Source organism: Sporosarcina sp. Y1009, from assembly GCF_057669865.1.
On sequence record NZ_JBYHFO010000020.1, the window covers coordinates 1 to 54,887 of the forward strand.

Below are 54,887 nucleotides of genomic sequence, written 5' to 3' on the forward strand. Positions count from 1 at the left end.
CTGCTTAGAAAAATAGTGTCCAATTTTAAGGGTCCAGTGCAAAGTGAACGAGGAGGCTCACCGACCGCCCGCAGGAAAGCGTCCGCCCGGAACGCAAATCAACGGTATTGAATACGACCACCTGAAAAAGTGAATTCTCTATGTTAACAATTTTGCTTGCACTAACAAGTGATTTCCTTGCACTTCGAAGGGTTTTCCTTGCACTTGAACGGGGTTTGCTTGCACATATGAGTGACTTGCTTGCACTTAAATGATTTTGCTTGCAAGTCGGGACCTTTTACCTGTATAAAAAAAGCACCCACCCACTACATAAATCAACGCATGAAAAAACCGATTACCTGAACAATGACTCGTTCAGGTAATCGGTTAAGATTTTATGATTATCGCGCCAACTTAGCAAACACAGTATGGAACGCATCAACCGTCTTCGCAATATGTTCCTCAGTATGGGCAGTGGAAATGAACATGCCTTCAAACTGAGATGGTGGAAGGAAAATGCCTTCTTCCGCCATGAGACGATAATAATCTGCGAACAATTCTAGATCTGATGTTTTTGCTTTATCATAATTAGTGACCTTTTCATTCGTGAAGAAGAAACCAATCATTGATCCTGCACGGTTTACTGTGTGCGGGATATTGTATTTTTCGGCCGCCGCGCGGAACCCAGCTTCGAGTTGGTCACCGAGTTGCATGAAATGGTCATAAGATGCTGGTGTTAACTTTTTCAGTGTTTCAATACCCGCTGTCATTGCAAGTGGATTACCGGATAATGTACCAGCCTGATAAACAGTACCTGCTGGTGCGATATTTTCCATAATCTCTCTTGATGCACCGTAAGCGCCTACTGGAAGTCCACCGCCGATTACTTTTCCAAGACAAGTAATATCTGGTTGAACACCAAAATGACCTTGTGCACAGTTATAGCCAACACGGAAACCTGTCATCACTTCATCAAAAATTAACAGTGTACCGTTTTCAGTTGTTAATTCGCGGAGACCTTCTAAGAAACCTGGTTCTGGTGGGACGACGCCCATATTTCCAGCGACAGGCTCAACGATAATAGCCGCGAGATCGTCACCGTGTTCTTTCATCGCAACTTTTATGCTATCTAAATCATTGTACGGAACCGTAATCGTGTTTTTAGCCACTGACTCCGGAACACCTGGGCTATCCGGTAGACCGAGTGTAGCGACACCAGAACCCGCTTTAATGAGCAATGAATCGCCGTGACCGTGGTAGCATCCTTCAAATTTCAAAATTAGATTACGACCCGTAACACCGCGTGCTAAACGAAGTGCACTCATCGTCGCTTCTGTTCCCGAAGACACCATACGTACCATGTCAATCGATGGTACACGGTCGATTACGAGATTTGCGAGTTCATTTTCAGCTAAAGTAGGTGCACCGAAACTTGAACCTGTTTCTGCAACGCTTTTAATCGCTTCAACAACATCCGGGTCTGAGTGACCTAAAATAAGCGGTCCCCAAGAAAGTACGTAATCAATGTATTCATTGCCATCAATGTCTGTAATCATTGCACCTTTACCACTTTGCATGAAAATCGGATCCATATTCACTGATTTAAATGCGCGGACTGGTGAGTTAACCCCGCCTGGCATTAGGTCTACTGCTTTTTCAAACGCTTGTTTCGAGTTCGTATAATTTTTCTCCAATTATTTCCCCTCCAACCATCTGGCTGCATCTTTTGCATGGTACGTCATAATGATATCTGCACCCGCACGTTTCATACTCAATAATGTCTCTAGGACAACCGCTTTTTCATCAATCCAACCGTTTTGGGCAGCTGCTTTGATCATCGCATATTCCCCGCTCACATTGTAAGCAACGACCGGTAATGTAGTATTGTTTCTTACTTCACGCATGACGTCTAAATAAGACAGTGCTGGTTTAACGATTAAGAAGTCTGCTCCTTCAGCGACATCCGATTCAGCTTCACGAATCGCTTCCAAACGATTTGCAGGGTCCATTTGGTATGTTTTGCGATCTCCTTCTTGTGGTGTTGAATGAGCTGCTTCACGGAATGGACCGTAGTAAGCCGATGCATATTTAACTGCATACGACATAATTGGCGTATTCACAAAGCCTGCTTCGTCGAGTCCACGGCGAATGGCTGCGACAAATCCGTCCATCATATTCGAAGGTGCAATAATGTCTGCCCCTGCTGCTGCTTGGCTAACTGCTGTTTTTGTTAATAACTCAAGTGATGGATCATTCAATACATAGCCGTCTTTCAGCACACCACAATGTCCGTGATCTGTATATTGGCAAAGACATGTGTCTGCAATGACGACGAGTTCAGGGTGGCGCTCTTTCACAAAACGCGTAGCTTGTTGAACGATTCCTTCATCCGCATAAGCCTGAGATCCGACCGCGTCTTTCACATTCGGAACACCGAATAACATAATCGATGGAATGCCTAGTGAAACTACTTCATCCACTTCCACAGCTAAATGATCCAATGATAATTGGAATACGCCCGGCATGGATGCGACTTCGTTTTTAATATCGTTTCCTTCAACGACAAAAATTGGGTAGATGAAATCCTCTTTTTGCAAGACGGTCTCTCTGACCATCGAGCGAAGTGCCCCAGAATTTCGTAAACGTCTATTTCGACGGAAATTTAAGTTATCCATTTGTAACATCCTTTCGGCTCGCTAATTTTTCCACGAGGTCCTTTAATGTATAAGTATCCGGTCGAACATGAACCGGTGCACCCAATTCTTTCAGTGCTTTTTCTGTGACATGTCCAATTGCGCCAATCGTATAGCCCTGCCATCCGACTTGAGGTGCGACTTCTTCCGCGAAAACTGTCACGGCTGATGGACTCGCAAATAAGACTGAACCTGCTTCGCCACGTTGTAATAGATCCACAAGTGCTGACGCATTTTCAGTTGCTTTTTCGGTTTGATAAATCGTCCATTCATCCACCTCAAATGGTAGCTCTTCACTAATTGTCGGTCCTGCGATTGAGCCGCGTAAAAATAATAATCGACGCAAATCGTTCTCAATCGGATTAAATTCTTTCACAAAGACATCCGCACTAAAGACAGTCGGGATAAACTTCACGACAAATCCTATTTTTTCAAGTGCTTCAGCTGTTCGCGAGCCAATTGCAGCGATATTTGATGGGATTAAGTCGACTGATACATCGTGCCGCTTCAACTTTGCGCCAAATGCATCGACAGCACTTTGGCTTGTAAAAATCAGCCAGTCGTATGTGGGTGTTGCCTCTAAGCGTAGTTTATCAGTCGGCCCTACAATTTCCGAGATTTGAATAAGCGGAAGAGAAACAGGTTCTCCTCCGTAATTTTGCACAACTTCAAATACATCTTCTGATTTCGGGGTACCTGTAAAAACAACTTTTTCCCCTTTTAGAGGTTCACTGTCCTTCATCCATCTCAGCCATCACTTTCTCAATCACTTCACCAGCACCTTCAGCCCGTAAAGTTCTCGCAACGATTTTACCAGCTTCAACTGGATCTGCGTCTACAATTGAGTGTTTAAAGACTTGTGTTGCGTCAGGTGATGCGATATATCCTGTGAAATGGATATTCGTCCCATCATATTGAGCAAAACCTGCGATTGGAACTTGGCAAGATCCATTCATTTCTGATAAGAATGTACGTTCAGCTTCTATTTCTTTCCATGTTTTATCATCCGAAATCTTTTCTAGTTCCGCTAATAATTCAGCGTCCTCCGAACGACATTCTATCGCGAGCGCTCCCTGGCCAACAGCCGGAATGCAATCCTCAACAGACATGTATTCAGTCACAACATCATCATCCCAGCCAACACGTTTCATACCTGCAGCAGCAAGTAAAATTGCATCATATTCGCCGTCACGTAATTTTTTCATACGAGTTTCGATATTGCCACGAATCCATTTAATGTCTAAGTCCGGACGTAGTAATAATAATTGTGAACTTCTACGTAAGCTTGAAGTTCCAACAACTGCACCAATTGGTAAATCCATAAATTTCACATGACCATTGGCGATGAATGCATCTCTCGGGTCAACTCGAGCTGGAATACACCCAATGACTAGTTCAGCTGGCAGTTCAGCTGGCATATCTTTCAAGCTATGTACTGCAAAATCGATTTCTTTATTGATCAAGGCTTGTTGTATTTCTTTAACAAATAGCCCTTTTCCGCCAACTTTAGATAACATGACATCAAGAATTTGGTCACCTTTTGTGACGATTTCTTTAATTTCAAACTCGAACGGAGCTCCAGCTTCTTTCATTTGTTCGATAAACCATTTGGTTTGTGTCATAGCCAAATTACTTCTTCTAGAACCTACGATGATTTTTCTCATTCAATTCAAACCTTTCATGAGGGTTTATTATACCCAAAAGTGAAATCCAGATAAGGTACTGCCTAAAAAGAAATTGATGATGACAAAAAGGAATGCAAAGATATTTGCCCACGCACTGTTGTTCCCTCTCAGCCTTCCCGTTTGCATAGCTAATAAAACGAGGATATACAATAGCAGTATTAAAAACGAATTAATAATTTTAAAGTCGAAAAATGACCATTCGCTAAGGACTACAAATGCCCATTGCACTCCTAATATTAAGCTGATCATCAGTAACGGAATCCCAATAATGACGCCAACTTTCATACCCGTTGCTGTTTGTTGAAGGGAAGGCAGGCGAACAAATTGTTTCGACCACTTCCGTTTTTTTAATATCTTATATAATAATAAATATAAAACCGCGTAAACAAATGATATTGCAAATGCCACATAAGACAATATCGCAAACGAAATATGAATTAATAATAGTTCGGATATTAATGCATCCCCTACTGGTGATTGGTTAATCTGTAAAGGTGCAAATGTATGGATCGTCATAAAAATAAAGCCGATCACATTCAGGAAGAATACCATATAGCTCGGTTTAGAAATTAGATGCAAGACGAGAGAAACCGTGATTAATAGCCATCCGTAAAAGTAAATTCCTTCGTATAATGATAGAATCGGAAATCGTTTTGTTTCCACAATATAAAGGACTAATGAGGTCGTTTGTATGACATAAACGACGATTAAGAGCCAAAAAGCAATCCGATGTGCAATTTTATCTTTCTTTAAATAATCGATAAAGTAAAAGACAAGACTGAACGCATACAAGATGACCATCCACTCATGCAGCCTTGTCATCATGAACTCAGCCATTACGCCTCAGCCCTTCCAATATAAAGTCCATTTTTAAACGATAAAAAAGGCGTTTCCCCATATACAGTGTATCATTTGTATTGTGGAAAAGCCCTTTTGCACCTCATTAAAATGACAAATCAGGTTTCGAGGAATGATTATATGTCGACCGGGTCGAGAGTCGTTCTTGTGCGAGTCGTGACAATTCCTCTTTTTCCTTTTCAACTTCTTCATCTATCCCAAAGATTTGTTGGAATAACGCAATCTTCTCGGCTGAATTCGGATCCATAGCCATTTCTTTCACTTGCAATATCGGCTCTTTTAAGAGTTGATTGATAATCGATTTTGTATGTTTGCTGAGTACTTTTTTCTCCCGTTCAGTTAAGTCCGGAATTTTATTCAACATACTTTCCATCGTTGTGCCTTGAATGTTCAGTGCTTTTTCACGAAGTGCAGTGATAACTGGAACAACGCCAAGTGTCGCAAGCCATTCATTAAACTCAACGATTTGTCCTTCAATCAATAAGCCAATTTTTTCCGCAGCTTTTTCACGCTCCGCAAGATTTGCATCTACAATTCCTTGTAAATCATCTATATCATAAAGGAAAACGTTTGGAAGTTCACCAATTCTCGGGTCTAAATCTCTAGGTACAGCGATATCGATTAAGAATAGTGGATTGCCACGGCGCATGCGCTCAACATTTTTCATCAAATCATAATCAATCACATATTCCGTCGCAGCTGTTGAACTGATAAGAACATCAGCCTCTAATAATGAACATTGTAATTCTGCCATCGGTTTTGCCTCACCACCGAATCTTCCTGCCATTTCTTCAGCAGTAGACAGTGTACGATTAATAACGGTTAGTTTTTCTGCCCCGCTACCTTGTAAATTTTGAAGGGCAAGTTCACCCATTTCACCAGCACCTAGAATCGCAATATGCTTGTGATTTAATGAACCGAAGATTTGTTTTCCAAGTTCGACCGCTGCATAAGAAATTGAAACGGCGTTTGCACCGATATCTGTTTCTGAATGCGCTCGTTTTGAAAATGTCACGGCTTGTTTAAAAAGTTCATTAAAAACAGTGCCTGTTGTTCCAATCGACTGCGCTTGGAGAAAACTGTCACGGACTTGTCCCAAAATTTGCGTTTCACCGAGTACCATTGAATCCATTCCAGAAGACACTTTCAATAAGTGCTCAATCGCTTGATCATTTTCATTAATCACGAGGTGTGCTTCAAATGATTCGATGGGTACATCAAACCAATCCGCTAAAAAGCGTTTGACATAATATCTTCCTGTATGCAGTTGATCCACCACTGCATAGACTTCAGTTCTGTTACAAGTTGAGATGATTGTATTTTCTAATATGCTTTTTTGCTGTTGTAACGTTTGCATGGCTTCAGCCAATTCCGTTTCAACAAAGGCCAATTTTTCTCTTATTTCGACAGGTGCTGTTCGATGGTTAACACCTACTACAATTGTATGCACTGTGGTGCTCACCCCTTTCACGTTCTAATTCACTTTTTCTATTATATCATATTACTGTTCAAATATATTTTCTATTTGTGTACAACATATGACTGTCAGCGGTTTGTACCCTATAATAAGAATTATTCTAATCTAATAATAGCAATTTTAAGTAGCGATGACAAAGGATGTGCATTTTTTGTCGAAACGATTACTCAAAAAGGGAGTATCTCAAAAACGCCTAGTTTTAAATTTTTGCTTGCACTGACCTTTGGTTTGCTTGCACTCAACCTCGTTTTCCTTGCACTTAGTCGATGTTTGCTTGCACTCAAATCATTTTGCTTGTAACTCATGACCTTTGACTCATCTGAAACACCGCGTTTCGGCCGTGCATCTTGTCATAATTGAAGTTTCACCATTAAACCACGGACCGTGTCCGACACTGTCTAAAATCTTTCTACTAAAATGCAAAACTCGATTGACAAATACTATCAATCGAGTCGAGACCTACATTCTTTTTTTAATTTCTGCCCAAGCTTCGTCCATACCCATTCCTTTTTCTGATGAAAAAACGATGATAGGATCTTCAGGCCGCATATTGAGTTCTTTACGGATAATTTTCTTATGTTTGTCAAATTTACCTTTTGGAATTTTATCGGCTTTCGTTGCGATCACAATTGCCGGCAGTTCAAATTCAACTAAAAAATCGTACATGATTTTGTCATCCTTTGATGGTGGATGGCGTAAATCGACAATCTGAATAACTGCCTTTAGTAGGTCGCGTTCCGTTAAATATTGATCGATCATTTTTCCCCATGATTCACGAGAAGTTTTCGAAACTTGCGCATAACCATATCCTGGTACATCCACAAAAAATAATTGTTCTTCAATTTTATAGAAGTTTAAGGTTTGTGTTTTCCCTGGTTTTGATGACGTACGTGCAAGGCTTTTTCGGCCAATCATTTTATTGATAAATGAAGATTTACCTACATTTGAACGACCTGCGAGTGCGAATTCAGGATAGCCTTCCGTTGGGTATTGTTCCGGTCTGACTGCACTCATGATCATTTCTACTTGATTTACTTTCATTCGGCTGACGCCTCCAATGCAATTTTAAGCACTTCTTCAACGTCACTAACGAATAAAAACGATAATTCCGCGCGAACACTATCAGGAACATCTTCAACATCCCGTTCATTATCACGTGGTAATATAATCGTCGTCAATCCAGCACGATGCGCACTTAATGTTTTTTCTTTTACGCCGCCGATTGGAAGTACTCGACCGCGCAGTGTAACCTCGCCCGTCATGCCCACTTCTCTGCGAATTTTGCGTTTGGTCAAAGCCGATACTAAAGCTGTGACAATTGTAATTCCCGCTGATGGACCTTCTTTTGGAACTGCCCCCTCTGGAACATGGATATGAATATCACATGTTTCGTGAAATAAAGGATCTATGCCAAACTCCTCTGTTTTCGAACGGACGAAAGATAAAGCGGTTTGTGCAGACTCCTTCATGACATCGCCCAATTTACCCGTTAAAATCAGTTTCCCTTTACCGGGTGACAATGACACTTCAATTTGCAAGGTGTCGCCACCTACTTGTGTATAAGCTAATCCAGTTGCAACACCAATTTGATTTTCGGACTCTGCAAGTCCGTATCTGAATTTCTTTTTACCAAGAATGTCTTCGAGGGTTTTTGCGGTAATAATAACCCGTTTCTTTTCATTCGTGACAATTTGTTTTGCTGCTCTTCTACAAATCGCAGCAATTTGACGCTCTAAACTACGAACGCCAGCTTCTCTTGTGTAGTAACGAATGATATTTAAAATGGCTTCATCATTGATCCTTAGTTGAGACCCTGTTAACCCATGCTCTTTCATCTGTTTTGGGATTAAATGATTTTTTGCAATTGAACTTTTTTCAATTTCTGTATACCCTGCGATGGAGATAATTTCCATACGATCGCGAAGTGGTCCAGGAATTGAACTTAAATCATTCGCTGTTGCGATGAATAAAACATCTGATAAATTATAAGGTTCTTCAATATAGTGATCGCTAAATGTCGCATTTTGTTCAGGATCGAGCACTTCAAGCATCGCTGAAGATGGGTCTCCCCTAAAGTCATTTGACATTTTATCGATTTCATCTAGTAAAAACACCGGGTTTATTTTTCCAGCTTTTTTCATCCCTTGAATGATTCGCCCAGGCATAGCACCAACATAAGTACGTCTATGGCCTCGTATTTCTGATTCATCACGAATACCACCTAGAGAAATTCGAACAAATTTCCGCTCAAGTGATTCAGCAATTGAACGAGCAAGTGAAGTTTTACCGACCCCTGGTGGTCCTTCTAAACATAGAATCGGCCCACGCAATGAGTTCGTTAGTTGACGAACTGCCAAAAACTCAAGAATTCGCTCTTTTACTAATTCAAGACCTTCATGATCCCGATTTAAAATCTCTTCGGAACGATTGATGTCAAGTTGATCTTTTGTTGCATCAGACCAAGGTAAATTAACAAGCCACTCAATATAATTTCTAATTACGCCGCTTTCTGCAGATGCCGCTGGAACTTTTTCGTATCGTTCCAATTCACGTTCTGCAGTTTCTTTAACACCCGAAGGCATATTCGCTTTGTCAATCCGTTCTTGAAGCTCAGCAACTTCCAATCCTTTTCCGTCTTTGTCGCCAAGTTCGGTTTGAATTGCTTTCATCTGTTCACGCAAATAAAATTCTTTTTGCGTTCTTTCCATTGCTTCTTTCACGCGTGCATTAATCTTATTTTCTAATTCGAGAACTTCTTGCTCGTTATGTAATTGACCAATCAGCCATTCATAGCGTTTCTTAACATCGATTAACTCCAAAAGTTCTTGTTTCGCCTCGATTTTTAAAGGTAAATGGGACGAAATTGTATCTGCAAGACGCCCGGGTTCGGAAATCTTAGCTACAGATTCATACGTTTCTTTTTTGATTTTTCTGGAAATCTTTGAATATTTCTCAAAATAAGACAGAAGAGTTCTCATTAACGCTTCCATTTCTACGTCATTGTCGAATTTATCAGGAATACTCGTTATACTCGCGACAGAAAACTCTTCTTTTTCTTCATACTTTGTCCATTCCGCACGGTCAATGCCTTCTATTAAGACACGATACGTTCCATTCGGCAATTCAGTCATCGACTTTATATAGGCGAGTGTTCCGACATCATAAAAATCTTCTGGTGTCGGGTTTTCAATCGCTTCTTCTTTTTGTGTCGCAAGAAAAATCATACTATCTTTTTTTATGGAATGATTAATTGCAGCAATGGAACGATCTCTACCAACATCAATATGTAAAACCATTGTTGGGTAGACGAGCACACCGCGAAGTGGTAGTAATGGAATTTCACTATTCCTTGTTATTGTTTTCACGTCCATGGCACCTCCATTATCTAGTTAGATGGAAAAAAGCTGACCCCGAAAAGCGCAAGTGTACATACGCATTTGGTGCCAGCTTCAACCGTTTTGCTTTACGCTGAGGTTTTTCCATTCAATAATACAAATTCAGAACCATCATCTCTTAATAAGATTGGGTTGCCTTCTCCGATTACTGAATCGCGCGTAATGATACATTCAGTTACTTCTTCGAGAGATGGTAGTTCGTACATTACATCAAGCATAATGTTTTCAATGATCGAGCGTAATCCACGGGCACCCGTTTTTCGCTCAATCGCAGCTTTTGCAATTTCAAGCAATGCTTCTTCTTCAAAACGAAGCACTACATCATCAAGTTCAAGCATTTTTTGGTACTGCTTAACAATCGCGTTTTTCGGAACTGTTAATATTTGATACAACGTCTCTTCATCTAACGGTTCCAAACTTGCAAGAACTGGTAATCGTCCGATGAATTCAGGAATAAGCCCGAAGTTTTGTAGATCTTCTGGAATTAGTTTAGATAAAACTGATTCTTCTTCATCCACAGTATTTGGATCCGATCCAAAACCAATTAGTTTTTGACCCATTCTACGTTTGATGATTTCATTAATCCCATCGAATGCGCCTCCTACAATAAAGAGGATATTCGTTGTATCGATTGGTATAAATTCTTGATGAGGATGCTTACGTCCGCCTTGTGGTGGAACGCTTGCTACTGTCCCTTCAAGAATCTTAAGGAGCGCTTGTTGCACACCTTCACCTGAAACATCACGTGTAATCGAAGCATTTTCAGATTTACGAGCTACTTTGTCGATTTCATCGATGTAAATAATACCGCGTTCTGCTTTTTCAACATCATAATCAGCTGCTTGGATAAGTTTTAATAAGATATTTTCAACATCTTCACCGACATATCCTGCTTCTGTAAGTGACGTTGCGTCTGCAATTGCGAATGGAACATCTAATATACGTGCAAGTGTTTGTGCAAGTAATGTTTTACCGCTACCAGTTGGTCCGATTAGAACGATGTTGGATTTTGCTAACTCTACATCATCAACTTTACTGCCAGAATTTACGCGCTTATAGTGATTATAGACAGCAACAGAAAGTGATTTCTTAGCTCTATCCTGTCCAATTAAGTACTCATCAAGAATGCTTTGTATATCTCTTGGTTTCGGAACATCTTTCAGCTCAAAGCCTTCTTCTAAGCCAACTTCCTCTTCCACGATTTCAGCACAAAGTTCAACACATTCATCGCAAATATAAACCCCTTGACCAGCAACAAGTTTACGTACTTGCTCCTGTGACTTTCCACAAAACGAACAGTTTAAGTTATCTTTTTCATCATTAAATTTGAACATCATGCTCACCCCTATTCAAGTGACAATATTACAAGACTCTAGACGTATTATCAACTAATTAGTATTCATAAAACCATTATATCGAAAAATATTCTCACTATGTAAAACAAGGTACGATATACCGTACCTTGTCCTTATTGCTAATTATTATTCAGTAATCTTTGCATTTTCAACAAGCAGTTCAACTGTTTTATTGAAACGAAGGTCGTTTTCTAAAACTTGTGTACCACCAAGTGCTGTTTTAATCTGTTCAACGTCCATACCGAATTGCTCAGTCATTTTTGCAAGTTCTGCATTGATGTCTTCTTCTTCTACTTTAACTTCTTCAACTTTACCAATTTCCTCAAGAACTAATGAAACACGAACACGATTTTGTGCATCGTCAGTCATTTGTGCGCGAAGTGCTTCTTCATCTTGTCCAGAGAACTGGAAGTATAGTTCAAGGTTCATGCCTTGTTGTTCTAGACGTTGACCGAACTCTTCCATCATGCGCTCAACTTCTGAGTTGATCATCGCTTCTGGAATATCGATTTCTGCATTACGAGCTGCAGCTTCGACTAGATCATCACGAAGTGCTGTTTCAGAAGCACTTAGTTTTTCTGTTGTCGTTTTTTCTTTTAGTTTTTCACGAAGCTCGTCAAGTGTTTCAACCTCTTCATCAATTTCTTTTGCAAGTTCGTCGTTAAGTTCAGGAATTTCTTTCCCTTTAATCTCATGTACTTTCACTTCGAATACAGCTGGTTTACCTGCAAGTTCTGCTGCGTGGTATTCTTCAGGGAATGTCACTTCGATTTCTTTTTCTTCGCCGACTTTCATGCCAACCATTTTCTCTTCAAATCCTGGGATGAATGAACCAGATCCGATTTCAAGTTCAAATCCTTCTGATTCTCCGCCTTCAAATGGTTCTCCGTCAGAGAATCCTTTGAAGTCTAGTGTTACAGTATCGCCAGTTTCAACTTCGCCGTCTTCTTTAACTACGAGTTCTGCATAAGCTGTTTGGCTGTCTTTTAATTGTTGTTCGATATCTTCATCAGTTACCGTTGTATCTAGACGTGTAACTTCAAGGCCTTTGTATTCGCCAAGTTTCACTTCAGGTTTAACTGTTACAACTGCTTTAAAAATAAGTGATTTACCTTTTTCCAATTGCTCGATATCAATTTCCGGACGATCTACAGGATCGATTCCTGCTTCGTCAATTGCTGAACTGTATGCTTCAGGTAAGATGAAATCGAGTGCTTCGTTATAAAGTGACTCAACCCCGTACATTTTTTCAAACATTTGACGTGGCATTTTACCTTTACGGAAACCTGGTGCGTTTACATCTTTAACAACTTTTTTAAATGCTTTATCAAGACCTTCTTTTACCTTTTCAGCAGGCACCTCTACTGTAAGTGTACCTTTGTTTCCTTCTTCTTTTTCCCATTGAACTGTCATATTAAAAAACCTCCGAATCTTATTGGTGAATCTATTTTTGCATGTATATACTTTTTAACAACTCTTTCAGTATAGCATAAAGCCTTCATCTTTCAACAATTTTACTATTTACTCAAAGTTAGATTCTTCATCAATTCGTTTGATGAAAGAATGAAGCATAGTGTTCGGCAATTCTTCCCCCGTAAATAAGCATTCTATGTATTGTACATAAGCATTCGCCACTTCTTCTTCAGTATACGCTCCCCACGTAAAAGGAAACGCTGTAATAGAAAACTTTTCGATTAAGTTTTTGGCCATCTCAAACCGTGAAGGATCTTGAAGGTATCTATCTTCTATCTCTGATAAAACTTTTGTCGTGAAAGGATCTTGACCTGGTAAAGTCATTTGTTCTGGAATGATGACTTGTTCTTCACCAAACTTTTGAATCGTGACTTCTTTTGAATAACCCGATTGTTGAAGTAATGTTAATCCGAATGTAACAATAAGCGGCGATAAATTTACACTTTCAACAATATCTTCTAGCACAGGAATCATTCCTCGAAGATCTGTACCTTCTAATGAAGCAAGTGTATGTTGTTGTGTGTAAATATCCATTTTCAAAAAATCTTCGAATGTAAATAAGGATTCTATGTGGTTGGATTCCTCTACTGGATATCTATTGGAAAGCCTACTATTCAATTCTCGTAGGTAATTAAATTTCGTTAAAAGTTCATTTGGAATGATGCCTTCCTCTAATAAAGTATCAATCGTCATTTCAACTTCTTCATATTCTTGTAGTTGGATACTAATGGTTAGATATAACTCCATTGCATCGATATAACTTGTTGGACCACTATGTAGAAGTCTTGCGGCGATTTCTTTCGCACGCGCAAATTCTTTTATTTCGTATAATGCTATTGCGTAAGGCCCTAAGAATTCAGGATAGTCCGGTTCATATAAGATGGCTTGGTCAAATGCTTCAGCCGCTTTTTCAAACTGTTTGTTTTTTACGTATTCGATTCCACTGGATACCAACCTTTCAAAAGTTCCTGGGAATACGATGATATTTTCTTTTTTACGCAACCGACCGTATTTCTTATGCATCGTCATCACTCACCTCCAATACTTCAATTATAATACATTTTGACGACTAAGGAAATCTGCTATTTACAACATTTCATCTTCCCTATAGACGATTTTTTTAAACCAATTACGCAATCGTAAAACTCAATGCACGTATAAGCACTGGTAGTTTAATTAGTGTTTAGTATAGCCACAAGCGTAGGCATTATCAACAGTCGAGGTGTATTTGTTGTTAAAAATATGTAAATATTGTTACTTTATCTAGTTTCGGGGTGAAAAGATGTTATAGTAATGCCATTCATAACATTGTTTCAGTTAAAGGAGTTAGCGATGACAAAAAATAATCGTTTCAAAACACTGTGGGAATTGTTTTTAATATCAACACGTCTCGGGTTAACCTCTTTTGGTGGCCCTACTGCTCATTTAGGCTATTTTCACGCAGAATATATCCGTAGAAGAAAATGGATGGATGAAAAAACTTATGCTGATTTGGTTGCATTGGCACAGTTTTTACCTGGCCCTGCAAGTAGCCAAGTTGGAATCGGGATAGGTGTTATGCGGGCCGGGGTCGTTGGTGGACTTGTTTCTTTTATCGGGTTTACATTTCCTTCTGTCCTCGCCCTCATTCTTTTTGCTAGTTTATTAACCAACTATAATATCGGCGATGCTGGTTGGATTCACGGCCTTAAGATCGTTGCAGTTGCTGTCGTCGCACATGCCATTTTGGGAATGGCTAAAAATCTAACGCCTGATCTTAAGCGTAAAGCAATTGCCTTACTTGCACTGATAGGAACACTGGTCGCTCAATCAGCAATTACACAAGTCGGTGTTATTTTAGTCGCTGCTGTTATCGGGTTTCTTCTATATAATAACCAGCCAATTGCATTGGACAAGACAAAATCGAATTTCCCGATTTCTAAAAAAATCTCTGCATTCTGTTTTGCATTGTTTTTTGGCCTACTTTTTCTTTTACCATTCGTTAGAGAGTTAACAGGATCTTATTGGATTGCAATGTTTGATAGTTTTTATCGTTCTGGTTCGCTTGTTTTTGGTGGCGGACATGTTGTTTTACCATTATTGGAGCAGGAATTTGTACCAACGGGTTGGATAACGGAAGAAGCGTTTTTAGCTGGATACGGGGCCACTCAGGCCGTTCCAGGTCCGTTGTTTACATTTGCAGCGTATTTAGGAACAGTTATGAACGGATGGGTTGGCGGTTTAGTCGCAACAATTGCTATTTTCTTACCCGCTCTTCTTTTAATGATTGGCGCTTTACCTTTTTGGGACCAGTTAAGAAGTAACCCTAAAATCAAAGGTGCGATAATGGGAGTAAACGCAGCTGTTATCGGAATCTTGATTTCCGCTTTATATCATCCGATTTGGACGAGTTCAATTTTATCGCCAATGGATTTTGCATTGGCAGCTATTCTGTTCAGTATGCTTTCTTATTGGAAGCTTCCCCCGTGGATCATTGTAGTTACAGGTGCAATTGGTGGGTTATTAATTTCTTTTCTATAAAATAACGGTCTCATAAAATTCAGGCGAATATCTTCTTTCGCCTGTTTTTTTGATTCAATTTATCGTGTCTTCATAAGCAATTACGAAAAACCTTCAGTGGTCGACCATTCACAGTAATAAAGTCCTTCCGGGTTATCATGACCCAATTGTTCCAATTCAGATAGAAGCCATTGTTTCGACTTTCCAATTGCTTCGAGCATATCTTTTTTTGTCTGCCCTTCATCAACGAGTAGATAAGTCGGCTCTTCTTCTTCAATATCAAGATTAAGATCTTGAACTTTAACCGATTTATATTTTGCAAATTGATTGACTGTCATATCTCCTCCTGGTTCGATATATATATCCCTCACTTCTTTTAAAGAAAAAATCCCTTCCTTACGAAGCATCGATCTAAGTTGTTCCATTTCTAATTGATTTTTATCGATTAATTTTTTATTGAGTTTTCCATTTGCAATGATTCTATCTGGTTCACCTTGTAGAATTTTGCGCATTCGATTTGATTTTTGTGCTAACTTTTCAATGATATAAATGACAATCGCCCAGACGGTAACAGCAAATAGCAACATAAAGATAGATACTTTTTCATCATATATACTTTCTTCTAGTATTCCGCCAAAAACCAAAAGGTAAATAATATCAAACGGCGTCATTTCAGAAAGTTGTTTTTTACCTAATAGCCTAACCACCGTCATAAGTGCGATAAACCCAATGACAAGCTTTGAACCGATTAATAGGTAATCCAATATAATCACCTCAATTTGATGTTCTTACTGTATATCCTTTAAAGTTCACCATGAAACTGATTATAACTTTATAGGTTTTGGTTTATTTTTTAAAATTCGGGTAGTTGTAGAGTATGAACAATAATTAGGAGGAGATATTGTGGATATAAAACAAGCTAAGTTTATAAAAATAGGTGCGGCTGCAGTTTTGTCGATTGGACTACTCTCTGCATGCAGTGATGACAGCGATGATGGCGACAATGACGATATCATCATAGACGATCCAATTCAGAAAGATGTTGATCCAGAGAGCGACACCGATTTAGATATGGACGATGATGATAGCGATGAAGACTAATAGTAAAGGGCAATAGCATGTTAGCTATTGCCCTTTACTATTGTATAATTTCAATTTCGATAGATTCAATGTATGGCAGTGCGTCTAAATCATTATAAAACTGAAAGATTGGTTTTTCTGAAATAGTTGATAATCTTAAATCCATTACATGCTTTATGAGATGATCTTGATCAACAATTTGTTTGATTTTTAAATGTTCCACAATCATGCTGTTCTTTTCTAAATAAACTAAGACATCAGGTATACTCTTTTTGTCAGTCAGGATTAGAATACACGGAACTTCTTTTGAGCGGAGTCGCTTTGGACCATACTTCCCAAGAATTGGCGATAGTACTTCCACAACAAACATTACGCATACAACAGCGAATGCCGCTTCAATATAAAAACCTGCGCCTACCGCAATACCAATACTTGCCGCTCCCCAAATCATAGCCGCAGTTGTTAAACCGGTTATCGTATCATTGCCTTTTCTTAAAATCGCACCTGCCCCGAGAAAACCAATTCCGCTGACAACTTGTGCTGCGAGACGAAGTGGATCCATCGTTACATTAATATCATCACGTGCTGGTACTAAATATGCAGATTCTATAGAAACAATGGTTAAAAGACAACTAAATGTGGCGATGACTGCGCTAGTTTTCAGTCCTATTGGTTTCTTTTTAATTTCTCTTTCAACACCAATGATTAAACTCAAAAGCAACGCCAAGGAAATTTTTATTAATACATCGGGATAAAGCCCAACATCCGCAATCCAATCCAATATAATCCCCACTTTCATTTCCCTGATACCCTACTATTACCGTTATTAGATGATTTGTAACTTATTTTATGAATTAATGCAGAAATTAATTTAGACAAAGTTTTTTAATTCATATTGTAAGCCGGTAAAAGTCCTTTTTTATAAAGGTAAGCTACGATATTTAAGGGGATTGCAGAAATTTTCTTTGGAAAAAGACGTTTACGATAAAGCCCATAATATGCTTTTTTAAGGTCATGCCATTGCCTGCAGTTTTTCTTTTGTCGAAAACGTGCCACATCAATGATTTTGATCTCACCACTTGAAGTGATAATTAGGTTACGTAAATGAATATCTGAAGGATTTAGCCCCTTAGATCGAGCCAATGAAAGTGCATAATCAATTTCTTGAATATGAGCTACTGTAATGCGCTTTCTACGTGCAATACATTCGAAAAGTGTATGCCCTTTAATATAGTCCATGACAATATAGTTCAATCCAGCATCATGAATCGAAGGGTAGGAAGAGATGTTTTGAAGTATTTGATATATTTCCCCCTCTTCCTTCGCGATGTAGGTAAATTCAGGAAAATATACTTTCATCGCTTTATTTGATGATTTTATTCTAAAAACAAAGGCACTTCTGCCCGTCCCGATATGTTCTAAAGAATTATCATAGCTTATTAGACGATTTCTCTTATTAATGACGACTGTCTTTGCTAGTGCTTGATAGGTAGTCAAGGTTTGTCCTCCAATATATTATATGAAATAAAAAAAGACGTGATAACCAATAATTGGCCATTAACGTCTCGAAAATACAAAAAGACCTCACCAAATAATCGGTAAGGTCTCGCAAACAACTAAAGTTGCCAACAAAGCCGAGGGTTCAACCCCTGTGTTGACGACTTTGCTGTACTGCTACTCCCCTTAAAGGAAGTAAAAAGTTATTTAATTTGTAAGGCTTAGTATAAGCGCTGACTGTTTCGGAGTCAATGATTTTACTGTCAATAGCCGGAGTCTTCCGATGTCAAGTTGTCAATCATTTTATAATCATATTTTTGTAATGGTTTTTCGGCCGGACCTTCAATCACTTCTCCTTCAAATGAGAATCTCGAGCCATGACATGGGCAATCCCAAGTTCGGTCCCCATTATTCCACTCAACTTCACAGCCGATATGCGTACAAGTTGTATGGACAATATGAAGTTTACCGGCATCATCTTTGTAGGCACCTTTTCTGTGCCCGTCCAGCGTAATAACGGCACCTTCACCATTCTCTAAATCTTCGGGTGTTGTTTTTGGTGAATCTAGCTTCCCTTTTATCAACTGTCCGACAACATTGGCGTTCTCAACCAAGAAGTTTTTCAAACTCGGATGTGCATAGAACCGTGAAGGTGAATATAACTTTTGAAAATTATTCTCCTTGCCTAAAATCATATCCCGGAACAACAGTGCAGCCGCAGTTCCATTTGACATACCCCATTTTCGAAACCCTGTCGCAATCAAGATATTCGGTTGTCCAGATGTTAGTTCACCGATATATGGCAGTTTGTCCAGTGTCACTAAATCCTGAGCTGACCATCGGTAGACAATTTCTTTCAGACCGAAGACTTCCTCGCCAAAAGTCTCCAATGCCTCGTAATGTTCCATTGTCTCGATTCCTTGCCCGGTCTTGTGACTTTCACCAACAATAAGCACGATTTCTTCCCCGTCAACACTTACTGAACGAAGTGAACGTGTTGGCTCATCAGCACTGATATAGATTCCGCCGGGGAATTTCTTGTTCGCTTTAACAGCAAGCGCATAAGAACGATCCGCATACATTCTTGTCGAATAGAGACCTAGTCCTTCATAGAACGGAAAATGGGAACATGCCAAGACATGATTAGCTGTAATTTTTGGCGCTAATTCTCCGCGAGTCAGCACAACAGGTTGTTCACCAGTTTCAATATTCACTGCTGTTGTGTTCTCAAAAATAAGCCCGCCTTTTTCCGTGAATAATTGAATCAAGTGAACTAAGTATTTAGTTGGGTGAAACTGCGCTTGATTTTTCATCACAAGCACTTTTTTTATGTCTATATCGAAAGGAATACTATCAACTAATCCACCATCAATTCCAATCTTTTCGTAGGCTTCAGCTTCTTTTTCAACTTTCTTAGCATATTTCTCCGAAGTGGCGTATATGTACGCGTCCTGTGTGCTAAATTCACAATCAATTTTATGTTCGTTCACAGTTTTTTCGATAAAATTAAGCGCTTCAATATTCGCTTCATAATACAAACGCGCGTTGCTTCTACCAATATTGCGAATGAATTCATCGTAAATTAAATCATGTTGAGCAGTGATTTTGGCTGTCGTATGACCTGTTGTCCCGTTCATCACTTTTCCTGCCTCAATGACAGCGACCTTCAATCCTTCGTTGACCAATAAATAAGCAGACGTTATACCTGTAATTCCCGCCCCTACAATCACGACATCAACTTGTAGATCATCCTCTAAGCTTGGATACTCTGGAAACTCAATACCCGTCCTCCAATAGGACTCCGGATGCTCTGGTAATTTACCAATGTTTTGGGTCATTATATATCCTCCATTTCGATAATTGGATAATTGAAGGATTCCCATACAACATCTGGTCTAAACAATCGATACAAACCAAGTCTGGGAAAATAAAAAAACGACACCCTGATAAGCATTTACTCTCGCTTATCAAGTGCCGTTTTATGATTAATAGAGACAATAGTCAATTCTTTAGATTTTATAGATTGCGTGATGATTTAATAAAGAATGACATAATCAGACCAATGACTGCAAGTATCAATCCGAAAATAAATGCAGTTTGAACGCCTGCAGTTAAAGATTCACTCACTGCCGATAAACTAGTTGGATCTGTTACTTTATTTAAATAACTCGTTTGTGCAGCTGACATAATTGTAATGGCAACGGCTGTACCGATTGCACCTGATACTTGTTGTAATGTGTTCATCAAAGCTGTTCCATCTGGATATAGGTCTCTCGGAAGTTGGTTCAGTCCATTTGTTTGAGCTGGCATCATCACCAACGAAACACCTATAAAAAGAAGTGAATGCAAGAAGACGATCATGAATATGGATGTTGTTGTCGTTACGTTCGACAAGCTCCACAGCATAATGACCATTATAATAAATCCAGGTGTAACGAGTCCCCTTGGTCCGTATTTATCAAAAAGTCGACCTGTTATTGGAGACATAATGCCATTTATGATACCCCCTGGTAAAAGGACAAGTCCCGCTATAACCGGAGCTAACCCCATGCCCGTCTGCAAGTATAAAGGTAAGAGAATCATGGTAGACAAAATGACCATGAAAGTAACAAAGACGCTCAAGAGCCCCAAAGTAAACATCGGATATTTAAACGCACGGAGATCAAGCATTGGCGTCTTCATTGTAAGTTGTCTTATGGAGAAGACAATAAGCGCTATAAGACCAATTACAATGGTTGCTACAACGATGGTACTTCCCCAGCCTTCTTCTCCAGCGGCACTAAAACCATAAACAATGCCACCAAAACCAATACTCGATAAAATAATCGACAGAATATCGATTTTAGGTTTAGTAAGCGTAGAAACATTTTGCATATAAATAATACCAGCGAGTAGTGCAAGCGCAAGAAACGGTAGCGTGACCCAGAAAATCCAATTCCAACTTAAATTTTCAATGATTATACCTGAAAGGGCTGGCCCAATAGCTGGTGCAACCATCATCACCAACCCCATTAGGCCCATAATCGTTCCTCTTTTATGGATTGGATAAATCAGCAAAATCGTATTAAACATAAGCGGTATCAGTAAGCCCGTCCCAATCGCTTGAATTACACGCCCTACAATCAAGACATCGAAAATTGGCGCTGATCCTGCAACAATCGTTCCAATAATAGAAAATATGAGTGAAGCAATAAACAATTGTCGTGTACTAAACCATTGAATTAAAAGAGCAGAAATAGGAATTAATATCGCTAAGGTCAATAGAAAACCTGTAGTTAGCCATTGAACGGTGGAATGGGGTACATCGAATTCCTTCACTAAACCACCGAGTGCCATGTTTAAAGCTGTTTCACTAAATAACCCAATAAACCCTGCAATTAAAAAAGACAGCAAAATGGGGGTCGACTTGATAACTTGACTTTTTTCTGTTGTTGACATAAATAATTCCTCCAATTAAAAACTAAATCAATCTTGTTTTATTCTTTGCTGTTTCTCAACATCGACTGTTTGGTAATTACCCCATTCGAGATTGTGACTTGTATTCTGTCTGTACAAGCATAGAAATATCTTCAAAAGATAATAGCTCATTTAATATATTAACCTATTTACTATACAGAAATACAATACATTTTAATACTATAATGCCTTGTAAATAAACGAATCTATTAGAGAACCGAATCTCCCACTTATAGAACAACATGCGTCCTATTTTATAGTGCATTTCACCCATGATTTCAACTTGAATAATTAGTCGAAAAACCATAAAGATTTCCACTTTTCTTTCTACCGTTACATAGTAGAGACGTTTTTTCACTAAAATCAGAATCCAGTAGACTACCATGACTTTTCGCTTATATCAGACTATTTCATCAAAACCCCTTGACTCTTTCTAGAAATATAGATAGTATCTAATCTAACGTTTGATCGCTAATATCTAGGTATTCGATCGACATTCAAAACTAAATAGTATCGCTGCTTATCAAGAGAGGTGGAGGGACTGACCCTTTGAAACCTCAGCAACCAGCAAATCTTTTATTGTATGGTGCTAAGTTCAGTAGAATACATTCGTATTCTTCAGATGAGACGGCTGAAATTACAGTTAACTTTTAATTTTGTATTTCACCCTCTACTCATCATGAGTAGAGGGTTTTTATTTTTTCAAGGAAGGATGGTTGGAACAAATATGCTGTGTTGTGTATAGGAGGTGTTTTTTATGATTATTGATGTTCATTTGCCTGATTTATCATTCGTCAGGGAAATCGAAAAAACTTTCTACATTAACCGTGGTGTTTACAATACGATCGACGCATGGTTTTACGAGAATGGATTCAAGGATGTTTTAGACAGAAGAGTACATATTTTGAAGTTTTTGCACTACATAACAGCAAATGTAGAAGAACACTTGACAAAGCAACGCTTCCCAGAAGGATTAACGAATACGTTGGAAAGTTATGTGAACCTGCAAGAAGTAGTTGTTTAGTGTTAACGCAACAAAAAATTAGGAGGAACTTACAATGACAAAAAAAAGAATTTTATTAAACGCATTTGATATGAACTGCCCTAGTAACCAATCTCCCGGACTTTGGTCCCATCCTGACAATGAAGCACATCGCTACACGGACATTAATTATTGGATCGAGTTTGCACAGTTATTAGAAGAAGCGCAGTTTGACTCTGTCTTTTTAGCAGATGTACTCGGTCCGTATGATGTCTATGAAGGAAAAAGAGACGCGGGTCTTAGGCAAGCGGTGCAATCCCCTATCAATGATCCGATGCTCATTGTTCCGGCAATGGCAGCAGTTACTAAAAATTTGTCATTTGGCATTACCGCGTCTGTCACGCATGAGCATCCTTATACATTTTCACGTCGCATGTCGACATTAGATCATTTAACAAAAGGCCGTGTTGGCTGGAATGTTGTAACGTCTTATTTGAAAAGTGCAGCAATAAACATTGGAATGACCGAACAAATTGCACATGATGAACGCTATTCAATTGCAGAAGAATATTTAGACGTTTGTTATAAATTATGGGAACAAAGCTGGGAAGAAGATGCCGTTGTTCGTGACATAGAAAGAAAAATGTATGTTGACCCAGAAAAAGTTCACGACATTCAACATAAGGGTAAGTACTTCACCGTTCCTGGCGCTCACTTATGCGAACCTTCTCCACAACGAACGCCGGTCATTTTTCAAGCTGGTTTATCACCAAAAGGAAGTGCATTTGCGGCAGAACACGCAGAAGGGGTCTATGTCTCCATGCCTACAACTGATATCGCGCGTAAGTTTGTCGATAAAATACGCGGTCAGGCGGAGCAGTTTGGTAGAAAAGGCGAAGATATCAAAGTGTATAGCCTCTTCACTCCGATTGTCGGGCGAACGCAAGAAGAAGCAGAAGCAAAATATGAAGATTACAAAAAACATATTAGCCTTGAAGGTGCGATGAGCTTGTTCAGTGGCTGGACGGGAATCGACTTATCTGAATACGATTTAGATGAAGATCTACAGTTTGTTGAAAACGATTCAATGCGTTCACGCGTTGACATTTTCACAAAAGTGGATCCGGACAAAAAATGGACCATTCGAGAAATTGCTGAATTTGTGGGAATCGGCGGTATCGGTCCAGTTGTTGTCGGCACACCTGAAAAAATTGCAGATGAAATGGAAAGATGGGTTAAAGATGCGGATGTCGACGGATTTAATATAACGTACGCAATTAAACCAGGATCCTTTAAAGATTTTGCAGAATTGGTCACACCCGTTCTACAAGCGCGCGGATTAATTCGCCAAAAGGATGATGTGCAAAGTACGACAATGCGTGGAAATTTATTTGGAACCGATCGATTGCCTGAAAATCATCCTGGAAAAACATTTTCACTCGTCAATGTCTAAATCATTAACTATAAAGGTGGTCATTAAAATGAAAAAAGTCATAATTCCTTTTCTAGCATTGTTTACGCTACTTCTCCTGTCTGCATGCAGTTCTGGAGAAGCAAGTGGAGACAAAAAAGAGTTGAAAATCGGGGCGACGTCAGGGCCTTATGCAGATCAACTGAAAGAAAGCATCATTCCATTACTGGAAAAAGACGGTTACAAAGTAAAACTGGTTGAATTCAATGATTACATCCAACCAAACCGTGCATTACAAGAAGGCAGTATTGACGCAAATGTATTTCAAACATCCGTCTATTTAGAGGCTTTTAATAAAGATCATAAGGCAGATCTAGCAGTCGGTCATGCGGTACCCACCGCACCAATTGGACTGTATTCAGAAAAGCATACAGATGTTTCTGACGTAAAAGAAGGAATGAGGTTAACATTGTCTAACGACCCAGTTAGCACGGCGAGAGCCCTTCAAATGCTGGAACGTTTGGGATGGATTACACTTACAGGTGAAATTGATCAATCTAGAGCTTCTGAAAAAGACATCGTTGAAAACAAATACAATTTAGAAATTAAAGCAATTGACGGTGCACAACTTCCAAGATCGTTAGGCGATACCGATTTTGCATTCATTAACGGTAATTTTGCAATTTCCTCGGGCTTAAACTTGCAGGATGCCGTTCTTATAGAGGATACGCCGCCTGAATTTATGAATAACGTTGCCTATCACAAGGACAATTTAGACGAACCGTTCGCAGCGGCAATTAAAAAAGCCTATCATTCTGAAGCGTTTTTACAATATACGAACGAAAATAATGCGGAATTTACAAAACCCGATTATCAGAAAGAATAGGAGATAACCCCATGATTGAACTTGTGAATGTTACGAAAACGTATAAAAACGTCACGGCCGTTGATAATGTCAGTCTTACCATTCCGAAAGGTGAAATTTTCGGCATTATCGGTTATAGCGGCGCGGGAAAAAGTACATTACTTAGATGTCTAAATTTACTTGAAAAACCGACAAAGGGAAAAGTCCTCGTTAATAAAAAAGATTTGATGGCTTTGTCCAAAAAAGAAGTGCGAAAAGAACGATTGAAAATCGGCATGATTTTTCAACATTTTCATTTAATTAGCTCTGCGAAAGTATATGAAAACATTGCCTTTTCAATGTTGGCGGCCGGGAAAACGAAAGAAGAAATTCAGCAACGTGTTCCAGAGTTACTCGAAATGGTTGGGCTTGCCGATCGTGCCGATTATTATCCGGCTCAACTATCGGGAGGTCAAAAACAACGCGTAGGGATTGCACGTGCACTTGCGAACGACCCAACCGTCCTACTTTGCGATGAAGCTACGTCTGCACTAGATCCTAATACGACGGCGTCTATTCTGAAGTTGTTGAAAGAAATAAACGAAAGATTAGGGATTACCATCGTCCTCATTACACATGAAATGGCAGTTGTTCAAGAAATTTGCCACCGCGTTGCAGTGATGGAGAATGGTAAAGTTATTGAGGTGAATGAAGCGTATGAATTGTTTGCTGATCCACAAACTCCATTGGCAAAGCAATTTGTTCAAACCGTTCATTCCTTAACATTGCCAGAACGTTTACTAGAAGCAAGAACCGGATCCATTGCTCAAATCACCTTCCGCGGTGACTCTGCAGAAGACAGTATCATTTCAGAGACAATCAATCGTTTCAAAGTCATCGTAAATATACTGCATGGTCAGATCAGCTATATCCAAGATCGTCCGCTAGGTATTCTCATCGTTGAAATTAAAGGCGAACAATATGAAATTGAACGCGCAATCGAGTATATTACAAATCGAACGAACCGTCTGGAGGTGCTGGCTCATGTCTCCTAGCTTACTAAATGAATTCGGCGTCGCCTTTTTGGAAACTGCATGGATGTTAACAATATCCGTCACGCTTTCAGTATTAATCGGGGTCCCACTTGGAATTGGACTGTTTACGACGAGCGAAGGAATGTTTTGGCAAAATAAAATCCTACAAAATATATCCGGTACAATTATTAATATTATTCGTTCCATCCCATTTGTCATCTTACTCGTCGTATTACTTCCTTTAACGACATTCATTCTTGGGGATTCAATGGGACCTACCGCAGCAAGCTTTTCGCTAACGGTAGCGGGCATTCCATTTTATGCACGATTAGTGGAAAACTCTTTACGCGAAATTGACAAAGGCGTCATTGAAGCAGCTGAATCAGTCGGCGCTTCCCCGTGGCTAATTATTCGAAAAGTGTTATTGCCAGAATCTAAATCAGGACTCATCTCGGGTTTAACAGTCACAATCATTAGTTTGTTAAGCTATTCCGCAATGGCAGGAATGATCGGCGGAGGCGGTATCGGGGACTTCGCTATCCGTTTTGGCTATTACCGTTATCAAAACGAAGTCATGGTCATCACTGTCGTTTCCTTAATCTTCCTTGTTCAGTTCATTCAATTTATTGGCGATCGGGCTGCACATGTGGCTGATAAAAGGTAATTCAAATTCATAAATCCTTACATACGCTGTCCATGCAGCTTATGTAAGGATTTTTATTTTTTAAAACTTCCTAAGAAAAAGGTTCTTGTTGAAGCAGGATAAATTAAAAATAATGACATATCCTAAACATTAATCTAAATGTATGGAGGTTATAATTTGAATAAAGGCATAGATAAATTATTAAGTATTTTGCTCCTTTGCATTTTCCTTGTCGCTTGTCAGAATACTCATCAGACGGATAGGAACTCACTTCTCCCCTCCTCCGAACAAGAAAACAAACAGATGCGTGATGGATACTTAGATGATCAACCTCAATTTGAAGGTGGTTCAGAAAGAGACGTTCGTGAACCCCGTCCTGTTTCAAACGATATATTGCAAAAGAAATATCCTAATATCGTCTATCTACGTGGGGATCCAACGATTAATCAAGTAGCGCTGACATTTGATGACGGACCTGATATCCGGTTTACGCCTCAAGTGCTTGACGTTTTAGCTAAACATGATGTGAAAGCAACTTTTTTTCTATTTGGCGCGAGAGCAGAAGCAAATAGAGAGTTAACGAAACGGATTCATGATGAGGGGCATGCGATTGGAAACCATACATATTGGCACCCCAATTTACCGAAAGAGAGTTTAGAAAGGTTACGATGGGAATTGACAGAAACGGAACAGGTGATCGAGGAGATAATTGGTTTTAAACCACGTCTCTTCCGCTCCCCATATGGCGCTTTAAATGATGAGATTGTACAAGTATTGGCTCAAAATGATAATACGGTAATCGGTTGGGATGTGGATTCTCTTGACTGGAAACAACTTAGCGCTGACATTATTTCAGACAATATACTCAGTAATGTTGGTTTCGGATCCATTATATTAATGCATGATGGCACCGATTGGACAGCAGATTTATCTGGAACAGTTCAGGCTTTAGATACAGTCATACTAAAACTGAAGGAAGACGGAACGAAGTTTGTCACGGTTCCAGAATTAATTGGAATACCCGTGGCAAAATGAAAAAAGCATTGGGATCACGGAACAACCAGTCATCTCGAACCAAACCTTTTTAACAAAGTGATTTCGGAATTCACAGTCAACCTCCTTCATATGTTTATTGTACATATGAAGGAGGCGCTAATTTGATCCAATTTAATAAAAATCTTTCTAAAACCATCAAGCAGCAATCAGAAAATATATCCCCCACCAATATAGAAATTAAAAACAACTTCGATAGTATTATGAGATTTTCAATAGCTGTCTTGGATGAATCAAGGAAATTCAACAATAGTTACGACGGTTTAAACGAAGAGACTGAACATCCCTTAATTGATGAAGGCAACTTCAATCTCATTATTTAGCTAATCTTTTATATCAAAGAGATGAATCACCCTTACCTAAATTGTTTCCCGAAGGAGTACTTATTCATCCACTAGCCTTGATTACTAAGGCGGGTAGTAATTTTCAAGATGTTATGAGAAAGCTAAAAACTAGAAAAGTAATCTCATTAAATCGGGATTTAGTATTGCCTTGGCCTTGCAAAAAATCGAGATTAATTAAGAGTATAGTACTGATTGGGCAAGGTAGAAGATGGGGGCAGTGGTGTCAAGACGACACGAATCACCATGTAGAATTATGGTTACCAATTGGGATCGCGTGGGTCTATGGAGGAAATCACTCTATAACAGCTGGGATAATTCAAGGCAAAGGGGAAATTATTCCTAGGTATGTTTATGACATTAGTGATGTGTATGATTATGTGTATTGTGTTGGTGTTAATTATTATCGTAAAGAAGATGGCAGTATTATCTCACCCGTCCTTAATGCTGAGTTTGCGGCTATATTTGAAATAGGTCGTATAATGGCTGAGAATTCAATAAGTTATTAGATGCGAGACCAAGAACACTTAAACAGATCTTAATAGGAATAACAACAAAATTTGTTACCGAAAGTTTTCCTCATCTAATGAGCATTGAACAAAAGTGTCCAGTATAAAAAGTCGCCGCCTCTTCAGCTTGTGTATCAAAAAGCAACTTCGACAGTAAATCCTCCAGGTGCCTCTATATCGAAGATATCTTCTAATCTATTAAAATATACTTTCAATTTCGTAATGAATCATATCTCCTGACTTTCTTTTTTCGCCACAACTTCCAAAAGATTGTGCAAATAGGCAATACCTTTTACTTGCTCCACTAATACATTATCAATGTATTGAAGTGACTTAAAAGCCATTTCCTTAGCCTGCGTTACGTTGTTCTTATCAAAACCAGTCAATACCTCACGAACAATATCTAACGAGTAAACCACCCTTTGAACAGTTCGGATGATAAGCACCTTTCTAATATCAGATGGGCTAAATATACGGAATCCACTCTCTTTGTTACGTTCGGGCTTTATCAACCCTTCCTTTTCCCAATGTCGAATCGCAGAAGCAGACACATTCGCTTCTTTAGCTACCTCTCCAATCGTAAACCAATTTTTATGTTGGTAATCTGGAAAGGCAGTTAACTCGTTTAAATCAAGTATATCCACTGTTTTTTGTATGGTTTCCTTTTCAGTATGAAGATCAACCTGTGCCTTGTTAATTTGCCATAAGGCATCAAGTTCTTTCTCATTTATGATGAGTGGCATAACCTTTCGGACCAAATCCATCCCGAAGCCAGCATTCAATGCACGTATACACCGAAAATATGCCTCGTGCTCCTTTGTATAGATGCGGTATCCATTTGTCTCTCGCTCAACTTTAGGAATAAGTCCCCAAGATTCATAATGCCTTAATGCACTCGTACTAATATTCAACTTTCTTGCAATGTCAATGCCTTTCATCACTAATCTCCTTCTATAACCCTACAAAAGCTAATTAAAGTAAATGACGGGTTTTCTTATAATAATCCTTTAATACGAGTATATACAATAACACAACCTTATCATTTGCACTAATCTTGTATGATTAATGTGTAAGGTGAATTTTTAAAGTTCCCTAACTAAATTTAATAATGAGGAGAGAGATTAATGAATAATCCAGAAGTTAACCAAACTATCGTACCTTATTTCATGGTGCTAAATGCACCACATTTTATTGAATTTACTGAGAAAGTTTTTAATTCTGAGGTATTAACCATCGATAAGTTCGAGGGTACGGAAGGTGTAGTTCATGCGGAAATGAAAATAGGAGGAAGCATTATTTATTTTGCTGATACCTCCCATGATGGAAGCTGGAGTCCAGGAGTCTGTGGTGATTTACAGAATGACGGCTTAGTACCAATACAAATGTTTATTTACGTTGAGAATATTACTGAAACATATGAAACAGCCTTGAGTACAGGAGCCACCTCCATCATGGAAGTTATGGGTGATGAAAACAGTGGGTACATGGCAGGTTTTGTAGATCCATTTGGCAATTTATGGTGGCTTAAATCTAAAAAATAAAATCGGTATATTCATTTGGTATGGAACTGACTTAGTCAGTTCCATTTTTATTTGGCGACCGCGTTAGCTTAAGTTCTACATTGAAATAGCCTGTGTTTTGCCTCCAGGAGCGGTTACTATTATCTTATAAATTTTAGGCACGTAAGAAACTGTATGCAAGGTGCCAAAAAAATTCTCGTGATCCGTGTAAAAAACAGGAGATGTTGGAGTACTAAACCATTCATGAACCTCACTTACTGGCTTTATGGTCTGAGATAAATGTGCTAATGCTTCAACCCTGTCTAAAGAAGAGTCAAAATTTGTTTGATTGTAAGTTTAAAGATAGTCGGTGATTTATTTTATATCAGTTATTAGACAAATAATCTTCTAATTGAATGAAGGTGCCAGAGAATCCTTTTTGAATCAAAGCCTGTGATTCTACAAAGGTATTAAGCTCCTCTTTGGTTGCTGATACAGGAGTTTGAATCATTGTAAGGGTTGTTTTACCATCGTGTTCTAGGAACGTAAATGTATTCTGTACTTTCAGTGGCCAGGTAGTATTAAAAGGTGCGCGGGCGACATTGCCTTCATCATCCGAAAAGAATTGAGTATACACAATCTTTTCCGGAATGCTAATTTCATCGTAAATGAATTTGACCCACATGATATCGCCGCAGGGGATTTCTGACTATAGTGGAAGATACCACCTTGGCTGAACTCGAGCGTAGAAATATTAAATTCCCATCCTTTTGGTCCCCACCAACTTTGCAAATGTTCAGCTTGAGTAAATGCCTTAATAACGTTCTCCCGGGCAATATTAAAAGTGTGAATGATTTCGATTTTTGATGACATAATTTCCCCTCCAATAATTTGATATTCACCACCACGCGAATATACCGTGCTGTTCATTTTATAATAACCTAAGGAACTCTTTTTACACATAGTTATTTCCGTGAAGCCGGCATTTTACAATTAATGCAAATTAAAAAGATGACTTCGTAATAATACCGAAGTCACCTAATCACTCGAAATCACTCTGTAATAATCACTTCATCTGATAAAGGGACCATATTTCCTTCTATTTTCTTACCTTCCCATGCCGTTACTTTTAATTTATATCCTGTTATTTTTGAAGGTAGCTTAAGTTTTGTTGACATTTTCTTTGTTTTATTTTTCGGTATTGTTCTAGATGCATACTTAACATCTACTACTTCATTTTTTTCATTCAAGAGTTCCATCATTACGATAATATCTTGATTATTGTTTTTCGTATTTGTTACTTCAATTTCAGCCGTTATCATGTCATTTGGTGTTAGCTGGTTAATAACTTGACCTTTTTTATTTGTGAATATTGTCTTTACGTCCATTGCATACGCTGATTTTTCCCAATCTATTTTGTATTCCAATTCAGATATCCCGTCAGTAGCCGTAACTTTGATGAACGTACTATTTTCACTAGTAACAATTTCAACTTGAGCTCCTGGCTCATTAGCTTCGGCTTCTATAGTCAACTTATGCGCCGAGGTTATTGTATAATTCGTCCGGCCAGGTGAAAAATCTGACAATGGCTCACCATCTACCGTGACTGTTTTTAATGTTGCGTCGGTTTCAGGAACCGCAATTTGATATAAATTACTGCCTAGTGCATAGTAAATACTACCATCCACTCCCACTGACATATTGTTCATAAAATCTTCAACGAGCACTTTATATGCTAATGTTTCTGGCTCGATGGCAATTAACTTCCGCGATAATGTCGTATATAACATACCATCTGGTGCCCATTGCAAGCGATATGGGAACCATTTACTACTATTGTATAAGCTTGGTCGGATTACTTTACTTTTCACAATTTCTTTCGTAGCTGGATCCATTGCGAAAATGGTTCCATCCACTGCACCCCATAAATTTCCATCAGGACCAAATGAAAGTCCACCAATCATTCTTGGTGTTTCATCGATTCCGGGTATATCTGGCGTAAATTCTTCTATTTTCTCTCCCGTTTCAACATCCCACACGAATATTTTTGCTTCTGTCGCTTTCGGGTCTACGCCTAAGCCGCCCCATACAGATGTACCACCATAGATTTTTCCATCTTTATAGGCCAAAGCAATAATACTTTGATCTTGTACGACATTTCGATGTTGCGACCACTCATCTGTTTTTTCATCATAGATTGCTAAAGCGCCGCCTAGGATACCGTAATCTGGAATCGTTCCAACGAATAACTTATCATCCCCTGATGTAATGGCAAATGGACGGTCTTGCTGATCTGTAATATCATACTCAAACTTTGGATTACTATTTAAATCTACATCTGCTAGTGGATCATAGCTGTACATCATAGCCCCCACATAAGTTCCGTAGTACACTTTGTCATTTAGAAATCCGATTCCCTCTGGTTGTGCAAACGATGGGATATTTACTTCCAATTCATTTTCAAAAGGATTATAAATACTCATCCCACGCTGATAACCGCCCATATATAACTTTCCATCATGACCTGTTTCAAGTGCTTGGATGGCCACTGCTTGTGAAGAGATATCTAGCTCAATAAATTTCACGCTATTGCTAGTTGGATTGTATAGCATGAACTCCCCATATTGCGTCACCATAGCCAAAACGGTTTCTCCACTAGTTAACGTGAGCCACTCCATATCCTTCACACGGACAGTATCCGGAAGCAGTGGAATGCCTTCAATTAAACTAGATTGATTGACGCTAAAATCATATTGATACAATCGGTTTTGAAATTTATAGTAGATAAGATTCGCATTATGTGGTGACGGTTCAGAAATCATATTGCTATATTGGAATGTATGAACAACTTCGTTCGTTTCCGGGTCAATCACAAGCATTGTTATCGTACCGACAGAAACAAGAAGCATATCATTCACTATAAACATGTTTTCAATCGTTCCACTTTGTCCAGAATGCCCTTCAATGATGATTTCTTCTTTCTCACCTGTCACTCTATCTACTTTAAATAGATGCTTAGTCGTTCCGATGCCCACATAAATGTGCTCATCTGTGACAGCTATCCCCCTAGCGTATTGCTGCCCTTCTTTTACAGTTCCGTAATCTCTGAACTCTCCAGTCGCAATATCATACTCAAAGACACTTGCATGGGGATATGTCGATCCATAAATCTTTCCATCTTCTGTAGCCTCTAAATCCCATACCCAATCATCTGAAGGATTTACACCTAATTCTTCGATCTTTTCTAGTTCAGGTACATACCGATACAGTTTCCCATCACCAGTGCCCGCAAAATAAACATTCTTATCAGGTCCAACTGTCATTGCCCATAATGCTTCTGTATCGTTTACAACTTCTGAAAACTTAAGTTCCCCTGTTTCTGCATCCAGCACCGAGAACGTTCCTGGAAGACCATTCGAATGATAATACACTTCATTTTCTCCAAATTGATTCTCTTGAATGACAGATGCTTGTCCCAATTGTACTTGTACCATTTCTCCAAGATTTGTAGGATTGTTGTATTCTCGTTCTAAAGGTTTGTCCACCTCGGCTAATTCGAAAGTTACATCATCGAAATATGCCTCGGTTAAACTAATCCCACCTGAGTAAAAAGCGATTCTTGCGGTGACAGCATTGCTCGGAACATCCGTGAAAACTTTTAACTCTGTCCACTGATTTTTGGGCAAGTTTCCAAACAGTTCCTGTTTTATTTTGTCGGATATCAATCGATCATTCTGGTCATAATAGCGCACTTCAGAAACGATATTATGCGTTTGATTCACGACATTTGTCATGACTTTCGACAAATATACTTTCCCCGCAACAACCGGAAATTTATCACTTAAGACACGCAGCCCAGATTTGTCCGATGTATCATTAAAATGTAAGCTTTGACTTCCATTATTAAAAGTCGAGGTACTAATAGATATCCCTGATGCGCCACTTTCTGGCGTCCATCCTGGGATTGAACCATCTTCATTTAAAGCTATTTCAAAACCAGCGTTTACGACATTTCCTTGAACCTCAATTTCTTCCGCATAAAATGAAGCAGGTTGAGCGGGTAATAAACTGATGAGTAAGACCATGCAAAAAATGATGAGTCCTACTTTTTTAGTCGAATTCTTTTTCATACTACACCCCTATTCTTATTTTTTTAACCTTGACATCCCAAATGTCCGAAATGACTAAATTATGTGTCGACTTGTTCTCAAAATTACATTATTTTTCAACAAGAGACAAGTCTTTATAATGACTTTAAATTTCAATATTCATTTTAAATATCATTTATCACCACTTCCTAAGTTTTAATAAAAAAACCGACCACTCCTAATTAGGAATAATCGGCGTTCATATCGAACATGTTAAATGTAAAAAAGTGTTTTATCGTTATATGGCATTTCTTAGTACGACCTTATGTTATTCTTTCATCCTCCAAATTTCTCCATAAGTGATGGGCTTCTCTGGCTATATGCTCTAACAAATCCGGAGGTGATGTTGTGGCGATTGCACATTTTTTGATTAGCCATGGCAACATGGAGGCGGTTATCACCAAACAAATATGCATTATTGTATGCGCTGCACGGCTGGATATCAGTATTACCAGTGATTTCTTAATATAGCAAACATTAAATTCTAAATGAGCTTTGCTTTCTTTCCGATTCGGTAACTATTTACCGTGAAAAGGATGATTACAGTGGAGGTAATTTTAATCAAGGTAGCCTGATTATAAGATGAAGATTGGAAAAGACGACTTAAAATCCACATTTCCGAATTTTAAAGTCGTCTTTTTTGGTATAGCTATCAAGATTCTTTAATAACCGAACGCATTTCTGTGCCTTCTGTAATTAGCTGAGTTACTTTGGGACGTTTTCCTTCTTGCAGATCGTTAATGGTTAAACCAAAATCCATCTGAAGATGAGGATAATCTGTAAAGCCGCGCCAGTCTCCGCCCCATTGAAAGCCCAACTTCTTTGCAATTTCTGCAACCTCAAACCAATCTGATTGACCATTTCCGTTCCCATCATATTCAATATCCCAAATCACATGACCATTCTCAAGCTGAAGAGCAAAATCGACTGCAAGGCCAAAGTTGTGATAGGATTCGCCTCCCTCTGCATGAGTAACTACTTTTCCGGGAGTTCTTCTGCCCTTATCATAAAGCTTGTCTTGCTCCTCATAAGAACGGTAATCATCTGTGATCAGGATTTTAATCTTTTTTTCTGCTGTTTTTTCTATTAAAATCTCTACTTTCTCAGCTACAATGGGATGCAGTTCAGTTGGTAAAGTCTCTACATTTACTTCGTATTCAACCCGTTTCGTTGATCCAGGATTTCCCTTCATGAATAAGAAAGATTGATAGGCGACAAATGCACAGAGGAATAACAGCAATATTTTTAGTAGCTTCTTCACAAGTTGTTATCCACTCTTTCTCAATGATTTTCGACAAAATATACGTTTAATTTAACATGAATAGGACGAAAACTGTACGAATTTAGTTTCAATGTTAGTATAGATTACTTATGTTAACTTTAACCAAATAAAAAAACCGCCTTTATCTGCAGCGGCTCACTAAATTAAAAATGCTTTAGATTATTCGTTATCCATATTTGGATTTCTTTCACGAAGCATCCAGTAATGTTGAACAGGTTGTTTCTCATAATTAAAGTGTAATTCGTAGAAATACATATGCCATCTTGGATTTATATGTCCATAGTATTTCGCTAATGTACCGTACAAACTCGTCTACTGAAGAAGTTCTGGTAAACGGGGATCCATTTATTCTCTCCTTTTTCTTTTCAACTATATCACATGTATTCAACGTCATGATTCTGTATGGGCGCAATAACAAAGGCGCGTTTTACCGATTGAATTTCATTCCTCATAACCAATTATTTGAAAAACCGCATATAGACGATATCATCCAATGCGGTTTGTTCATTCATACCTCCTTTTCAATCAATGGAATAAAGAAATCGTAACATTCCAGGAAAAAACTGTTACTCCGAAAGAAGGAGATGTATTTCCAGTGATTGATATTGAGGAATTGAGGATAGCACCTGTTGAAGAAGAATTTCCACCTACTATGTCAGAATATGCTGTTCAAGATGCGATTCATGGAATGTCTCATCAAAAAGTTCACGCAGATGACAAATGGGATTTCTTGCCTATGACTCAAGAGCGAATAGAACGTTTGATTGAAGTAGTTGAAGGAAACCAAAGCAGCTACAACGATTTGAAATTGTATTTAGAAATTCTTAATCGCTGGGCAGACAATGATTTCTCAAGAGCAGATAAAGACCACAATGCCGTTTGGTCTCTTCAAGGAGGTAATGTTGGACGAGCAAAAGGTATAATGTCTTTTGAAGAAGAAAAATATTTTATAAAAAAGCATTTTAAGATTGAAGTAATTGATGTAACGTCAGATTGAAACTGGCGTTACTTTTTGTATTGTCTATCAATTAATCAATTGAATTACAAAAAAGTGTTGATAATAATGGCGAAACGGTTTACCTTATTCAGATTTCTGTTGAAACAATTTCGCTTACAACCACATGCCTTCCATAGAAATAACTGGGGAATTTATTCAGACTTAGGATAAGAACTTGGTACGGCTATATCGTATCAATGTCAAAATCAATTTTGGTGCGTGTAAGTCGACTATGTTTTAGTATAAACATTGCAAACTTTTCGGATACCGACCCTATCACAATATAAAAATGAGATAGATTGCTCTACCTCTCTGACTAAAATAATGATTTAACTTTGATCCTCTTTAAATATTCAAATTATATATATTAAATACTTAAACAAATGTTATACCATCACTAATTCTAAAATAGCCTTTTACCATTGGTCTATTTTTGATAATTTTGAAGATCTATCTTCCTATTATTTTTCTGTTTGTTTTTGCTTCTTTTTCAAATACTCCGCACGTATTTTTTCAAGTTGCTGCTTTTTATCAAATTTGGCAGGCTTGTTTTTTTCATGATACTTTGTCACAGCTGCCTTACCTTTGTTATCCAATTGATATTTCCCCACTTTGTTCACCTACTTTTCTTGTCTTAAAGAGAATCTATTCAACAAATATAATATACCTCATTTTACTGAAGTAAACCTTATTTGTGTACCGCTAACCTTGCATATATCAGTAAAACAATAAAAACTTTGTAATATAATTCATCGCCAAGGTTCACAACAGAACGATTCAGTTGAACCTGGAAGTGTCGAGTGCCCGCAGCAGAAAGGGTTGATGCAATTGCAAGTTTTCATAGTGGCAATAGAGGTATAGCTATGAAGAAAAGCAACTGGGAGCGACTATTAACACTTACATCATGCCGCCCATCACTCAACGCATTAAATAGGAAGATATATATGCAAAGTTTACTTTAGATATAAGGATTCTGCGTTTATACTAACTCCAGTTCGTATGTTTACATGGAACAAAAAATTAAAGTGGTCATAAAGTTATCCTACAACTACTAATGATGATGAATTGACTCTAAATAAGTCTTTTATTGATTAGAGTATTTATTTACTGATATCATTTTTGCAACGTTCTTTTATACTTTTTGCCTGAAATGGGTTTAGCGTTGTAAATCCTCATTTTCCTGACGGTACCCTTTCAATCATTTATCCATGTTTAACATACATTCACAAAATCTATCTTTTTTACAAGACCCTTTAGCCAATGAATGATTTTTTATTTCTTTTATGAATCGATATAGCCAATAGAATCATCGCGATGAGCGCAATCACACCAAATGTTGTCGCCCCTAAGAACGCACTGTTAATCCCATGTAGTAATCCATCCGTCGAAATCCCACTCAACTGCTTCGGCGTCATACTTCCTTTAGCTGTTTTCTCCACGAATAAATTCGTTTGTGTCGTCATAATAGTGATCATGACAGCCGTTCCAATTGCCCCCGCAATGGCCTGAATTGTGTTTTGCATGGCCGTACCATCCCCGTATAGATCACTCTTTAATGAATTTAAGCCCGCTGTCGTAAGCGGCATCAGTAAGAAAGTTACCCCAATCGACCGAACCACGTAAATAAATGCGAGGAATACAATTCCAGATGTAAAATTCAAGTTGGTGTAGACTGCGGTCGTTCCAACAAGTACGACTGTTCCAAATATGCCTATCCATTTGATTCCATATCGATCATACATTCTTCCCGCGATAGGTGACATAATCGCCATGGCAATACTGCCTGGTAAAAGGAATAAACCCGATTCTAATGCGGTCATTCCACGATTATTTTGCAAGTAAATGGGGATTAAAATCATTGTTGCATACGTAACGCCATTTACAAAGAAAGTAATCACAACAGAAAATGTAAATTCGATTGATTTAAATATTTTCAAATCAATAAGCGGTTCTTCTGTATTCAGTTGTCTCACAACAAATAAGAATAGGGAGATGACGCCAATCGCTAGAGAAATCATAACAGTCATACTTCCCCAACCCGCTTTTCCCGCAATACCAAACCCGTATAAAATACCGCCGAAGCCGAATGTTGACGTAATAACGCCTATAATATCGAGTTTAGCAGGTGTCGGCTCTGAAACATTTTTCAGCACAAAGAAAGATCCGATTAAGGCTGCGAGTGAAAATGGCAAAATGGCGAAGAAGATATAGCGCCATGATAAAGTTGTAATTAAGAAACCTGAAAGTGTCGGACCCAATGCGGGCGCAATCATAATTGCTACCCCAACAATTCCCATAGCCGCGCCGCGTTTCTCCATTGGAAAAAGCCGAAACACCACGCTTATTAAGAGCGGCATGACGATTCCGGCTCCAATTGCTTGTATAACGCGCCCCGTTAAAAGAAGCGCAAAACTTGATGCTGCCCCACATAATAACGTCCCAATTGAAAAAACAATCATTGAGGTGAAAAACAGCTGACGTGTTGAAAAGCGAGCCATTAAAAATGCCGTCACTGGAATAAAAACACCATTCACCAACATATATAGTGTGATCAACCATTGCGCAGTTGTCGATGACACATTAAATTCCGTTGTTAAAGTTGGCAATGCAACGTTTAGCACCGTTTGATTTAAAATTGCTGCGATTGCCCCAATTAAAAGGACTGTTAAAATCGGCCCTTTTTTAAACTGATCTTTTTCTTGTTCGTTCAATTAAACAAATCCCCTTTTCAACATAACACTTATTTAGGAAAGCTCACAATTCAATAGTTCCGTTAATTGCATCTGTTTTATCTCGCCCTATTTCCATAGTTTGCATAATAAATTATCTTGCCCGACATGAAGATCTAGTTCCCCTAACAATTCTAAACATTGCCTTGAGAGGATATTTTATCAATGTGTCACGTATTTCATTATTGATCACTAGCAAAACTCACTTTCAATGAATATTTAGTAGGCTAATTAAATAGTAACATAATGTTAATTATAAAAAGAATTAAAAGAATTACGTGTATCACTAGTAACAATTATTAATTATAACTCGATGCTATTTGATGTTACCTAACGATCCTTCTTATACTATTTTATATTCATTCTTCAAGAATCCTGTCATTTAGCACAACAAGCGATATGAATTGCGGAAATGACAACTCCTTCTTTTGTTAAAGCACCAGTTTACGGAAAAGCATTTCAAATAAATGTAAATTTGTGAGTTGAAGCTCAACCTATCTAACACATTATCAACCATTCTGTACTGAACCCAAAAATAGATATATCCTACGACGTATATTGTAACAGCAACTATGGGGCCAACTTATAGGAATACCCACTATTAAATGATTAACAGTTAACTCGAATCTGTAATAACCGTAACCGATTTAGAACCAGAGATCAGCGAGCATCTCCATCGATCGCTTCCTATCTTCCGGATCGTAGGCGTATGTCACAACAATCAGTTCATCGGCCCCACTACGTTCCGCAAATTCTTCCAATTTCTTACGTACTGTTTCCGGAGAACCGACCGCTTTGAGACTGAACATCGATTCCATAAGTGCCCTTTCCTGTTCTGTTCCTAATGCTTCAGGATCCACAGGTGGCTGCAATAAGCGCTGTTTTCCAGTTTGCATATCCAATAAAAATTGCTGTGTCGTGGTCCAAATTCTCTGCGCTTCCTCATCCGTTGGAGCAACAACCACGTTAATGCCAGCCATGACATAAGGTTCGGCAATTTGTGCCGTTGGTGCTGTCGATTTAAATGCCGAACGATACAGGTCAATCTTCTCTCTATAATTGTCCGGGGTAAAATGCGTGGCAATAGAAAAAGGCAAACCCAGTTGACCAGCAATCGAGGCGCCATTCACACTTGAACCTAAGACCCATATTGGTACATTCGTGCCTGTCCCTACATTAGAAGTTACAGGTACACTATGCGCCAAGCCCTCATCGCTGAACCATCCAATGAGATCATAAATAGAATTAGCAAAAGATTGTGGGTCACTACCGGAACGACTAAGTAACTGAGCAGTCTGAGCATCGGTGCCTGGAGCCCGTCCAAGTCCTAGATCAATTCTATCAGGAAACAATTGGGCAATTGTGCCAAAACTCTCGGCTACCTGGAGCGGAGCATGGTTGGGCAGCATAATACCGCCTGAGCCCACACGTATTTTTTCCGTCACCTGTGCAGCCAGTCCAATAAGGTTGGAAGTTGCCATGGATGCCAAAGTTTTCGTGTTATGGTGCTCTGCAAACCAAAGTCTCTTAAAACCAAGCTTATCTAACAGTTGAGCCGATTCTAAAGCTTGCTCCAATGCTTCCTTTATCGTTTGACCTTCTGATATACTGACTAGTTCAAGCACGTTTAATGGTATATTTTTCGTCATTTCATGCACCTCTATATTTTTTTGTATTGTCTATTCGCTTCCTACTACATATTATTGTAATAGGTAACCTTGTTCTTCTAAATTTATTAGCATGCTAATTTTATAATTATCCTTTTTATCTACTAATTTTCATAGCTTCATGGATTAGCTTTATTTTCACTTTCGAAAACGATCACGATGTTCTGGGATAGATATTTCTAAATTTCCTCGTAACGTATTTGATGCATATTCTGTACGGAAAATGCCTCTGTCCTGTAAAATCGGAACGACTAAATCAGCGAAATCTTGTAGTCCTGTTGGATACTCTTGTTTTATTAAGAGCTGATCCATTGCACCTGCTTCATACCATTCCTGAACTTCATCGGCTACTTTTTCAGCTGAACCTAAAAGTCTAGGTTTTGGTATCCTATAACCAGGCATTAAACTTTCCAATTCCCTGAACTTTTCTTCTGCTTCTTTTTCAGTTCTACCTACGATTGGATTTTCAACCACTGCAACAATAAAATCTTCCGGTGATCGCCCTTCTGCGGCTACTCGTCTTTTCAACTCTGTTGCCATTCTCACGCTTTCAGTAAGGGTATTATTATGAATAAGGGCTGCGTCCGTATACTTTGCAGCATTTTCCATCATATTGGTAGAAGTACCTGCTGTGTAAAGTACTGGTCTTCCTTGGGCTGAACGACTAATACTTAATGGACCATCTACCGAGAAGTAATTTCCTCGATAATTTAAAGCGTGCATCTTATTTGGATCCAAAAATACCCCACTTGCTTTATCGCGTATAAAAGCATCATCTTCATACGTATCCCATAATCCTAAGACAATTTCCATGAATTCCTTTTGCATGGGATATAAATCACTTTTTGACAAGTGCCCACGGCTAAAGTTAACCAGTCCCCCGGGATTTGAAGTTATTAAATTTACAGAAGCCCTTCCTTTACTAATTTTATCTAGTGATAAAATTTGTCTTGCTGCTGTATATGGATCTCCATACGAACTAGCAATTGTCGCTGAAAGACCAATGTTTTTAGTAACCATACTAAGAGCCGACATAAGACTGACACCTTCAAAAAAACTCAAGTAATGCGGAATATTCCCTGGTCCAATATGGCTCACATCGATTAAAAATAGCGTATCAAATTTTGCAGTTTCTGCGATCTTTGCCTGTTTTACATAGTGGTCAATATTTTCACTCGCATCGGCAGGCATTTCTGGATGTCTCCATCCCATATAGTTCCAGCCAACACCTTCAAGCACAGCACCTAATTTTAATTTTTTTCTATTATTCATTGAGTGAACCCTCTTTCATAGTTGTAATGATTTATTATGGAATCGTATTCTCATCTAAGAATTCTTCGGCAAGTAATTTATAAGAATCAATCATATTTCTATGAACATCAAAATATAGAGTAGAAAATACTAAGGCAACTTATTTCTACAAATATGTAAATAAAGTAGATAGTTGTAAATTATAAACTAAAGAACTTTTTCTTGAACTAAGATTGGTGCATATTTCTCTATTAAATCACGACTAACACTATAGTAACGATAAGTGCCTTCTTTTCTTACAGAGACCAAGCCAGCATCAATCAATATTTTCAAATGATGTGTTAAGGTCGAGTTGGAGTTAATTTCCAATTCATCGATCATATCCATACAAGCCATATGCGATTTGGAATCCAATATCTTCACGATTTGTAAACGAGTAGGTTCACCCAGTGCTTTATAAATTTTCACTACCATTTCATCGTTCACATCAACCACCCTTTCCACTCTTGTTTCGATGCTTATAGAAATAAGGTTATAGATTCTTCAAATCTTTGTCAACAAAATAAACTTAAATGATATTCATCCACAAGCCTTAAGTTCTCGTTCAATAATTTGGCACGGTTGTAGAAATTGAGCTTAAAAAAAGCACCTATGCAACATCGAATTCAGAACTCAATGTCGCACAGGTACTCTTCACTTTTTAATATTACGTCCCAGGAGGGATTCGAACCCCCGACCCACAGCTTAGAAGGCTGTTGCTCTATCCAGCTGAGCTACTGAGACAAGTGTTTACAACAACTGGTATTGTTGCGACAAGTTCTATTATAGGCAGGACAAAATAGAATGTCAACACTATTTTAAAACATTTTTACTTCCACAGTGTTTACCACTTCGTGATCCATATTTTTGAAGGTAACGTTTAGGTTTTCATTCCACTCGATAACTGCGTATGTAGCCTCTTTACCGCCTCTTGGCGCTATTGTGCTGCCAGGATTTACAAATAATATTCCATCTTTCATTTCAGCGCCGTATAAATGGGAATGCCCAAATATTACGATGTCGGCATCTTTTTCCTTTGCGCGGTAATACAATTCCATTAATGAACTTTTAATATTATGTTCATGGCCGTGCACAGCAAGAATTGTTTTGCCGCCCACTGATTTAAAAACTTCTTTCGGAAAATTAGAATCAAAATCGCAATTTCCCCTAACTCGATTCATCGATACCAATAGTTCGTCTTCAAACGGTAATTCGCTATCTCCGCAGTGGAAATGTGCATCAGCTGATAATGAAGAAACGGCTTTTACCGTTTCCCTGTCCCCGTGAGAATCACTCATCACAATGATTTTCATAGTTAAGAACCTACTTTCTTTATTAATTGCGGTAATTTTACTTGAAGTTTTTCAAGCGCATTTCCTCTATGAGAAATTTGCCCTTTTTCTTCTGGTGATAATTCAGCCATAGACCTTTTTTTACTCGGGACATAAAAAATCGGATCATAGCCGAATCCATTATTTCCTTGTCGTTTCGTTAAAATAGAGCCTTCACAACTTCCTGAAAATGTTTCCGTTTCAATATTTGGTCCTGCGATTGCAAGAACACATCGGAACCGCGCAGTGCGTTGGTCATTATCAATGTTAGCAAGCTCTCTAAGCGCTTTATCAATGTTTTTACTATCTGTACTGTCAGGTCCTGAGAATCGTGCAGAATAAACGCCTGGCGCCCCACCGAGCGCGTCGATTTCAAGTCCACTATCATCAGCAATAACCGTTTTACCAAGTATTTTCGCTACTGTTTCTGCTTTTAAAATTGCGTTTTCTTCAAATGTTGTTCCTGTTTCTTCAACATCAATTTCTTCTTCAATATCATTTAATGTTAATACCTTTATTCCAAGCGGTGTAAACAAGGCTTCAAAATCTTTCCCCTTACCCGTATTATTCGTCGCGATAATTACTTCTTTCATAAAACATCACCTTCGCCTTTACCAACTAACTCAGCAATTGGTCCAAGTGCTTCTTTCTGGTAACCAATAAGTTCTGCAATTCCTCTTTCCGCAAGTGACACAAGACCGTTCATTTCGTCTTTTGTAAATGTTGCTTCCTCGCCTGTCCCTTGTAATTCAACAAATGCTCCAGCACCTGTCATGACGACGTTCATATCCACAGCTGCGGATGAATCTTCGATGTAATCCAAGTCAAGAATAAGCTTGTCCTCAGTCGTTTTACCAACACTTGTCGCTGCAAGATACTGCGTAATTGGAAATTTCGCTAAGCCTTTTTCTTCATGTAGCTTTGCAAGTGCGATTGTCATGGCGACGAAAGCACCTGTAATCGATGCAGTTCTTGTCCCACCGTCAGCTTGGATCACATCACAGTCCACCCAAATTGTTCGTTCACCAATTACATCTAGGTCGACAACAGTGCGCATAGCTCGTCCAATCAGTCGTTGGATTTCCATAGTCCGACCGCCTAACTTACCACGTGTCGCTTCACGCTGCGTACGCTGCCCTGTAGCACGCGGTAACATGGAATACTCTGCCGTAACCCATCCTTTTCCACTACCTCGTAGGAAGTGCGGTACACGGTTTTCAATCGAAGCTGTACAAATTACTTTTGTGTTTCCAACGGTGATAAGCACCGAACCTTCTGGATGAATTAAATAGTCTTTTTCAATCGTTACCGGTCTAAGCTCTCCTGTTGCTCTTCCATCATATCTTGTCATTAAATAGCCTCCATAAATAATTAATCTTACCTCTATCATAACCTAATTTCATCAATACAAAAACCCGGACGTCCAAAATAGACATCCCGGGTTTTATGTTAATGTTAACTGTCGTACATCAGGATTTTCAATTCGTAACCAATCACTAACAATTGCTTGAAAAGTAGATTGTAAACCCGTCGTATAAAAAATTGGTTCAATATATTGTTTCGTTTCATTTACAAGAGAATTATCGTTTAATACACTCTCTATATCATGCACGGTTTCAACCGCAGATGAAATTACATTCACATTCGCTGGAAGACTCTTTTTAATATGTTCTTCAAGAAGTGGATAATGCGTACAACCTAAAATGGCTGTATCAAAATCATTTCCAGCTAAATCACTCAACGTTTGTTCAACGACAATGCTTGCATAATCAGTCTTGTATTGACCACTTTCTACCAGTGGAACAAATTCCGGACATGCAAGCGAAATAACCGTCGCTGTTGGGGATTGATGTGTAATTTCATTACGATATGCACCGCTCTTAATCGTTCCAGCCGTTCCTAGAACTGCAATTTTCTTCGTATCTGAAGTGGCCAACGCTGCACGTGCACCAGGCACAATAACGCCGATGACCGGAAAATCGAATAATTCGCGTACGTCATTTAACGCAACGGCTGTTGCTGTATTACAAGCTATCACAAGCATTTTAATGCCCATTCTTGAAAGTGCTGATGCCATTTCAATTGTAAACTGCCGAACTTCTTCAGCAGGACGCGGCCCATAAGGACAACGCTTATCATCTCCTATATAGATGATTGACTCATAAGGCAATTTAATTCGTAATTCTTTGACGACGGTCAGTCCGCCGACACCCGAATCGATAATTCCGATTGGTCCTTCCACTTTAATCCCTCAATCCCACTTCATCTCTTTGTGCAATTTTGTTAGCAGGTTAGAGAATTGTTTAACTTCATCTTCTTCAAAATTGGCTAACACCGAATTTAAATAATCACGCCGCTTATCAATGACCTCTTCAATCACACGTTTTCCTTCTTCAAGAAGATGGATTCTAACGACACGACGGTCTTTATCGTCACGTACTCGTTTTACAAGATTATTTTTCTCCATACGATCGACAAGATCAGTCGTCGTACTGAAGGCGAGATACATCTTATTCGACAAGTCACCAATTGTCATATCGCCGTGTTCAAACAGCCATTGTAGCGCAATGAATTGCGGTGGAGTAATTGTATAGTTTTTTAATATTTTTCTTCCGCTATGTTTAATGATTGCTGCAATATATCGAAGTTCTTTTTCCATATGGGCTACTTCTATTACATCATGCTTCTTTGATGTCTTCCGTTCCGCCAAAGCTAACCAACTCCCTGATAACAATTACTACTTCTATTGTCCCCTTTTTCTCCCGGTATGGCAACTCATTTTAACGCAAATGCAATTCACCAAGCCGTAATAACTCGATAATCGCTTGCGCTCTACCCGAAACCCCAAGCTTTTGAATCGTGTTGGAGATGTGATTTCGAACAGTCTTTTCGCTAATACCGAGCCGTCCTGCGATATCTTTTGTCGTGAAGTCATTGATGAGCAAATTGAAGATTTCTCGCTCTCTACCCGTTAGCAACGAGCGGTGTTTTGGTTCATCTGTCAAGACGCGCCCCTCCTATCCACTTTCACCTTAAAATATGTCAGTAAGGACAATGTCGTGACGGCTCTAACCCAGTTAACCGACAAAAAGCGACTTTTCTTTTTCACTCCAAGCAGTTCCTTTTCCAGTTTTACGATTAATCTGGACTAAAACACCTCTTCCCACAAAGACTATTTCACCGTTTTCATTTTTTGCCATGTAGTGAATATCTACAGAAGAATTATTAACTGCATTTGATTTAACGTAAATTTCTAGTTTTTCATTATATGTAATTGGTTTTAAGTAATCGCACTGGACATCTGCTACTACCGGTATTTTCTCACCTTTTGGATCTAGCCATTCATCCATAAACCCAATACTTTTAAAGAATTCTATTCTCGCATACTCCATATATGAAATCGTTATGGCATTGTTCACGATCCCGTACATATCGATATCTGAAAAACGGACGGTTAGCGGTGCAAAAAAAATAAATTCCTCTTTCCATGTTTCAAAATCCTCTATATAATTCGCCTTCATATTAATATTCCTCATTTCTATGTATTGATCGTCATGTTTTCATAATAACAGATAATACACAAAAAAAACCTACTTCGCATTCGTTAGCGAAGTAGGTTTATAGAATTCTCTTAGTCGACCATATGATCGCTTCCGAAGAAGTTTTTGAACATTTGAACAGATGTTGCACGGTTCATCGCTGCGATTGAAGTAGTAAGCGGAATTCCTTTAGGACATGCAACCACACAGTTTTGTGAGTTTCCACATTCTGCAATCCCACCATCAGTCATCAATGCTTCTAGTCGCTCATCTTTGTTCATAGCACCTGTTGGATGCGTATTGAATAGACGTACTTGAGAGATAAGTGCAGCTCCCATAAAGTTCGTTTGATCGTTCACGTTAGGACATGCTTCTAGACAAACACCACATGTCATACATTTTGAAAGTTCATAAGCCCATTGACGCTTGCGTTCAGGCATACGAGGTCCTTCACCAAGATCATACGTTCCATCGATTGGAACCCATGCTTTAATCTTTTTCAATGAATCAAACATCACGTTTCTATCAACGACAAGGTCGCGAACGACAGGGAATGTTTTCATCGGTTCAAGTCTAATGGGCTGTTCTAACTTATCAACTAAAGCAGTACACGATTGACGTGGACGACCGTTAATGACCATTGAACATGCACCACAAACTTCTTCTAGACATACCATTTCCCAGCTAACAGGCGTGGTTTTCTTGCCGTCAGCATTCACTGGGTTACGTTGAATTTCCATTAAACCGGAAATTACGTTCATATTGGGTCTGTAGTCAATTTCAAAGCTTTCCCAATAGGGTTTTGACTCAGCTGTATCTTGACGAAAAATCTCAAATTGAATTGTTTTTTGCGTCTCCTGCTCAGTACGTTCTTGAACTGCAGTATTTTGTTCGCTCATTATATGTCATTCTCCTTTCTAGGAAGTATAATCACGTTTACGCGGCGGGATTATGGATACGTCAATGTCTTCATAGTGAATAATTGGTGCTGACTCTCCATCAAATTTCGCCATCGTTGTTTTCATAAAGTTCTCGTCGTCACGTTCAGGGAAGTCCGGTTTATAGTGCGCACCGCGACTTTCATTACGTTGAAGTGCTCCGATAGTGATAACTCGTGCTAAGTATAACATATTCTTAAGTTGACGCGTAAAAGTTGCGCCTTGGTTTGACCATAGTTGAGTATCAGTCATATTGATATTTTCATATCTTTCAAGAAGCTCAACAATTTTTGCATCAGTTTCTTCCAGACGGTCATTATAACGAACGACTGTTACGTTGTTTGTCATCCACTCACCAAGTTCTTTATGAAGAAGGTAAGCGTTTTCCGTACCGTTCATTTTAAGGGTATCGTCCCACTTCTGTTGCTCATCTTTAATCGCCAAGTCGAATACCGATGAAGGAATTTCTTCAGCAGTTTTTTCAAGGCCTTTCATGTATTTCACGGCATTTGGTCCTGCAACCATTCCACCATAAATTGCGGATAGAAGTGAGTTAGCACCAAGACGGTTTGCACCATGTTGTGAATAATCACATTCTCCTGCTGCGAATAATCCAGGAATATTCGTCTGTTGATCATAGTCAACCCAAAGACCACCCATTGAATAGTGAACTGCCGGGAATATTTTCATCGGAACTTTACGTGGATCGTCACCAGTAAATTTCTCGTAGATTTCTATGATTCCACCAAGCTTAATGTCAAGCTCTTTTGGATCCTTATGTGAAAGATCTAGGTAAACCATGTTTTCACCATTAATACCGAGCTTTTGATTGACACAGACGTCGAAAATTTCACGTGTTGCAACATCACGCGGTACTAAGTTTCCGTATGCTGGATACTTTTCTTCCAAGAAATACCATGGTTTCCCATCTTTATATGTCCAAACTCGTCCACCTTCACCACGTGCAGATTCACTCATGAGACGAAGTTTGTCATCTCCAGGAATTGCTGTCGGATGAATTTGGATAAATTCTCCGTTTGCGTAATGTGCACCTTGTTGATAAACAATCGATGCTGCTGACCCTGTATTAATGACTGAGTTTGTTGATTTTCCGAAGATAATACCCGGTCCACCAGTAGCCATAATAACTGAATCACCTTTGAATGCTTCGATTTCCATCGTGTGCATATTCTGTGCTTTAATGCCTCGGCAAATGCCTTCGTCATCAAGAATTATACCAAGGAATTCCCAGTTTTCGTATTTTTGAACAAGTCCTTCAACTTCAAAACGTCGAACTTGTTCATCTAATGCGTATAAAAGTTGTTGTCCCGTTGTTGCACCAGCGAATGCTGTACGGTGATGTAATGTTCCTCCAAAACGTCTGAAATCCAAAAGCCCTTCTGGCGTACGGTTGAACATTACACCCATACGGTCCATTAAGTGAATAATTTCTGGAGCCGCGTCTGTCATTGCTTGTACAGGTGGTTGGTTCGCGAGAAAGTCTCCCCCGTATACAGTATCATCGAAATGGATTGCAGGTGAATCACCTTCCCCTTTCGTGTTAACTGCACCGTTAATGCCGCCCTGAGCACATACGGAGTGGGAACGTTTAACCGGAACAAGTGAAAACAGGTCAACCGCAACGCCTTCTTCAGCTGCTTTGATGGTTGCCATCAAGCCAGCAAGGCCGCCGCCGACAATAATCATTCTGCCTTTTGCCATTAATGTTTCACTCCTCAAAGTATAAATAATCTCATAAAATCCTTTTAGTTAAATCAATTTTAAGTAAATGCGAGTAAAGCTTGTACACCAATTACAGAAAGGATTATGAACACTCCAATTGTAATATAAGCCACGATTTTTTGTGCGCGCGGTGATTGTGTAATTCCCCAAGTAACTAGAAAACCCCATAGTCCGTTTGATAGATGGAATGTCGCTGCAATCACACCTGCAATATAAAATGCAAGCATAAATGGATTGTCTAAAATGTCAGCCATCATATTGAAGTCTACATCAGCGCCAAGTGCTTTTTGAATTCTAGTTTCCCAGATGTGCCATGCGATGAACACCACTAAGAATACACCAGTAACACGCTGCCAGAAGAACATCCAGTTACGGAATGTACCATACTTCTTGACGTTGCTTTTAAATGTAAATGATATGTAGACACCGTAAAACGCATGAAGCATCAATGGGATGTAGATAATGAACCATTCAAGAAAGAGCACAAATGGCAAATTCCCCATAAAATCTGATGCTGCGTTAAATGCATCAGGACCGCGTGTTGCAAAATGGTTAATAACCAAGTGTTGTACTAAAAAAAGTCCAACTGGAATAATTCCAAGCAACGAATGTAGACGACGAATGTAAAAATCCGATTCTCTTACCAAATCTTTTACCCTCCCTTATTACTGAGGACCTCAAGTACGTGTTCGACACCAAAAGTTCATGAAGAACCGTTGACCGAAACCCTCTTCATGTTACAATAATATGACATATCTATTGTACTCCTCTGTTTTGACGAGGTCAAGATGTCCTTAATTCTAACATTTCACTTTACTATCGAACTAGCATTTTTTTGGAAGGATTGTATGCAGAAAATGACAACAAATAATAGTGGTACGCCTACTCGATTCGGTTACGAGATTATACGAGACCATGTTTTGCCGAGTATCCTTGGTAAAAACGAAAGCGAAATACTCTATTGGGCTGGAAAAGAAGTCGCACGGAAATTTCCTATTTTCACCACCGACGAGATCCCAACATTTTTCATTGAAGCTGGATGGGGAACGTTAACGCTTGAAAAGCTTTCTAAAAATGAGGCGTTTTATAAACTCACAAATGATTCCTATTCATTGAAAATTCAAGAACGCACTTTTCATTTGGAGTCTGGCTTTATAGCCGAGCAATACCAGAAAGTAAATGGATTACTCACTGAATGTTTTGCCGAACAAAACCATAAAGGTGAATTTGTTAAATTTCACGTGAAATGGGACTTAAAAATGAAAATGTAATAAAATGGGGGAAGCTTCTCATTCAAGATGCTTCCCCCTTTTTAATTAGTATACTTTGGAAAGATCGAATCCTTCATGTAATACCGTTACCGCCTTTTCCATATCAGATCCTGGAATAACGACGGAAACTTTGATTTCCGATGTACTGACCATTTTTATAGGGACAGAAGCATTTCGAAGATTATCGAACATTTTGGCTGCAACCCCTGGATTCGAGACCATTCCGCTGCCGACAATCGATACTTTTGCTAATCCAACTTCGTAATCTGCTCTACGATAACCGAGTTCACTTTTATGCAATTCTAAAACATTTATCGCTTCTGCAAAGTCTTCATTTTTGATCGAAAAGGAAACAGATGGTTGTTCGCCTTCCATAATTGTTTGAACGATTATGTCAACGTTAATATGATGTTCAGCAAGTTTTGTAAAAACATTTGCTAGTGAGCCATTGTATGGAACATCGTACATCACCGTAATACGAACAATCTCTTTCTCAAAAGCGACACCACGTACAATCAGATTATTTTCCATTTCAATTTCCTCCCTAATAACAGTCCCTGAACCTTCCATATGTGCGGGTCGTACACGAAGCACTAAGTTATGATTTTTAGCAAATTCAATCGCTCTGGGATGAAGAACCCCTGCCCCTAAATTCGCAAGTTCAAGCATTTCATCATAGGATATTTCAACAAGCTTGCTGGCACTCTCAATCATTCGTGGATCTGTGGTAAAGACGCCTTCAACATCTGTATAAATGTCACAACAAGTTGCTTCGAGTGAAATTGCGATGGCAACTGCGCTTGTATCAGAACCTCCACGTCCAAGTGTCGTTAACTCATTTTGTTTATCAATTCCTTGAAACCCTGTTATGACAGCGACCCCACCACCCTCAAGTAGATTTAACACTTTTTCAGGGTTAACTTTTTCAATTCGCGCATTGCCGTGAACTGAATCGGTTTCTAGACCTGCTTGCCAACCTGTAAATGAATTCGCTGGAATACCTTTTGCTGTAATCGCCATTGCTAGTAGAGAAGCAGTCACTTGCTCCCCAGTTGATAGCAGCATATCAAGCTCTCTACGTGATGCCGTCGGGTTTAAACTGTTTGCCAATGCTACTAATGTATCCGTCGTTTTGCCCATCGCAGAAACGACCACAGCGACCTGTTTGCCTCGGCGAACTTCTTCGACAATCAATGCAGCTGCTCTTTCGATTCTTTCTTCGTTTGCGACCGATGTTCCACCAAATTTCATAACAATTCGTTCCAAAACTCCACCGTCTTTCTCCTGTACGCAAAACAGCCCTCATATGTATATGAGAGCTGATCCGATTTGAGATTCGCTAAAAAAGCGTCTCCTTCGGGATAGCTCTCCAGGTAATATTCCTGACAAATCTCCGTTTCTTCAACGAAAATCCAGTAGGTAATTGCTAACAGACAATTACACACTTCGGCAAATACACCTTTCAATTCCAGTCATTAGGCTGTCACCTTCATGGAATATACTCTTTGCATTCGCACCTCTATCCTCACTAAGAGGGGTTATTCTTTTTTGGTTGAATAAACTTCAACTAGTGAAAAAAATTCAGTGCATTCACTTTATCACACTATTTTTCACTTTGCAAATTTTTCTTGAAAATGGGTTTCAATCGATTCAGCCAACTTCTGCGGGATTCCCGCTTTTTGAAGCTCTGAAGATGATGCTTCTCGAATTTTTTTTACTGAACCAAAATGTGTGAGCAATTGCGTTTTTCTCTTTGGACCCACACCAGGAATGTCATCGAGTGCAGAAGTAATTGAATTTGCACCTCTTCGTTGTCTGTGAAAAGTAATCGCAAAACGATGCACTTCATCTTGAATACGTTGCAACAGATAAAAGGCTTCGCTGTTACTTTTCAACGGAATTTTCTCGATTGGATTCCCATAGAGCAGTTGAGATGTTTGGTGTTTATCATCCTTTGCAAGACCTGCAATTGGAATTGACAACCCCAGTTCATCTTCAATCACACTACGCGCAACTTCCATATGTCCTTTTCCACCATCAATGACGATTAAATCTGGTAATGGTAATCCTTCTTTCAATACACGAATATAACGACGACGAACAACTTCACGCATGGCACCATAATCATCATGCATAGCTGCCGTTTTCGTTTTATATTTACGATAATCTTTTCGATTAGGTTTTCCGTCAACAAACGACACCATTGCAGAAACTGGATCTGCTCCGTACGTATGCGAATTGTCAAAAGCTTCTATACGAAATGGCACCGCGATATTCATCGCTTCTCCAAGTGCTTCACATGCGCCAATTGTTCGAGATTCCTGACGTTCTATCAATTGAAACTTTTCCGACAAGGAAATCTTCGCGTTTTTGCTGGCAAGGTCTACCAGACTTTTCTTTTTTCCTCTTTGCGGGATATATACATTTACTCCCAGTAATTGATGAACGATTTGAGCATCAACTGTTGAAGGGAGTAAAACTTCTTTTGGTTTTATATGATTCGACTTGGCATAAAATTGACCAATAAATGTCAGCATTTCCTGATCTGGATCTTGATAAAGCGGAAAAATAGAAACATCGCGTTCTATTAACTTCCCTTGCCGCACAAAAAACACTTGGACACACATCCATCCATTGTCTACCGCATAGCCAAAAATATCTCGATCCGTAAAATCATTCATGGTCATCGTTTGTTTTTCCATAACCATTTCAATGTTTGTAATTTGATCTCGAAATTCTTTCGCACGTTCAAATTCAAGTGCTTCTGCAGCTGCAGTCATTTTTCCAGTTAATTCTTTTTTCACTTCTTTATATCCACCGTTTAAAAAACGGGTTATATTCAAAATCATATCTTTATAAGCGTCATCTTCAACTTCGTTAATACAAGGTGCAAGACATTGTCCTAGATGGTAGTACAAACATGCACGGTTAGGTAAAACTTCACATTTTCGATATGGATAAATTCGATCCAGAAGTTTTTTCGTTTCAGTGGCTGCGAAAGCATTTGGATAGGGTCCAAAGTACTTTCCTTTATCTTTTTTAACAGTCCTTGTGATAATTAATTTCGGATGTTTTTCAGACGTTATTTTTAAGTATGGATAAGATTTATCATCTTTTAACATAATGTTGTATTTAGGGTCATATTGCTTGATTAAATTTAGTTCCAGGATGAGCGCTTCTATATCTGATGTCGTAATAATTGTCTCAAAATCAACAATTTCAGCCACCAGTCGCTGTGTTTTTCCGTCGTGACTACCTGTAAAGTAACTACGGACACGTTGTTTTAGCACTTTTGCTTTTCCAACGTAAATAACCGTGCCTTGTCGATCCTTCATTAAATAACAACCAGGATGATCAGGCAAGATGGCCAGTTTTTCTTTTATATAGTCATTCATTCTAATTTCACCTACTAAAAAACTGGGAACCTATAGAGGAACCCAGTTTTGAATACTTGTTACGCGTGTTTTTCGATCAGTTGAGCAAGGGCTTCTTTTGGTTGGAAACCAACAACTTTGTCAACCATTTCTCCGTCTTTGAATAGAAGAAGTGTTGGAATTGACATGATGCCGTATTTGCTTGCCGTTCCTTGGTTTTCATCTACGTCTACTTTAACAATTTTTGCTTTACCTTCAATTTCTCCATCAAGTTCCTCAAGAACTGGAGCAATCATTTTACATGGTCCACACCAAGGTGCCCAGAAATCTACAAGTACTACGCCTTCTTCAATGTTTTGTGCGAAATCATTATCGCTTGCATTAATAATAGCCATTTAAAAAACTCCTCCTTTTATCTACAACTTCACACTAATTGTAACACGCGCTAAAATTAGACTCGAAAGATATGCCTGTGATTGTAAATTTGTACTATATATAATAATAATCGGGTATGTTCTATAAATTTCGCTTCGGCGCTTGTGGATGCCTCCCGCAATAAGCCTGATAGAAGACCACTATCAGTCTTATTGCTCCGGCCACCACTTGTAAGGCGCCTACGCTGGTGATTTCATGGTAGATTGTTGACGTTTCTTAAGAGTGAAAGAACTACTGTTTTTAAATATAATTTCTCTCAAGATTTTCAGATCAAAGATTATATATGGATTTCCACATTTGAAAGATGGTACTTCTTTATTTACTTATTATAGTGAAATGAGTTGATTGGAGTGGAGGGCGGCGACCATACGCGTCAACTT

Annotated in this window: 50 protein-coding genes, 1 tRNA gene, 1 pseudogene and 2 riboswitches; of the genes and pseudogenes, 13 read left to right on the top strand and 39 right to left on the bottom strand. The window is 38.8% G+C overall.

Going from position 1 to position 54,887, the window contains the following annotated elements; genetic code table 11:
- Window positions 1-380 precede the first annotated feature (380 nt).
- The 11 genes from hemL to AC25Y1_RS17205 form a co-directional block, all read right to left on the bottom strand.
- The gene (gene hemL, locus AC25Y1_RS17155; protein ID WP_488149224.1) at window positions 381-1,673 is read right to left on the bottom strand and encodes a glutamate-1-semialdehyde 2,1-aminomutase; all 1,293 of its coding nucleotides are present in this window, start codon (window positions 1,671-1,673) and stop codon (window positions 381-383) included.
- Window positions 1,674-2,654, bottom strand: coding sequence for a porphobilinogen synthase (gene hemB, locus AC25Y1_RS17160; RefSeq protein WP_488149225.1), 981 nt, complete (start codon window positions 2,652-2,654; stop codon window positions 1,674-1,676).
- Window positions 2,647-3,414: a uroporphyrinogen-III synthase gene (locus AC25Y1_RS17165; protein ID WP_488149226.1), complete on the bottom strand. Its 768-nt coding sequence runs from the start codon at window positions 3,412-3,414 to the stop codon at window positions 2,647-2,649. The genes hemB and AC25Y1_RS17165 overlap by 8 nt, the downstream gene beginning before the upstream one ends.
- A complete protein-coding gene (gene hemC, locus AC25Y1_RS17170; RefSeq protein WP_488149227.1) occupies window positions 3,401-4,336 on the bottom strand; it encodes a hydroxymethylbilane synthase in 936 nt (311 codons plus the stop codon). Before hemC ends, AC25Y1_RS17165 begins: the two co-directional genes overlap by 14 nt.
- Window positions 4,337-4,363: 27 nt before the next feature.
- On the bottom strand, window positions 4,364-5,194 hold the full coding sequence (gene ccsA, locus AC25Y1_RS17175; RefSeq protein ID WP_488149228.1) for a cytochrome c biogenesis protein CcsA: 831 nt from the start codon (window positions 5,192-5,194) through the stop codon (window positions 4,364-4,366).
- A 106-nt stretch (window positions 5,195-5,300) separates the two neighbouring features.
- Window positions 5,301-6,665 carry a glutamyl-tRNA reductase gene (gene hemA / locus AC25Y1_RS17180; RefSeq protein WP_488149270.1) on the bottom strand — a complete coding sequence of 455 codons (1,365 nt, stop codon included), beginning with the start codon at window positions 6,663-6,665 and terminating at the stop codon, window positions 5,301-5,303.
- Window positions 6,666-7,151: 486 nt separating this feature from the next.
- A complete protein-coding gene (yihA, locus tag AC25Y1_RS17185) occupies window positions 7,152-7,733 on the bottom strand; it encodes a ribosome biogenesis GTP-binding protein YihA/YsxC (RefSeq protein WP_488149229.1) in 582 nt (193 codons plus the stop codon).
- Window positions 7,730-10,057 (bottom strand): endopeptidase La, encoded by a 2,328-nt coding sequence (gene lon / locus AC25Y1_RS17190; protein ID WP_488149230.1) that lies wholly within the window; start codon window positions 10,055-10,057, stop codon window positions 7,730-7,732. The genes yihA and lon overlap by 4 nt, the downstream gene beginning before the upstream one ends.
- Window positions 10,058-10,155: 98 nt before the next feature.
- The gene (clpX, locus tag AC25Y1_RS17195; protein ID WP_488149231.1) at window positions 10,156-11,421 is read right to left on the bottom strand and encodes an ATP-dependent protease ATP-binding subunit ClpX; all 1,266 of its coding nucleotides are present in this window, start codon (window positions 11,419-11,421) and stop codon (window positions 10,156-10,158) included.
- 147 nt (window positions 11,422-11,568) lie between these two features.
- Complete coding sequence (tig, locus tag AC25Y1_RS17200; RefSeq protein ID WP_488149232.1) at window positions 11,569-12,855, bottom strand: trigger factor; 1,287 nt, start codon at window positions 12,853-12,855, stop codon at window positions 11,569-11,571.
- 108 nt (window positions 12,856-12,963) lie between these two features.
- Window positions 12,964-13,944: a tetratricopeptide repeat protein gene (locus AC25Y1_RS17205; protein WP_488149233.1), complete on the bottom strand. Its 981-nt coding sequence runs from the start codon at window positions 13,942-13,944 to the stop codon at window positions 12,964-12,966.
- A gap of 303 nt (window positions 13,945-14,247) precedes the next feature.
- Between AC25Y1_RS17205 and chrA the strand changes: the two genes are divergently transcribed.
- Window positions 14,248-15,435, top strand: a complete 1,188-nt coding sequence (gene chrA / locus AC25Y1_RS17210; protein ID WP_488149234.1) for a chromate efflux transporter — start codon at window positions 14,248-14,250, stop codon at window positions 15,433-15,435.
- An 80-nt stretch (window positions 15,436-15,515) separates the two neighbouring features.
- Here the strand turns inward: chrA and AC25Y1_RS17215 are convergent, their stop codons facing one another.
- The gene (locus AC25Y1_RS17215) at window positions 15,516-16,178 is read right to left on the bottom strand and encodes a DUF421 domain-containing protein (RefSeq protein WP_488149235.1); all 663 of its coding nucleotides are present in this window, start codon (window positions 16,176-16,178) and stop codon (window positions 15,516-15,518) included.
- Between the two features lie 139 nt (window positions 16,179-16,317).
- Between AC25Y1_RS17215 and AC25Y1_RS17220 the strand changes: the two genes are divergently transcribed.
- Window positions 16,318-16,515, top strand: a complete 198-nt coding sequence (locus tag AC25Y1_RS17220; RefSeq protein ID WP_488149236.1) for a hypothetical protein — start codon at window positions 16,318-16,320, stop codon at window positions 16,513-16,515.
- A 37-nt stretch (window positions 16,516-16,552) separates the two neighbouring features.
- Here AC25Y1_RS17220 and AC25Y1_RS17225 read toward each other — a convergent pair whose 3' ends face one another.
- From AC25Y1_RS17225 to AC25Y1_RS17240, 4 genes are all read right to left on the bottom strand, one after another.
- Window positions 16,553-17,275: an MgtC/SapB family protein gene (locus AC25Y1_RS17225; RefSeq protein ID WP_488149237.1), complete on the bottom strand. Its 723-nt coding sequence runs from the start codon at window positions 17,273-17,275 to the stop codon at window positions 16,553-16,555.
- A gap of 104 nt (window positions 17,276-17,379) precedes the next feature.
- Complete coding sequence (locus AC25Y1_RS17230) at window positions 17,380-17,991, bottom strand: protein kinase family protein (RefSeq protein WP_488149238.1); 612 nt, start codon at window positions 17,989-17,991, stop codon at window positions 17,380-17,382.
- A 263-nt stretch (window positions 17,992-18,254) separates the two neighbouring features.
- A complete protein-coding gene (locus AC25Y1_RS17235; RefSeq protein WP_488149239.1) occupies window positions 18,255-19,829 on the bottom strand; it encodes an FAD-dependent oxidoreductase in 1,575 nt (524 codons plus the stop codon).
- A 178-nt stretch (window positions 19,830-20,007) separates the two neighbouring features.
- Complete coding sequence (locus tag AC25Y1_RS17240; RefSeq protein WP_488149240.1) at window positions 20,008-21,429, bottom strand: DHA2 family efflux MFS transporter permease subunit; 1,422 nt, start codon at window positions 21,427-21,429, stop codon at window positions 20,008-20,010.
- 535 nt (window positions 21,430-21,964) lie between these two features.
- Window positions 21,965-22,076, top strand: a riboswitch (SAM riboswitch).
- Between the two features lie 128 nt (window positions 22,077-22,204).
- On the opposite strand from AC25Y1_RS17240, the gene AC25Y1_RS17245 reads away from it, so the two are divergent.
- From AC25Y1_RS17245 to AC25Y1_RS17280, 8 genes and pseudogenes are all read left to right on the top strand, one after another.
- Window positions 22,205-22,471 (top strand): hypothetical protein, encoded by a 267-nt coding sequence (locus AC25Y1_RS17245; RefSeq protein ID WP_488149241.1) that lies wholly within the window; start codon window positions 22,205-22,207, stop codon window positions 22,469-22,471.
- Between the two features lie 34 nt (window positions 22,472-22,505).
- On the top strand, window positions 22,506-23,882 hold the full coding sequence (locus tag AC25Y1_RS17250; RefSeq protein WP_488149242.1) for an LLM class flavin-dependent oxidoreductase: 1,377 nt from the start codon (window positions 22,506-22,508) through the stop codon (window positions 23,880-23,882).
- Between the two features lie 28 nt (window positions 23,883-23,910).
- Window positions 23,911-24,726: a MetQ/NlpA family ABC transporter substrate-binding protein gene (locus AC25Y1_RS17255; RefSeq protein ID WP_488149243.1), complete on the top strand. Its 816-nt coding sequence runs from the start codon at window positions 23,911-23,913 to the stop codon at window positions 24,724-24,726.
- Window positions 24,727-24,737: 11 nt separating this feature from the next.
- Complete coding sequence (locus AC25Y1_RS17260) at window positions 24,738-25,739, top strand: methionine ABC transporter ATP-binding protein (RefSeq protein WP_488149244.1); 1,002 nt, start codon at window positions 24,738-24,740, stop codon at window positions 25,737-25,739.
- Window positions 25,729-26,382 carry a methionine ABC transporter permease gene (locus AC25Y1_RS17265; protein WP_488149245.1) on the top strand — a complete coding sequence of 218 codons (654 nt, stop codon included), beginning with the start codon at window positions 25,729-25,731 and terminating at the stop codon, window positions 26,380-26,382. Before AC25Y1_RS17260 ends, AC25Y1_RS17265 begins: the two co-directional genes overlap by 11 nt.
- A gap of 156 nt (window positions 26,383-26,538) precedes the next feature.
- Window positions 26,539-27,396 carry a polysaccharide deacetylase family protein gene (locus tag AC25Y1_RS17270; protein WP_488149246.1) on the top strand — a complete coding sequence of 286 codons (858 nt, stop codon included), beginning with the start codon at window positions 26,539-26,541 and terminating at the stop codon, window positions 27,394-27,396.
- Window positions 27,397-27,518: 122 nt separating this feature from the next.
- The gene (locus tag AC25Y1_RS17275) at window positions 27,519-27,737 is read left to right on the top strand and encodes a hypothetical protein (RefSeq protein WP_488149247.1); all 219 of its coding nucleotides are present in this window, start codon (window positions 27,519-27,521) and stop codon (window positions 27,735-27,737) included.
- A gap of 35 nt (window positions 27,738-27,772) precedes the next feature.
- Window positions 27,773-28,264 (top strand): annotated as a pseudogene (locus AC25Y1_RS17280) (DUF6710 family protein); the annotation flags it as partial.
- A 227-nt stretch (window positions 28,265-28,491) separates the two neighbouring features.
- Here AC25Y1_RS17280 and AC25Y1_RS17285 read toward each other — a convergent pair.
- Window positions 28,492-29,202, bottom strand: coding sequence for a MerR family transcriptional regulator (locus AC25Y1_RS17285; protein ID WP_488149248.1), 711 nt, complete (start codon window positions 29,200-29,202; stop codon window positions 28,492-28,494).
- 186 nt (window positions 29,203-29,388) lie between these two features.
- Here AC25Y1_RS17285 and AC25Y1_RS17290 point away from each other — a divergent pair, with 186 nt between their 5' ends.
- The gene (locus AC25Y1_RS17290; RefSeq protein ID WP_488149249.1) at window positions 29,389-29,805 is read left to right on the top strand and encodes a VOC family protein; all 417 of its coding nucleotides are present in this window, start codon (window positions 29,389-29,391) and stop codon (window positions 29,803-29,805) included.
- A gap of 343 nt (window positions 29,806-30,148) precedes the next feature.
- Here the strand turns inward: AC25Y1_RS17290 and AC25Y1_RS17295 are convergent, their stop codons facing one another.
- The 3 genes from AC25Y1_RS17295 to AC25Y1_RS17305 form a co-directional block, all read right to left on the bottom strand.
- Window positions 30,149-30,448, bottom strand: coding sequence for an SRPBCC family protein (locus AC25Y1_RS17295; RefSeq protein WP_488149250.1), 300 nt, complete (start codon window positions 30,446-30,448; stop codon window positions 30,149-30,151).
- Between the two features lie 367 nt (window positions 30,449-30,815).
- Entirely contained in the window at window positions 30,816-33,893 is a 3,078-nt protein-coding gene (locus AC25Y1_RS17300; protein WP_488149251.1) for an NHL repeat-containing protein, read from the bottom strand.
- Between the two features lie 670 nt (window positions 33,894-34,563).
- Window positions 34,564-35,172, bottom strand: coding sequence for a M15 family metallopeptidase (locus AC25Y1_RS17305; RefSeq protein ID WP_488149252.1), 609 nt, complete (start codon window positions 35,170-35,172; stop codon window positions 34,564-34,566).
- Between the two features lie 616 nt (window positions 35,173-35,788).
- Between AC25Y1_RS17305 and AC25Y1_RS17310 the strand changes: the two genes are divergently transcribed.
- Entirely contained in the window at window positions 35,789-36,190 is a 402-nt protein-coding gene (locus AC25Y1_RS17310; protein ID WP_488149253.1) for a DUF6241 domain-containing protein, read from the top strand.
- 461 nt (window positions 36,191-36,651) lie between these two features.
- On the opposite strand, the gene AC25Y1_RS17315 is transcribed toward AC25Y1_RS17310, so the two are convergent.
- From AC25Y1_RS17315 to AC25Y1_RS17390, 16 genes are all read right to left on the bottom strand, one after another.
- Window positions 36,652-36,786 (bottom strand): hypothetical protein, encoded by a 135-nt coding sequence (locus AC25Y1_RS17315; protein WP_488149272.1) that lies wholly within the window; start codon window positions 36,784-36,786, stop codon window positions 36,652-36,654.
- A 657-nt stretch (window positions 36,787-37,443) separates the two neighbouring features.
- Window positions 37,444-38,901 carry a DHA2 family efflux MFS transporter permease subunit gene (locus AC25Y1_RS17320; RefSeq protein ID WP_488149254.1) on the bottom strand — a complete coding sequence of 486 codons (1,458 nt, stop codon included), beginning with the start codon at window positions 38,899-38,901 and terminating at the stop codon, window positions 37,444-37,446.
- Between the two features lie 665 nt (window positions 38,902-39,566).
- The gene (locus tag AC25Y1_RS17325) at window positions 39,567-40,568 is read right to left on the bottom strand and encodes an LLM class flavin-dependent oxidoreductase (RefSeq protein WP_488149255.1); all 1,002 of its coding nucleotides are present in this window, start codon (window positions 40,566-40,568) and stop codon (window positions 39,567-39,569) included.
- Between the two features lie 156 nt (window positions 40,569-40,724).
- Complete coding sequence (locus AC25Y1_RS17330) at window positions 40,725-41,858, bottom strand: NtaA/DmoA family FMN-dependent monooxygenase (protein ID WP_488149256.1); 1,134 nt, start codon at window positions 41,856-41,858, stop codon at window positions 40,725-40,727.
- A 186-nt stretch (window positions 41,859-42,044) separates the two neighbouring features.
- Entirely contained in the window at window positions 42,045-42,311 is a 267-nt protein-coding gene (locus AC25Y1_RS17335) for an ArsR/SmtB family transcription factor (RefSeq protein ID WP_488149257.1), read from the bottom strand.
- A gap of 235 nt (window positions 42,312-42,546) precedes the next feature.
- Window positions 42,547-42,620 (bottom strand) — tRNA-Arg (locus AC25Y1_RS17340).
- 74 nt (window positions 42,621-42,694) lie between these two features.
- Complete coding sequence (locus AC25Y1_RS17345) at window positions 42,695-43,189, bottom strand: metallophosphoesterase (RefSeq protein ID WP_488149258.1); 495 nt, start codon at window positions 43,187-43,189, stop codon at window positions 42,695-42,697.
- Between the two features lie 2 nt (window positions 43,190-43,191).
- Entirely contained in the window at window positions 43,192-43,800 is a 609-nt protein-coding gene (locus tag AC25Y1_RS17350; protein WP_488149259.1) for an XTP/dITP diphosphatase, read from the bottom strand.
- Window positions 43,797-44,558, bottom strand: a complete 762-nt coding sequence (rph, locus tag AC25Y1_RS17355; RefSeq protein WP_488149260.1) for a ribonuclease PH — start codon at window positions 44,556-44,558, stop codon at window positions 43,797-43,799. Before rph ends, AC25Y1_RS17350 begins: the two co-directional genes overlap by 4 nt.
- A gap of 93 nt (window positions 44,559-44,651) precedes the next feature.
- On the bottom strand, window positions 44,652-45,449 hold the full coding sequence (racE, locus tag AC25Y1_RS17360; protein ID WP_488149261.1) for a glutamate racemase: 798 nt from the start codon (window positions 45,447-45,449) through the stop codon (window positions 44,652-44,654).
- 9 nt (window positions 45,450-45,458) lie between these two features.
- Window positions 45,459-45,866, bottom strand: a complete 408-nt coding sequence (locus AC25Y1_RS17365; RefSeq protein ID WP_488149271.1) for a MarR family winged helix-turn-helix transcriptional regulator — start codon at window positions 45,864-45,866, stop codon at window positions 45,459-45,461.
- A 121-nt stretch (window positions 45,867-45,987) separates the two neighbouring features.
- Window positions 45,988-46,212, bottom strand: a complete 225-nt coding sequence (locus AC25Y1_RS17370) for a helix-turn-helix domain-containing protein (RefSeq protein ID WP_172368968.1) — start codon at window positions 46,210-46,212, stop codon at window positions 45,988-45,990.
- A 72-nt stretch (window positions 46,213-46,284) separates the two neighbouring features.
- Entirely contained in the window at window positions 46,285-46,728 is a 444-nt protein-coding gene (locus AC25Y1_RS17375) for an acyl-CoA thioesterase (RefSeq protein ID WP_488149262.1), read from the bottom strand.
- 110 nt (window positions 46,729-46,838) lie between these two features.
- Window positions 46,839-47,645 (bottom strand): succinate dehydrogenase iron-sulfur subunit, encoded by an 807-nt coding sequence (gene sdhB, locus AC25Y1_RS17380; RefSeq protein WP_488149263.1) that lies wholly within the window; start codon window positions 47,643-47,645, stop codon window positions 46,839-46,841.
- Window positions 47,646-47,663: 18 nt separating this feature from the next.
- Window positions 47,664-49,406, bottom strand: a complete 1,743-nt coding sequence (gene sdhA, locus AC25Y1_RS17385; protein WP_488149264.1) for a succinate dehydrogenase flavoprotein subunit — start codon at window positions 49,404-49,406, stop codon at window positions 47,664-47,666.
- 59 nt (window positions 49,407-49,465) lie between these two features.
- Window positions 49,466-50,074: a succinate dehydrogenase cytochrome b558 subunit gene (locus AC25Y1_RS17390; protein WP_488149265.1), complete on the bottom strand. Its 609-nt coding sequence runs from the start codon at window positions 50,072-50,074 to the stop codon at window positions 49,466-49,468.
- Between the two features lie 210 nt (window positions 50,075-50,284).
- Here AC25Y1_RS17390 and AC25Y1_RS17395 point away from each other — a divergent pair, with 210 nt between their 5' ends.
- Window positions 50,285-50,698: a YslB family protein gene (locus AC25Y1_RS17395; protein WP_488149266.1), complete on the top strand. Its 414-nt coding sequence runs from the start codon at window positions 50,285-50,287 to the stop codon at window positions 50,696-50,698.
- Between the two features lie 45 nt (window positions 50,699-50,743).
- Here AC25Y1_RS17395 and AC25Y1_RS17400 read toward each other — a convergent pair whose 3' ends face one another.
- From AC25Y1_RS17400 to trxA, 3 genes are all read right to left on the bottom strand, one after another.
- Window positions 50,744-51,964: an aspartate kinase gene (locus AC25Y1_RS17400; protein ID WP_488149267.1), complete on the bottom strand. Its 1,221-nt coding sequence runs from the start codon at window positions 51,962-51,964 to the stop codon at window positions 50,744-50,746.
- An 88-nt stretch (window positions 51,965-52,052) separates the two neighbouring features.
- A riboswitch (Lysine riboswitch) is annotated at window positions 52,053-52,228 on the bottom strand.
- Between the two features lie 80 nt (window positions 52,229-52,308).
- Window positions 52,309-54,093 (bottom strand): excinuclease ABC subunit UvrC, encoded by a 1,785-nt coding sequence (uvrC, locus tag AC25Y1_RS17405; RefSeq protein WP_488149268.1) that lies wholly within the window; start codon window positions 54,091-54,093, stop codon window positions 52,309-52,311.
- A 59-nt stretch (window positions 54,094-54,152) separates the two neighbouring features.
- A complete protein-coding gene (gene trxA / locus AC25Y1_RS17410; protein ID WP_488149269.1) occupies window positions 54,153-54,467 on the bottom strand; it encodes a thioredoxin in 315 nt (104 codons plus the stop codon).
- Between the last annotated feature and the right edge of the window lie 420 nt (window positions 54,468-54,887).

Coding starts and splice junctions, on each gene's coding strand:
- hemB (WP_488149225.1), bottom strand. CDS start 2,654: ATGGATAACTTAAATTTCCGTCGAAATAGACGTTTACGAAATTCTGGG.
- AC25Y1_RS17165 (WP_488149226.1), bottom strand. CDS start 3,414: ATGAAGGACAGTGAACCTCTAAAAGGGGAAAAAGTTGTTTTTACAGGT.
- hemC (WP_488149227.1), bottom strand. CDS start 4,336: ATGAGAAAAATCATCGTAGGTTCTAGAAGAAGTAATTTGGCTATGACA.
- ccsA (WP_488149228.1), bottom strand. CDS start 5,194: ATGGCTGAGTTCATGATGACAAGGCTGCATGAGTGGATGGTCATCTTG.
- yihA (WP_488149229.1), bottom strand. CDS start 7,733: ATGAAAGTAAATCAAGTAGAAATGATCATGAGTGCAGTCAGACCGGAA.
- clpX (WP_488149231.1), bottom strand. CDS start 11,421: ATGTTCAAATTTAATGATGAAAAAGATAACTTAAACTGTTCGTTTTGT.
- tig (WP_488149232.1), bottom strand. CDS start 12,855: ATGACAGTTCAATGGGAAAAAGAAGAAGGAAACAAAGGTACACTTACA.
- AC25Y1_RS17205 (WP_488149233.1), bottom strand. CDS start 13,944: ATGACGATGCATAAGAAATACGGTCGGTTGCGTAAAAAAGAAAATATC.
- chrA (WP_488149234.1), top strand. CDS start 14,248: ATGACAAAAAATAATCGTTTCAAAACACTGTGGGAATTGTTTTTAATA.
- AC25Y1_RS17235 (WP_488149239.1), bottom strand. CDS start 19,829: ATGACCCAAAACATTGGTAAATTACCAGAGCATCCGGAGTCCTATTGG.
- AC25Y1_RS17240 (WP_488149240.1), bottom strand. CDS start 21,429: ATGTCAACAACAGAAAAAAGTCAAGTTATCAAGTCGACCCCCATTTTG.
- AC25Y1_RS17245 (WP_488149241.1), top strand. CDS start 22,205: ATGATTATTGATGTTCATTTGCCTGATTTATCATTCGTCAGGGAAATC.
- AC25Y1_RS17250 (WP_488149242.1), top strand. CDS start 22,506: ATGACAAAAAAAAGAATTTTATTAAACGCATTTGATATGAACTGCCCT.
- AC25Y1_RS17255 (WP_488149243.1), top strand. CDS start 23,911: ATGAAAAAAGTCATAATTCCTTTTCTAGCATTGTTTACGCTACTTCTC.
- AC25Y1_RS17260 (WP_488149244.1), top strand. CDS start 24,738: ATGATTGAACTTGTGAATGTTACGAAAACGTATAAAAACGTCACGGCC.
- AC25Y1_RS17265 (WP_488149245.1), top strand. CDS start 25,729: ATGTCTCCTAGCTTACTAAATGAATTCGGCGTCGCCTTTTTGGAAACT.
- AC25Y1_RS17285 (WP_488149248.1), bottom strand. CDS start 29,202: ATGAAAGGCATTGACATTGCAAGAAAGTTGAATATTAGTACGAGTGCA.
- AC25Y1_RS17290 (WP_488149249.1), top strand. CDS start 29,389: ATGAATAATCCAGAAGTTAACCAAACTATCGTACCTTATTTCATGGTG.
- AC25Y1_RS17295 (WP_488149250.1), bottom strand. CDS start 30,448: ATGTGGGTCAAATTCATTTACGATGAAATTAGCATTCCGGAAAAGATT.
- AC25Y1_RS17300 (WP_488149251.1), bottom strand. CDS start 33,893: ATGAAAAAGAATTCGACTAAAAAAGTAGGACTCATCATTTTTTGCATG.
- AC25Y1_RS17325 (WP_488149255.1), bottom strand. CDS start 40,568: ATGACGAAAAATATACCATTAAACGTGCTTGAACTAGTCAGTATATCA.
- AC25Y1_RS17330 (WP_488149256.1), bottom strand. CDS start 41,858: ATGAATAATAGAAAAAAATTAAAATTAGGTGCTGTGCTTGAAGGTGTT.
- AC25Y1_RS17335 (WP_488149257.1), bottom strand. CDS start 42,311: ATGGTAGTGAAAATTTATAAAGCACTGGGTGAACCTACTCGTTTACAA.
- AC25Y1_RS17345 (WP_488149258.1), bottom strand. CDS start 43,189: ATGAAAATCATTGTGATGAGTGATTCTCACGGGGACAGGGAAACGGTA.
- AC25Y1_RS17350 (WP_488149259.1), bottom strand. CDS start 43,800: ATGAAAGAAGTAATTATCGCGACGAATAATACGGGTAAGGGGAAAGAT.
- rph (WP_488149260.1), bottom strand. CDS start 44,558: ATGACAAGATATGATGGAAGAGCAACAGGAGAGCTTAGACCGGTAACG.
- AC25Y1_RS17365 (WP_488149271.1), bottom strand. CDS start 45,866: ATGGAAAAAGAACTTCGATATATTGCAGCAATCATTAAACATAGCGGA.
- AC25Y1_RS17375 (WP_488149262.1), bottom strand. CDS start 46,728: ATGAAGGCGAATTATATAGAGGATTTTGAAACATGGAAAGAGGAATTT.
- sdhB (WP_488149263.1), bottom strand. CDS start 47,645: ATGAGCGAACAAAATACTGCAGTTCAAGAACGTACTGAGCAGGAGACG.
- sdhA (WP_488149264.1), bottom strand. CDS start 49,406: ATGGCAAAAGGCAGAATGATTATTGTCGGCGGCGGCCTTGCTGGCTTG.
- AC25Y1_RS17395 (WP_488149266.1), top strand. CDS start 50,285: ATGACAACAAATAATAGTGGTACGCCTACTCGATTCGGTTACGAGATT.
- uvrC (WP_488149268.1), bottom strand. CDS start 54,093: ATGAATGACTATATAAAAGAAAAACTGGCCATCTTGCCTGATCATCCT.
- trxA (WP_488149269.1), bottom strand. CDS start 54,467: ATGGCTATTATTAATGCAAGCGATAATGATTTCGCACAAAACATTGAA.